The sequence below is a fragment of the Persephonella marina EX-H1 genome (assembly GCF_000021565.1).
GTDB classification, from domain to species: Bacteria; Aquificota; Aquificia; order Aquificales; family Hydrogenothermaceae; genus Persephonella; species Persephonella marina.
On the sequence record NC_012440.1, the window covers coordinates 170,885 to 228,555 of the forward strand.

The 57,671-nt window shown below is 36.2% G+C and carries 61 protein-coding genes, 3 tRNA genes and 1 pseudogene (2 of these 65 running past the window's edge); 40 read left to right on the top strand and 25 right to left on the bottom strand.

What is annotated here, in order from left to right; translation table 11 throughout:
* Positions 1-430, bottom strand: the beginning of a protein-coding gene (locus PERMA_RS00935; protein ID WP_012676649.1) for a putative bifunctional diguanylate cyclase/phosphodiesterase. It extends 1,622 nt beyond the left edge of the window; the window shows 430 of its 2,052 coding nt (coding positions 1-430); the start codon lies at positions 428-430; the stop codon falls past the left edge of the window.
* Positions 427-1,164, bottom strand: coding sequence for an oxygen-binding di-iron domain-containing protein (locus PERMA_RS00940; RefSeq protein WP_012675302.1), 738 nt, complete (start codon positions 1,162-1,164; stop codon positions 427-429). The genes PERMA_RS00935 and PERMA_RS00940 overlap by 4 nt, the downstream gene beginning before the upstream one ends.
* A 106-nt stretch (positions 1,165-1,270) precedes the next feature.
* Here PERMA_RS00940 and aroC point away from each other — a divergent pair, with 106 nt between their 5' ends.
* The 18 genes from aroC (at position 1,271) to PERMA_RS01030 (ending at position 16,319) form a co-directional block, all read left to right on the top strand.
* Positions 1,271-2,446 (top strand): chorismate synthase, encoded by a 1,176-nt coding sequence (gene aroC / locus PERMA_RS00945; protein ID WP_015898987.1) that lies wholly within the window; start codon positions 1,271-1,273, stop codon positions 2,444-2,446.
* Positions 2,447-2,523: 77 nt separating this feature from the next.
* Positions 2,524-3,159: a F0F1 ATP synthase subunit A gene (gene atpB, locus PERMA_RS00950; RefSeq protein WP_012675266.1), complete on the top strand. Its 636-nt coding sequence runs from the start codon at positions 2,524-2,526 to the stop codon at positions 3,157-3,159.
* An 11-nt stretch (positions 3,160-3,170) separates the two neighbouring features.
* The gene (locus PERMA_RS00955) at positions 3,171-3,569 is read left to right on the top strand and encodes a universal stress protein (RefSeq protein WP_012675815.1); all 399 of its coding nucleotides are present in this window, start codon (positions 3,171-3,173) and stop codon (positions 3,567-3,569) included.
* Positions 3,570-3,592: 23 nt separating this feature from the next.
* Positions 3,593-3,949, top strand: coding sequence for an ATP synthase F0 subunit C (locus PERMA_RS00960; RefSeq protein ID WP_012676914.1), 357 nt, complete (start codon positions 3,593-3,595; stop codon positions 3,947-3,949).
* Between the two features lie 97 nt (positions 3,950-4,046).
* Entirely contained in the window at positions 4,047-4,190 is a 144-nt protein-coding gene (gene rpmH, locus PERMA_RS00965; protein WP_012676356.1) for a 50S ribosomal protein L34, read from the top strand.
* Between the two features lie 15 nt (positions 4,191-4,205).
* Complete coding sequence (gene rnpA / locus PERMA_RS00970) at positions 4,206-4,559, top strand: ribonuclease P protein component (RefSeq protein WP_049756057.1); 354 nt, start codon at positions 4,206-4,208, stop codon at positions 4,557-4,559.
* A complete protein-coding gene (yidD, locus tag PERMA_RS00975; RefSeq protein ID WP_012675521.1) occupies positions 4,531-4,737 on the top strand; it encodes a membrane protein insertion efficiency factor YidD in 207 nt (68 codons plus the stop codon). Before rnpA ends, yidD begins: the two co-directional genes overlap by 29 nt.
* A gap of 20 nt (positions 4,738-4,757) precedes the next feature.
* On the top strand, positions 4,758-6,371 hold the full coding sequence (yidC, locus tag PERMA_RS00980; protein ID WP_012675216.1) for a membrane protein insertase YidC: 1,614 nt from the start codon (positions 4,758-4,760) through the stop codon (positions 6,369-6,371).
* Positions 6,368-7,726 carry a tRNA uridine-5-carboxymethylaminomethyl(34) synthesis GTPase MnmE gene (mnmE, locus tag PERMA_RS00985; RefSeq protein ID WP_012676314.1) on the top strand — a complete coding sequence of 453 codons (1,359 nt, stop codon included), beginning with the start codon at positions 6,368-6,370 and terminating at the stop codon, positions 7,724-7,726. Before yidC ends, mnmE begins: the two co-directional genes overlap by 4 nt.
* A 39-nt stretch (positions 7,727-7,765) precedes the next feature.
* Positions 7,766-9,031, top strand: a complete 1,266-nt coding sequence (rho, locus tag PERMA_RS00990) for a transcription termination factor Rho (protein ID WP_012675994.1) — start codon at positions 7,766-7,768, stop codon at positions 9,029-9,031.
* A 75-nt stretch (positions 9,032-9,106) separates the two neighbouring features.
* Complete coding sequence (gene rpmE, locus PERMA_RS00995; protein WP_015898981.1) at positions 9,107-9,304, top strand: 50S ribosomal protein L31; 198 nt, start codon at positions 9,107-9,109, stop codon at positions 9,302-9,304.
* Positions 9,304-10,389 carry a peptide chain release factor 1 gene (prfA, locus tag PERMA_RS01000; RefSeq protein ID WP_012676428.1) on the top strand — a complete coding sequence of 362 codons (1,086 nt, stop codon included), beginning with the start codon at positions 9,304-9,306 and terminating at the stop codon, positions 10,387-10,389. Before rpmE ends, prfA begins: the two co-directional genes overlap by 1 nt.
* 6 nt (positions 10,390-10,395) lie before the next feature.
* Positions 10,396-10,469: transfer RNA gene (locus PERMA_RS01005), tRNA-Arg, on the top strand.
* 313 nt (positions 10,470-10,782) lie between these two features.
* Positions 10,783-10,983, top strand: a complete 201-nt coding sequence (locus tag PERMA_RS01010) for a hypothetical protein (protein WP_012675287.1) — start codon at positions 10,783-10,785, stop codon at positions 10,981-10,983.
* Between the two features lie 877 nt (positions 10,984-11,860).
* Positions 11,861-11,933 (top strand) — tRNA-Ala (locus PERMA_RS01015).
* A gap of 105 nt (positions 11,934-12,038) precedes the next feature.
* Complete coding sequence (locus PERMA_RS01020) at positions 12,039-13,730, top strand: proline--tRNA ligase (protein ID WP_012675772.1); 1,692 nt, start codon at positions 12,039-12,041, stop codon at positions 13,728-13,730.
* A gap of 1 nt (position 13,731) precedes the next feature.
* On the top strand, positions 13,732-14,589 hold the full coding sequence (locus tag PERMA_RS01025; protein WP_012675475.1) for a GAF domain-containing protein: 858 nt from the start codon (positions 13,732-13,734) through the stop codon (positions 14,587-14,589).
* A 2-nt stretch (positions 14,590-14,591) separates the two neighbouring features.
* Complete coding sequence (locus tag PERMA_RS01030; protein ID WP_012676835.1) at positions 14,592-16,319, top strand: GspE/PulE family protein; 1,728 nt, start codon at positions 14,592-14,594, stop codon at positions 16,317-16,319.
* A 2-nt stretch (positions 16,320-16,321) separates the two neighbouring features.
* Here PERMA_RS01030 and PERMA_RS01035 read toward each other — a convergent pair whose 3' ends face one another.
* From PERMA_RS01035 to PERMA_RS01050, 4 genes are all read right to left on the bottom strand, one after another.
* Positions 16,322-17,206: a DNA-methyltransferase gene (locus tag PERMA_RS01035; RefSeq protein ID WP_012675331.1), complete on the bottom strand. Its 885-nt coding sequence runs from the start codon at positions 17,204-17,206 to the stop codon at positions 16,322-16,324.
* A complete protein-coding gene (locus PERMA_RS01040; RefSeq protein ID WP_012676605.1) occupies positions 17,199-17,858 on the bottom strand; it encodes a hypothetical protein in 660 nt (219 codons plus the stop codon). The genes PERMA_RS01035 and PERMA_RS01040 overlap by 8 nt, the downstream gene beginning before the upstream one ends.
* Before the next feature lie 44 nt (positions 17,859-17,902).
* Positions 17,903-19,015: a redox-regulated ATPase YchF gene (gene ychF / locus PERMA_RS01045; RefSeq protein ID WP_012676695.1), complete on the bottom strand. Its 1,113-nt coding sequence runs from the start codon at positions 19,013-19,015 to the stop codon at positions 17,903-17,905.
* Positions 19,016-19,078: 63 nt separating this feature from the next.
* Complete coding sequence (locus PERMA_RS01050) at positions 19,079-19,348, bottom strand: hypothetical protein (protein ID WP_012676052.1); 270 nt, start codon at positions 19,346-19,348, stop codon at positions 19,079-19,081.
* A 198-nt stretch (positions 19,349-19,546) separates the two neighbouring features.
* On the opposite strand from PERMA_RS01050, the gene PERMA_RS01055 reads away from it, so the two are divergent.
* Genes PERMA_RS01055 through PERMA_RS01070 form a run of 4 tightly spaced genes read left to right on the top strand, consistent with a single transcriptional unit; the run spans position 19,547 to position 23,076 of the window.
* Positions 19,547-20,734, top strand: coding sequence for a dicarboxylate/amino acid:cation symporter (locus tag PERMA_RS01055; protein ID WP_012676031.1), 1,188 nt, complete (start codon positions 19,547-19,549; stop codon positions 20,732-20,734).
* A complete protein-coding gene (locus tag PERMA_RS01060) occupies positions 20,735-21,643 on the top strand; it encodes an AEC family transporter (protein ID WP_015898844.1) in 909 nt (302 codons plus the stop codon).
* A gap of 1 nt (position 21,644) precedes the next feature.
* Positions 21,645-21,959: a hypothetical protein gene (locus tag PERMA_RS01065; RefSeq protein WP_012676344.1), complete on the top strand. Its 315-nt coding sequence runs from the start codon at positions 21,645-21,647 to the stop codon at positions 21,957-21,959.
* Positions 21,946-23,076: a cysteine desulfurase family protein gene (locus tag PERMA_RS01070; protein WP_012675201.1), complete on the top strand. Its 1,131-nt coding sequence runs from the start codon at positions 21,946-21,948 to the stop codon at positions 23,074-23,076. The genes PERMA_RS01065 and PERMA_RS01070 overlap by 14 nt, the downstream gene beginning before the upstream one ends.
* Here the strand turns inward: PERMA_RS01070 and PERMA_RS01075 are convergent.
* Positions 23,070-23,222, bottom strand: coding sequence for a flagellar biosynthesis anti-sigma factor FlgM (locus PERMA_RS01075; protein WP_148206391.1), 153 nt, complete (start codon positions 23,220-23,222; stop codon positions 23,070-23,072). The two genes, PERMA_RS01070 and PERMA_RS01075, sit on opposite strands and share 7 nt — an antisense overlap.
* Positions 23,223-23,340: 118 nt before the next feature.
* On the opposite strand from PERMA_RS01075, the gene tsaB reads away from it, so the two are divergent.
* Positions 23,341-23,958 carry a tRNA (adenosine(37)-N6)-threonylcarbamoyltransferase complex dimerization subunit type 1 TsaB gene (tsaB, locus tag PERMA_RS01080; RefSeq protein ID WP_012675494.1) on the top strand — a complete coding sequence of 206 codons (618 nt, stop codon included), beginning with the start codon at positions 23,341-23,343 and terminating at the stop codon, positions 23,956-23,958.
* Here the strand turns inward: tsaB and PERMA_RS01085 are convergent.
* The 4 genes from PERMA_RS01085 to thrC are packed head-to-tail and all read right to left on the bottom strand — an operon-like array spanning position 23,944 to position 26,705.
* The gene (locus tag PERMA_RS01085; protein WP_012676606.1) at positions 23,944-24,912 is read right to left on the bottom strand and encodes a Ppx/GppA phosphatase family protein; all 969 of its coding nucleotides are present in this window, start codon (positions 24,910-24,912) and stop codon (positions 23,944-23,946) included. The genes tsaB and PERMA_RS01085 overlap by 15 nt on opposite strands.
* Positions 24,913-24,916: 4 nt before the next feature.
* On the bottom strand, positions 24,917-25,159 hold the full coding sequence (locus PERMA_RS01090; RefSeq protein ID WP_012676898.1) for an NIL domain-containing protein: 243 nt from the start codon (positions 25,157-25,159) through the stop codon (positions 24,917-24,919).
* A gap of 3 nt (positions 25,160-25,162) precedes the next feature.
* Positions 25,163-25,447 carry a MoaD/ThiS family protein gene (locus tag PERMA_RS01095; protein ID WP_012675618.1) on the bottom strand — a complete coding sequence of 95 codons (285 nt, stop codon included), beginning with the start codon at positions 25,445-25,447 and terminating at the stop codon, positions 25,163-25,165.
* 10 nt (positions 25,448-25,457) lie between these two features.
* Positions 25,458-26,705 carry a threonine synthase gene (gene thrC, locus PERMA_RS01100; RefSeq protein WP_012676449.1) on the bottom strand — a complete coding sequence of 416 codons (1,248 nt, stop codon included), beginning with the start codon at positions 26,703-26,705 and terminating at the stop codon, positions 25,458-25,460.
* Positions 26,706-26,843: 138 nt separating this feature from the next.
* On the opposite strand from thrC, the gene guaB reads away from it, so the two are divergent.
* From guaB to pheA, 5 genes are all read left to right on the top strand, one after another.
* The gene (guaB, locus tag PERMA_RS01105) at positions 26,844-28,313 is read left to right on the top strand and encodes an IMP dehydrogenase (RefSeq protein WP_012675886.1); all 1,470 of its coding nucleotides are present in this window, start codon (positions 26,844-26,846) and stop codon (positions 28,311-28,313) included.
* Between the two features lie 152 nt (positions 28,314-28,465).
* Positions 28,466-28,831, top strand: a complete 366-nt coding sequence (locus tag PERMA_RS01110) for a hypothetical protein (protein WP_012675590.1) — start codon at positions 28,466-28,468, stop codon at positions 28,829-28,831.
* 21 nt (positions 28,832-28,852) lie between these two features.
* Complete coding sequence (locus PERMA_RS01115) at positions 28,853-30,049, top strand: phosphoglycerate kinase (RefSeq protein WP_012676925.1); 1,197 nt, start codon at positions 28,853-28,855, stop codon at positions 30,047-30,049.
* A 12-nt stretch (positions 30,050-30,061) separates the two neighbouring features.
* Positions 30,062-30,841, top strand: coding sequence for an inositol monophosphatase family protein (locus tag PERMA_RS01120; RefSeq protein WP_012675803.1), 780 nt, complete (start codon positions 30,062-30,064; stop codon positions 30,839-30,841).
* Positions 30,841-31,926, top strand: a complete 1,086-nt coding sequence (pheA, locus tag PERMA_RS01125; RefSeq protein WP_012675980.1) for a prephenate dehydratase — start codon at positions 30,841-30,843, stop codon at positions 31,924-31,926. Before PERMA_RS01120 ends, pheA begins: the two co-directional genes overlap by 1 nt.
* Here pheA and PERMA_RS01130 read toward each other — a convergent pair.
* Positions 31,913-32,983: an LptF/LptG family permease gene (locus tag PERMA_RS01130; protein WP_015898993.1), complete on the bottom strand. Its 1,071-nt coding sequence runs from the start codon at positions 32,981-32,983 to the stop codon at positions 31,913-31,915. The genes pheA and PERMA_RS01130 overlap by 14 nt on opposite strands.
* A 148-nt stretch (positions 32,984-33,131) precedes the next feature.
* On the opposite strand from PERMA_RS01130, the gene rpsB reads away from it, so the two are divergent.
* The 9 genes and pseudogenes from rpsB (at position 33,132) to infB (ending at position 40,787) form a co-directional block, all read left to right on the top strand.
* Positions 33,132-34,034, top strand: a complete 903-nt coding sequence (gene rpsB, locus PERMA_RS01135; protein ID WP_012675358.1) for a 30S ribosomal protein S2 — start codon at positions 33,132-33,134, stop codon at positions 34,032-34,034.
* Positions 34,034-34,627 (top strand): translation elongation factor Ts, encoded by a 594-nt coding sequence (gene tsf / locus PERMA_RS01140; RefSeq protein ID WP_012676061.1) that lies wholly within the window; start codon positions 34,034-34,036, stop codon positions 34,625-34,627. The genes rpsB and tsf overlap by 1 nt, the downstream gene beginning before the upstream one ends.
* 1 nt (position 34,628) lies before the next feature.
* Positions 34,629-35,339, top strand: coding sequence for a UMP kinase (pyrH, locus tag PERMA_RS01145; RefSeq protein ID WP_012675507.1), 711 nt, complete (start codon positions 34,629-34,631; stop codon positions 35,337-35,339).
* A 96-nt stretch (positions 35,340-35,435) separates the two neighbouring features.
* Positions 35,436-35,990 carry a ribosome recycling factor gene (gene frr / locus PERMA_RS01150; protein WP_012676618.1) on the top strand — a complete coding sequence of 185 codons (555 nt, stop codon included), beginning with the start codon at positions 35,436-35,438 and terminating at the stop codon, positions 35,988-35,990.
* A gap of 100 nt (positions 35,991-36,090) precedes the next feature.
* Complete coding sequence (locus PERMA_RS01155) at positions 36,091-36,513, top strand: ribosome maturation factor RimP (protein ID WP_041530974.1); 423 nt, start codon at positions 36,091-36,093, stop codon at positions 36,511-36,513.
* A gap of 12 nt (positions 36,514-36,525) precedes the next feature.
* The gene (nusA, locus tag PERMA_RS01160; RefSeq protein ID WP_012676807.1) at positions 36,526-37,650 is read left to right on the top strand and encodes a transcription termination factor NusA; all 1,125 of its coding nucleotides are present in this window, start codon (positions 36,526-36,528) and stop codon (positions 37,648-37,650) included.
* A 42-nt stretch (positions 37,651-37,692) separates the two neighbouring features.
* Positions 37,693-37,791: pseudogene (locus tag PERMA_RS10970) on the top strand (hypothetical protein); the annotation flags it as partial.
* Positions 37,792-38,172, top strand: a complete 381-nt coding sequence (locus PERMA_RS01165) for a L7Ae/L30e/S12e/Gadd45 family ribosomal protein (protein WP_238527222.1) — start codon at positions 37,792-37,794, stop codon at positions 38,170-38,172.
* Positions 38,160-40,787 (top strand): translation initiation factor IF-2, encoded by a 2,628-nt coding sequence (gene infB / locus PERMA_RS01170; protein WP_015898894.1) that lies wholly within the window; start codon positions 38,160-38,162, stop codon positions 40,785-40,787. The genes PERMA_RS01165 and infB overlap by 13 nt, the downstream gene beginning before the upstream one ends.
* Position 40,788: 1 nt before the next feature.
* Here the strand turns inward: infB and PERMA_RS01175 are convergent, their stop codons facing one another.
* Positions 40,789-41,424 (bottom strand): PilZ domain-containing protein, encoded by a 636-nt coding sequence (locus PERMA_RS01175; RefSeq protein WP_012675277.1) that lies wholly within the window; start codon positions 41,422-41,424, stop codon positions 40,789-40,791.
* A gap of 40 nt (positions 41,425-41,464) precedes the next feature.
* Here PERMA_RS01175 and dprA point away from each other — a divergent pair, with 40 nt between their 5' ends.
* The gene (gene dprA / locus PERMA_RS01180) at positions 41,465-42,523 is read left to right on the top strand and encodes a DNA-processing protein DprA (RefSeq protein WP_012675508.1); all 1,059 of its coding nucleotides are present in this window, start codon (positions 41,465-41,467) and stop codon (positions 42,521-42,523) included.
* Here dprA and PERMA_RS01185 read toward each other — a convergent pair.
* The 3 genes from PERMA_RS01185 to rpsO are packed head-to-tail and all read right to left on the bottom strand — an operon-like array spanning position 42,491 to position 46,224.
* Positions 42,491-43,810, bottom strand: a complete 1,320-nt coding sequence (locus PERMA_RS01185) for an APC family permease (protein WP_012676390.1) — start codon at positions 43,808-43,810, stop codon at positions 42,491-42,493. The two genes, dprA and PERMA_RS01185, sit on opposite strands and share 33 nt — an antisense overlap.
* Positions 43,811-45,940, bottom strand: a complete 2,130-nt coding sequence (locus PERMA_RS01190) for a polyribonucleotide nucleotidyltransferase (RefSeq protein ID WP_012676485.1) — start codon at positions 45,938-45,940, stop codon at positions 43,811-43,813.
* Entirely contained in the window at positions 45,940-46,224 is a 285-nt protein-coding gene (rpsO, locus tag PERMA_RS01195; RefSeq protein ID WP_012675422.1) for a 30S ribosomal protein S15, read from the bottom strand. Before rpsO ends, PERMA_RS01190 begins: the two co-directional genes overlap by 1 nt.
* A 163-nt stretch (positions 46,225-46,387) precedes the next feature.
* Between rpsO and PERMA_RS01200 the strand changes: the two genes are divergently transcribed.
* Positions 46,388-46,906, top strand: a complete 519-nt coding sequence (locus PERMA_RS01200) for a hypothetical protein (RefSeq protein WP_012676237.1) — start codon at positions 46,388-46,390, stop codon at positions 46,904-46,906.
* Between the two features lie 24 nt (positions 46,907-46,930).
* Here PERMA_RS01200 and PERMA_RS01205 read toward each other — a convergent pair whose 3' ends face one another.
* The 9 genes from PERMA_RS01205 to PERMA_RS01245 all read right to left on the bottom strand — a co-directional run bounded on the left by PERMA_RS01205 (position 46,931) and on the right by PERMA_RS01245 (position 56,924).
* Complete coding sequence (locus tag PERMA_RS01205; protein ID WP_041530853.1) at positions 46,931-47,359, bottom strand: type II toxin-antitoxin system VapC family toxin; 429 nt, start codon at positions 47,357-47,359, stop codon at positions 46,931-46,933.
* Complete coding sequence (locus tag PERMA_RS01210) at positions 47,349-47,612, bottom strand: ribbon-helix-helix protein, CopG family (protein WP_015898999.1); 264 nt, start codon at positions 47,610-47,612, stop codon at positions 47,349-47,351. The genes PERMA_RS01205 and PERMA_RS01210 overlap by 11 nt, the downstream gene beginning before the upstream one ends.
* Positions 47,613-47,986: 374 nt before the next feature.
* Complete coding sequence (locus tag PERMA_RS01215) at positions 47,987-48,487, bottom strand: phospholipase D-like domain-containing protein (RefSeq protein WP_012675445.1); 501 nt, start codon at positions 48,485-48,487, stop codon at positions 47,987-47,989.
* A gap of 5 nt (positions 48,488-48,492) precedes the next feature.
* Entirely contained in the window at positions 48,493-50,349 is a 1,857-nt protein-coding gene (gene drmB, locus PERMA_RS01220; protein ID WP_012676253.1) for a DrmB family protein, read from the bottom strand.
* A gap of 17 nt (positions 50,350-50,366) precedes the next feature.
* Positions 50,367-54,326, bottom strand: a complete 3,960-nt coding sequence (gene drmA / locus PERMA_RS01225) for a DISARM system helicase DrmA (RefSeq protein WP_012675700.1) — start codon at positions 54,324-54,326, stop codon at positions 50,367-50,369.
* 2 nt (positions 54,327-54,328) lie between these two features.
* Positions 54,329-55,015, bottom strand: a complete 687-nt coding sequence (locus PERMA_RS01230) for an HhH-GPD family protein (RefSeq protein ID WP_012676581.1) — start codon at positions 55,013-55,015, stop codon at positions 54,329-54,331.
* Complete coding sequence (locus PERMA_RS01235; protein ID WP_012676941.1) at positions 55,012-55,935, bottom strand: DNA cytosine methyltransferase; 924 nt, start codon at positions 55,933-55,935, stop codon at positions 55,012-55,014. The genes PERMA_RS01230 and PERMA_RS01235 overlap by 4 nt, the downstream gene beginning before the upstream one ends.
* Before the next feature lie 154 nt (positions 55,936-56,089).
* The gene (locus PERMA_RS10680; protein ID WP_148206392.1) at positions 56,090-56,566 is read right to left on the bottom strand and encodes a PD-(D/E)XK nuclease family protein; all 477 of its coding nucleotides are present in this window, start codon (positions 56,564-56,566) and stop codon (positions 56,090-56,092) included.
* Positions 56,567-56,837: 271 nt separating this feature from the next.
* Positions 56,838-56,924 (bottom strand) — tRNA-Leu (locus PERMA_RS01245).
* Between the two features lie 171 nt (positions 56,925-57,095).
* Here PERMA_RS01245 and PERMA_RS01250 point away from each other — a divergent pair.
* Positions 57,096-57,671, top strand: partial view of an FIST signal transduction protein gene (locus PERMA_RS01250; RefSeq protein ID WP_012675719.1) — the 5' portion only. Its footprint extends 564 nt past the window's final position; only the first 576 of its 1,140 coding nucleotides appear in the window; its start codon is at positions 57,096-57,098; the stop codon falls past the right edge of the window.

A 57,671-nucleotide genomic window follows, 5' to 3' on the forward strand; every position in this document is an offset into this window, starting at 1 on the left:
TATCTTCCTCAAACATAAAGAAAAACAGATCGTAAGGGTATATAGCCCTTAACTTTCTTAATATCTCCTTTGCATACCCCTTCCAGTCCATAATATTTTCCCTGGAAAGGACTATCTCCTTCAGTATCTTTGTTTCTTCCTGAAGAAGTTTTTTATCAACAACCTCTTTTTCAAGGAGAAGAATAAGATCTATAGCCCTTATACTTCCGTCTTTAACAAGCTGTATGTTGTAATTCAGATTTTTCTCAAACTCCTCAAGTATAAGATCGCAGGACTGCTCTTTAAACTCTTGGGGTTCTGAAAGACTTTTTATCTCCCTCCTGAGACCTTTTATCAGGGAGTTATATTTAAGTAAATTTTCTATTACAGTTCCACTTTTTAATGCGAGCTCTTTTCTTAAGTTCTCAAAATTAAGATTTTTCCTGCTCAAAATAGATCAACTCCACATTTTAGATCGTAAAGGTACTTTAGAAGTTTATCCACATTCTCCCCCTTAAACAGATAACCATGCTGTGGAGCTATTATATCTACATCTAACTTTTCTACCCTCTTTACCCATTTTCTTAAGGCCTCGTTTGAGGCCATATACCTTTTATGAAAACTATCTATACACTTAACATACTCCTCAAAATCCTCAACAAAAAGTTTGTTTTCTGAACATGGGAGAAGACCTGCTCCAATATCCCCTGTGAAAAGTATCTTTGATACAGGATCGTAAACATTAACATGACCTGGTGAGTGTAAAAAATGGGCGGGAATTATTTTAAGCTTCAGCCTCTCATCCACCTCTAAATCCATCCCTTCATCTGGTATTCCGTATATCTGGTCTGTCCTTTTAATATCGTAATGGGGGATGAACCTCAGCCATAATTTTGATATATAGGCTTTCGCATTTGTCATCTCAAGCCAAATATTCAGACCCCCGCAGATATCCGGATCCTGATGTGAAAGAATTATAGCTTTTATATTGTTAAGTTTTGTGTATTTCAGTATTCTTGAGAGGAGTATCGGGAACAGACCAAACCCTCCCGGATCCAGTATTATACCTTTATTATTGTGAACAATAAGATACTGGTTTGATGGTATTCCTAGCTCTTCCTTGCTCTCTGCGAAACCCAGTAAAATAAATTTGTGGTTCTTTGAGTCAAAAAGGATCTTATCCATAAGATTACCTTGTAAAATTATTAAGTGTTACTAAGAATTTTCGGAAGTAAGCTGAATCTATTTAATATATAATAGGGAAAGTTTAAAAAACTGCTGAAGGAGTAAGATGGGCACACTCAGATTTTTAAATGCTGGAGAGTCACATGGACCTGCCCTGACCGCAATTATTGAGGGGCTTCCTTCAAATCTCAGGATATCATCTGAGTTTATAAACAGGGAGCTTTCAAGAAGACAGTCCGGATACGGTCGTGGCGGAAGGATGAAGATAGAAAAGGACAGAGTTGAGATACTCTCAGGTGTCAGATTTGGGTATACACTTGGGTCTCCTGTAACACTTATGGTAAGAAATAAAGACTGGGAGAACTGGACTGATATTATGGCTGTGGAAGGACAACCTACAGAAAAGAAGGAGATCACAAATCCCCGTCCAGGTCATGCTGATCTTCCAGGGGGGATAAAGTACGGATTTCACGATCTTAGAAATGTTCTTGAGAGGGCAAGTGCAAGGGAAACCACGACAAGGGTTGCTGTTGGTGCTGTATGTAAACAGCTTCTTGAGGATATAGGTATAAGAATAGGAAGCTATGTTGTTTCAATAGGTGAGATTTCACTGAGGGATAGGATAAAGGATATTCCCCTTGAGGAAAGATTTGAAAAGGCAGAAAGTTCTGAGGTTAGAACACCTTTACCTGAGCTTGATCAAGAATTTAAAGAACTGATAGATAGGGCAAGGGAGGAAGGTGAAAGTCTTGGAGGTGTGTTTGAGGTTTTTGCTGTTGGTGTTCCTGTCGGTCTAGGGAGTCATGTTCACTGGGATAGAAGGCTTGATGGAAGAATAGCACAGGCAATGATGAGTATCCAGGCAATGAAAGGTGTTGAGATAGGTGAAGGATTCAGCCTTGCAGAGATGTATGGTTCTCAGGCCCATGACGAGATTTTCTGGGATAAGGAAAGAGGTTTTTACCACAGAACAAACAGGGCAGGTGGGATTGAAGGAGGAATAACAAACGGAGAACCAATATTAGTCAGGGTAGGTATGAAGCCTATACCTACACTTATGAGAAGAAAATCACTCAGATCTGTAAATATAAAAACGAAACAGCCATTTGATGCAGCAAAGGAGAGATCTGATGTGACAGCTGTACCGGCAGCAGCAGTTGTTGGTGAGGCGATGCTTGCAATAGTTCTTGCTCAGGCTGTTCTTGAGAAGTTTGGTAATGACAACTGGATAGATATAAAGAGAAGGATTGAAGAATACAGAGCATACACAAGGGAGTTTTAGTTTACACGGACTAACTTTTTCTGCTATAATAATTGAAGTTTGTGTCATATCGGTAATAACGAATGGAGGCCTAAGCTTTGGAAGGTTTATACATTAATCATGTTCTGTTTGCTGTAGTTGCCCTTGTTGTTGTTCCTGTTATATTTTCAACATTTGCAAAGAAGCCTTCTTTAGTTCCAACACCTTTACAGAACCTTTTTGAGATGTATATAGAGTTTGTTGATAATATGATAAAAGAGAATATGGGAGAAAAGGGAAGAAAATACTTTCCCCTTGTTGCAGGTATCGGTCTCTTCGTATTTTTTGGAAACCTTATGGGAATGATCCCGGGGCTTGAGTCCTACACTGCAAATATAAACACAACACTTGCACTGGCTTTACTTGTTTTCGTTATATACAACGTTGAAGGTTTCAGAAAGCACGGTATAGGGTACCTCAAACATTTTATGGGACCTATTCCTGTTGCTGCACCAATCTTCTTCATAATAGAGATCATATCACATATAAGCAGACCTATAACACTTGCATTACGTCTTTTTGCAAATATGACAGGTGGTGAGCTTATAACTATAGTTTTAATCATGCTTGTTCCACTTTTAATTCCTCTTCCAATAATGGTTGTTCACCTGATTGCTGTATTCCTTCAGACATACGTATTTATGATACTTACTACAGTTTATATAGCTGGTGCTATCACTGAAGAAGCACACTAAGGAGTAATTCTATGGTGAATGTGAATAAAGTTCTGGTTTGTGTAGACCTAACACCGGTTTCGTTAAAGGCTTTAGAGTGGGCTAAAGATATAGCCAGAAGATACGGAAGTGAGCTTGTTGTATACCATGAGATGGAAGATGTTTACACGATGCTAAAGGTCAGCTCATCTTTCGGGATACCATCTGCACCAGATCTTAAAGAGAATGCAGAAAAAAATGTGAAGGATAGACTGAAACCTCTGCTTAAGGATTTTGAAGGTTCATACAGGCTTGTTATAGATGCTAAAGGAAAGGTGGTTGACAGGCTCCCTGAGATCGTTGAGGATGAAAAGCCCGATCTTACTGTTATAACCCACGATTATGAAAGAGATATACCAAGATTAAACTCGCAAATACTGGTAATAAAATAAAAAGTAAGGAGGTTTTTACAGTAATGAAGAAATACTCTACCGCATTCATAATGTTAATGATGGTAGCAGGTGCTGTCTCAGCTGCTTTTGCTGGTGAGGGTGCTACAGCTGATGCTATGGCAAGAGCTATCTTCTACGGAGGCGTTGCTATAGGTGCTGGAGTTGCTATAGGTGCTGCTGCTGGAGGTGGTGCTGCTGGACTTGGTAATGCTATTAGAGGTGTTCTTGAAGGTATGGCAAGAAACCCAAATATGGGTGGAAAGCTTTTAACAACAATGTTTATTGGTATGGCGCTTATAGAAACATTTGTTCTTTACGGACTTTTAATAGCAATCATATTCCTCTTTACAGGAATATTTGACGGAAAAGCTGGATTCTAAAGTTAAAACAGATAGTGTTAAATAGGTAGACTTATAGATCTGGAGCGTGCATCTAGTATGTGCGCTCTTTTTATTTTATAAATTCAGGAGGAGTAAGATGCCAGAAAAGGTAAAGGATCATCTTTCAAATAAGAAAAGAAAGAGAACTTCAGGTTTCCTTGCAAGGAAAAGAACAAAATCTGGAAGAAAGATCCTTGCAAGAAGAAGGAGAAAGGGAAGAAAGAGAATCGCCATCAGCTAAAGATGGCGTCCCGTTATGATTACGCTGAAAGACCGTGAGATAAAAAGTATTCTCTCAAAAGGAAGATCTTTACATACAGAGAACTTTATAGTTATCTACAGAAATAATGATCTTGGATATCCGAGATTTGCTTTTATTCTATCCAGAAAATTTTCAAAGAAAGCGGTAGTTAGAAACAGGGCAAAAAGGATTATTAAAGAAGCACTAAGGGCATATTACGGAAGTCTTAAGAATCTTAGTTATGATATCATTTTTATTGCTAAAAAAAATATCATAGGAAAAAAAACTCAAGACTTATACCGGGATATGGAAAAATTAATTTCTATCCTTAGAGAAGGAAATGGACAGATTTCTGATAAAACTTATTAAGATTTACAAAAAATTTGTATCGCCTGCATTACCAAACAGCTGTAGATATTATCCTACATGTTCAAGTTATGCTATACAGTCTATAGAAAAGTACGGAGCTTTAAAGGGAAGCTTAAAAGCTGTGTGGAGAATTTTAAGATGCAACCCTTTCTCTAAGGGTGGTGTAGATTATCCATAAAAAATTTAGAGAGGTAGCAGATGAACAATAACGATCAGGAAATGCAGAAACGGATGTTTATCTTTTTTATAGCAGTAGCTGTTCTGCTTATAGCTTACTCCATTATAAGCAGTTATCTCTATCCAACTGAACCTTCACCTGAGAAAAACCAGAAAACTCAGGAAGTGGTTGAGGTTAAAGAGGAAATAAAAGAGCAAAGAAAGGTACCTGAGCCAGAAGAAAGGATAACCTATAAACAGACAGGAGATTATGACTTACTTTTAGATAAAAGAAGAATAAATGCTGATAATCTTAAAGACACAGTCAGGATAAATACAGATTTTGGATATATCGAGATCTCAAAGATAGGGGCAAGAATTGTTTCAATCTACGTTGAAAAGTTCAAAACAGATATGATAAGTGATTTCTCAAAAACAAACAGACTATTTCCTACAGAGATAATAACAACAAGTCCAGAGCTTACAGCCCTGATAAATTTCAGCCCTTATTCATTTAGACAGGAAGGGGACAGACTTATTTTTGAACTTAAACAGGGGGATATATCTGTAAGAAAGATATTTGAGGTGAATAAAGATTCTACACTATCTTTAAAAATAGATACAGAAGGCCTTGAAAAGTACGGTCTATCTGTTATTAACGGTATATCCTTAAAAGCTGAAAGCAGGGCATTTGGTCATTCAGGGGCTATAATCAAAACAGACAAGGAGCTTATAAAGCTTGATGCTGATATAGATAAGAAGCAGACAATAAGAGGACATATTTTATGGGCAGGTGAGGAAAATAAGTATTTTCTCCAGATGCTTGCTGTAAAGGGTGGTTTTTCTGCAACACATGTGGTTCCTATAGCTGAAGAGAAAACCGTTGTTTTCTCGGAGATCCCAACATCTGTTGAGGGATTCTTCTTTGGCGGACCTAAGCTTTACTCACTTTTAGGTGATATTACTGAAAAATACAAAAAGGAGTGGAACATAGATCTTTCACTCAGAGAGAGTATAGATTTTGGTTTCTTCGGTATACTTGGAAAGCCTTTATTCCTTATTATGCACTTTATCTACGACTACATACATAACTGGGGGCTTACAATAATAATCCTTACAGTCCTTTTAAGGATAGTTCTCTTCCCTCTGAACCATAAAAGTCTAAAAGCTATGAAAAAGATGGCTGATCTTGCTCCTGAGATAAAAAAGTTACAGAAGAAATACCAGAAGGATCCACAGAAGTTACAGGAAGAGATGATGAAGCTTTATGCTGAACATGGAACAAACCCTATGAGCGGATGCCTTCCGATAGTTGCACAGATCCCTATATTCATAGCACTTTATAACGTTCTTATGGTAACCGTTGAGCTTAAGATGGTTCCATTCCTCTGGGTTCAGGATCTTGCAGATAAAGATCCTTACTATATTCTCCCTATTCTTATGGGTGTTTCAATGATAGCCCAGCAGTGGATAACACCTTCATCTGATAAAAACCAGAAGATAATAATGTATATAATGGCCTTTGTTTTCACATTCCTTTTTATGAACTTTCCGGCAGGACTTGTTTTATACTGGCTTACGAATAATATATTAGGGATAGGTCAGAGTTTTATAGTAAACAAACAGATGGGACTTTACAAACCCAAAAACAAATGATCAAAGATACAATCGTAGCAAATGCAACACCGCTTATCCCTTCAGCTGTTTCGATTATAAGGATAAGCGGTGATAGGGCTTTAGAAATAGGGAGAAAACTGTTCAGGCTCCCTGAGTCTATCAGGGAGAGAAGAGTATATTTTGGAAAGATAACAGACAGTAAAGGAAGTGTTATAGATGAGGGGCTCTTTATTTTCTTTAAAGGTCCAAGAAGCTTTACAGGTGAGGATGTTGTTGAGATATACCCTCATGGGAGTGTTCCAGTTGTAAAGAAAATTATTGAAGAAGCTGTAAATCTTGGAGCGAGATTTGCACAACCAGGTGAGTTCACAAAGAGAGCATTTATAAACGGAAAGATAGATCTTACACAGGCTGAGGCTATAGCCGATCTGATAGAGGCAAGATCTGAAAAAGCTTCCCGTGTAGCTGTAAACATACTTGAAGGTAAGCTCTCTGAAAAGGTAAAAGAACTTAGAAACAGTCTTTTGTATCTTGTATCACTTATTGAGGCTGAGATTAACTTCCCGGAAGATGTTGAGGAGATAGATCCAGATCAGATAAAAAAAGGACTGGAACATGTTATTAAAGGGATAGATGATCTTCTAAGAACGTACAGGAAAGGAGAGATCATAAGGGAAGGTATAAAGCTTGCTATAGTTGGAAGACCAAATGTTGGAAAATCATCTCTCTTTAATGCTCTCGTAGGATATGAAAGGGCTATAGTTTCCGAGTATAGAGGAACAACAAGGGATTTTATTGAGGAGACTGTATCAATTAAAGGAATACCTGTTAAACTCCTTGATACAGCTGGATTAAGGGAAACTGAAGACAAAATAGAGCTGATAGGTATTAAAAAAGCAAAAGAGAAGATAGAGGAAGCTGATGTTGTTATATTTGTTTTTGATCTTTCTGAAGGCTTGACTGATGAGGATCTGAGAATCTACGAACAGATAAAGTATAAAGATCCTATAGTTGTAGGTAACAAATCCGATCTTGTAAATGAAAAAGAGCTTGATATTTTTAGAAAAAAGTATTATTTTAAGAATGTACTATTTGTCAGTACTAAACTTCAGAAAAACTTAGATCATTTAGAAGAAGAGATCTTCCACAAACTTGGAATAATTGAGGATAGCGATTCAGAAATATATATAAATCTTAGACATTACAAAGCATTAGAAAAAGCAAAAAATATTCTTAAGAAAACAGTTCAGAATATTGATGAACTGATTGATTTTAAAGAGATTCTAATGCTTGAGATAAGTGAGGCAGAAAAATATCTCGAGGAAATCACAGGTGAGATAACCACAGAGGATGTTCTTGAAAATATATTCAGTAGATTTTGTATAGGAAAATAACTGATTCAAAAACAAATCAAAAGGAGGCTAAAAAACGTCATGGTTGAAACAATCACACTGGAAGAACTGAAAAGGATGACTCTTCAGGAACTTCAAAAACTTGGTAAAGAGATAGGACTCCAGAGAACAACAGGTTTAAAAAAATCTGAACTTATAGCTAAGATACTTGAGAAAAAGGCTAAAGATGAAGGCCTGAATTTTATAAAAGGTGTTCTTGAAGTACTTCCAGAAGGTTATGGTTTTATAAGATCAATAGAGAATAACTATGCTCCCCACTCAACAGATATCTATGTATCACCTTCACAGATAAAGAAGTTTGGTCTTAGAACAGGTGATTACATTATAGGAATTGCAAGACTTCCAAAGGACAATGAAAAGTACAGAGCACTTATAAAGATTGAGGCTGTAAATACTGTAGAACCGGAGAATATAAAGAGAAGACCTATCTTTGATAGGCTTGTACCATTCCATCCAACAGAGAGGTTCAATCTTGAGTATGATCCATCAGACCTCTCAACAAGGGTCGTTAGCCTGATATCACCTATAGGAAAAGGACAGAGGGGTCTTATAGTCGCTCCACCTAAAGCGGGAAAAACAGTTCTTATACAGAGACTTGCAAAAGCTCTGATAAAAAATCATCCAGAGGTACATCTTATAATTCTTCTTATAGATGAGAGACCTGAAGAAGTTACAGAGATGAGAAGAATTGTTGGTGAAGGTGCTGAGGTTGTTGCATCAACATTTGATGAGCCACCAGAAAGACATATGCATGTTGCAGAGCTTATAGTTGAAAGGGCTAAAAGGCTCGTTGAGAACGGTCAGGATGTTGTTATACTTCTTGACTCTATAACAAGATTATCAAGAGCTTCTAACGCGATAACACCACCAACAGGAAGGGTTCTTTCAGGTGGTCTTGAGGCTACAGCTCTCCAGAGACCTAAAAAGTTCTTTGGAGCTGCAAGGAATATAGAGGATGGAGGAAGTCTGACAATACTTGCTACAGCACTTGTAGAGACAGGCTCTAAGATGGATGATGTTATATTTGAGGAGTTTAAAGGAACAGGTAATATGGAACTTTATCTTGATAGAAGACTTATGGAAAGAAGGGTATTCCCTGCTATTAATATTCCAAAATCAGGAACAAGAAAGGAAGAGCTCTTACTTGAAGACTGGGAGCTTCAAAGGGTATGGATACTCAGGAAGTTCCTCTCCACAATGGATGAGGTTGAGGCTATGGAGTTCTTACTTGACAAACTTGCAAAATTCAAATCAAATGAAGAGTTCCTCAAATCTATGAATGCTTGATCAACCTGCTTATAAAAGTTAAAATATTAGTTTGCTTGACTTTTAAAAATCTGGAATATATTTGGAGGTAGAAAATTGAAAAAAGGAATACACCCTGAGCTTAAGGTGACACATTTTGTGTGTGGTTGCGGAAATGAGTTTGATCTACTCTCAACAAAAGGTGGTGTTGTTCACCTTGAGGTTTGCAACCAGTGTCATCCATTTTACACAGGAAAACTTAAGATAAAACCTCAATTTTTAGAGATAAAAGGGGTGACAGCTGAAAGTAAGTAATGTTAAATAAGTATCTGCTTCAAAAGCTTGAGAATATTGATGAAAAATTAAAGAAGCTTGAAGCAGCTTTATCTGACCCTGAAGTACTTAAAGACCAGAAAAAGTTGCAGCAGGTTGCAAAAGAGCATAAAGAGACTGAAAAACTGTCAAAACTCTACAAAGAGTACAAAAAGGTTCTCAAAGATATAGAGGAAACAAAATCTCTCCTTAATAATCCAGATGAGGAGATGAGGCTTTTAGCTGAAGAAGAGCTCAAGAATCTGAATCAGAGGAAGGAAGAGTTAGAGAAAGAGATACAGATAGAGCTTCTTCCAAAAGATCCAAATGATGAGAAAAACGTTATCCTTGAGATAAGACAGGGTGCTGGTGGTGAAGAGGCTGCTTTATTTGCCGGTGAGCTTTTCAGAATGTACCAGAGGTATGCTGAGAGAAAAGGATGGAAGGTTGAAGTTTTAAGTATGCACCCAACAGATAGAGGCGGAATAAAGGAAGTTATAGCTTTAATAAAAGGACAGGGAGCCTATTCAAGACTTAAGTTTGAAAGCGGTGTCCACAGAGTTCAGAGGGTACCAGAAACTGAAAGCTCAGGAAGAATACATACATCAACAGCAACAGTAGCTGTATTACCTGAAGCTGAAGAGGTTGATATTGAGATAAAACCTGAAGAGCTTAAGATAGAGACTATGAGAGCTTCAGGTGCTGGTGGACAGCATGTTAACACGACTGACTCGGCTGTAAGAATAACACATATACCTACAGGTATTGTTGTGAGCTGTCAGGATGAGAGATCACAGCTCCAAAACAGAGCAAAAGCTATGCAGATTCTGAGGGCAAGACTGAAAGATTACTACGACAGGCTTGAAAGGGAAAAGATAGAAAAAGAAAGAAGAATGCAGGTTGGAACAGGAGACAGATCAGAGAAGATAAGAACTTACAACTTCCCTCAGAACAGGGTTACAGATCACAGAATCAATTACACATCACATAGACTTCACGACATACTTGACGGCGATCTTGATGAGATAATAGATCAGCTTATAGCTAAGGAGCAGGAACAGAAGCTCCTTGCTATATCAGAGGAGTAAAATCAAGCGCCCGTAGCTCAACTGGATAGAGCACGTGACTACGGATCACGAGGTTGGGGGTTCGAGTCCCTCCGGGCGCATTAGGTAAAAATCCTATTTAATTCAGAATTTTCAATATTTGTATCAAAATTTTCTAATTGTAAGTGTCTGGAATTATCTATAATTTTTTGAAATTTTTGCACCCAATTTTGCACCCAGTTTTTATACAGGAAGAACAATACTTAAGATATAAAATTTGACATAGAAAAATTCAATTTTTAAGTTTAAAGCTATAGCGTTCAATCTTTTGTATAGGAAAATGAAAAAGATGATTTTATTGTTTGTTGGAGATCTTTTACTTTAGTTATTTAAGAGTTGTGAAAATGAAAAGGTTACTGGTGGAGAAGTGTAAAAGTGAATATAAAGAAAGCGGTTGAAGAAACGGGAAAACACTTCTTAAATGTAGCAGTAGCATTAATTATATTTGCTATCTTACAGCCGATTATAAAAGGAGAGTTCAATCTGAAAACAGGTATAATTTTTGTAACTGCATATATTGTTATATTGTTAATTGGTAACTTGCTTATAGCATTTGGAGGAAAAGATGATGGATAAAGAGATTCTTTATTACATAATAATATTTTCAGGTATTATTTTAGGTGGATTAATTAGTGTAGGTGTTTTAATGATCTTTAATAAAATATTAGGAACCAATAAATGAGTGTTAGCAATTTAAACACAAAGTCTGGCAATGTTTTATGTTGCAATCCTAACTTAATTTATAACTCTATGTGGAAGATAACTTTCAAACATTTCAAATGCTGGTCTAAACCCTCACAAATATCATAAATTCTTAAGTTTTTAATTCGGATAATAATTTAGAATAGCAGTTGAAAGGAGAAAATTATGAGATTAATTTTATCGATTGTTTTTACTCTATTTTTTACTGAAATAAAGGCTGAAGAAGATAAAAATAAAAACTGTGTAGAAATAGAAGTCTGTGCCTGTAAGGATAAAAAATGAATGATCTTTCCAACAACCTGTTTTCCCGAAGGCTGGAAATATAAGGATTATGAAAAATGTGAAGATAAAGAAAGTAAAGTTAAAATACCAATGCATTAGGTTAATTGGTTTTCAGAGTAATCTGTTTACTACAGTAGTGTGAAATATAAGGGTTAAAAGTATTAAAACGTTGTATATGAGATAGAAAAATTTTTTATCTTTTAAACTGAACTTTCTATGAATTACATAGGCTGTAAAAATTATTGGGAGAATATTTATCAAAAATAAACACAACCTGAATGATAAGTAACCTAAAAAAGATTGTGAAGTTAAAAGAGCTGAGGATAGATAAAGTATTGGTATAACAGCTGTTAAAATTACCAAGTTTTTTAAAGATGGTTTTACAATGTATCTCATTTTTAATCTTTATAAATTTTTTTAGCATATCTTAGCATTGTTATATCTTAAACTGGTATAATATATATTATATGGGGTCGTAGCTCAGCTGGGAGAGCGTTGCCTCGGCATGGCAAAGGTCGCGGGTTCGAATCCCGCCGACTCCATCTCTTAATTCAGCTGTCACAGCTTTCAAAAGTATCTATCACTTGGATAATCTCCTCGGAAAAAGATAAAATAGAATTAACAAAAATAATACAGGAGTGTAATAGATGAGAGCATCCCAGTACTTTATACCCACTTTGAAGGAAGCACCTGCAGAAGCAGAGGTTCCAAGTCATATCTATCTTATAAGAGCAGGCTTTATCAGACAGCTTGCAGCTGGACTTTATGAATATCTCCCACTTGGATTCAGGGTTTTAAAAAAGATAGAAGGAATAATCAGAAAATATATGGATGATGCAGGAGCTTTAGAGGTTTTACTCCCAATTCTCGCCCCTGCAGAGCTCTGGCAGGAAACGGGAAGATGGGATGTTTATGGAAAAGAGCTTTTCAGGGTTGAGGACAGAAAGGGAAGATTTTTTGCCCTTGGACCTACACATGAGGAAACAATAACAGATCTTGTCAGAAAAAATATAAGATCTTACAAAGATCTTCCAAAGAACTTCTACCAGATACAGACAAAGTTCAGGGATGAGGCAAGACCGAGATACGGTCTTATAAGGGGAAGGGAGTTTATTATGAAAGATGCTTACTCATTTGATATATCTGAGGAGATGGCTGTAAAATCTTACGAGATTATGAAAGAGGCTTACAAAAAGATATTTGATGAGCTTGGTCTTGATTACCTTATGGTTGAGGCAGATGTTGGAGCTATAGGTGGAAAGTACTCCCATGAGTTTGTTGTAAAAGTTCCAAATGGAGAGGCTCATATTGTTTTCTGTGATAACTGTGGTTATGCTGCAAATGTTGAGGCTGCAAAGTATGAGTTTGAGCTTGACAAACTACCACCAGAAGATGAAAAACCCTTAGAGAAGGTTCATACTCCGGGAGTTTCGTCTGTTGAGGATGTATCAAGATTTTTAGACATTAATCAGAAGAAGATAGTAAAAACACTTGTTTACATACTTGATGATGGCACAGCTGTTGCTGTTTTAATAAGGGGGGACAGAGAGCTAAATGAGACAAAGCTTATAAATTACTTTAAAGCCCTTGACTGCCACCTTGCTTCATCTGAGGAACTTAAAGATTTAGGTATAGTTGAGGGTTTTGTTGGACCTATGGGCCTTGATATACCAGTTTATGCTGATATCTCTGTCAAAGATCTCCATAACTTTGTTGTAGGAGCAAACGAAGAGGATTACCACTACATAAATGTAAACATACCGAGGGATTTTAAACCTGTTGATTTTGTTGATTTTTCAACAGCAAGGGAAGGGGATCCTTGTCCTGTCTGTAAAAAACCTTTAAACGAGACCACAGGTCTTGAAGTTGGTCATATCTTCCTTCTTGGAACAAAGTATTCTGAAGCGTTAAAGGCTTACTTTGTTGATAAGGACGGAAGAGAAAAACCTATAGTGATGGGATGTTATGGAATAGGTGTAAGCAGACTTATGGCGGCAGCTGTTGAACAGAGCCATGACGAAAACGGGATAATCTGGCCTGAGAACATAGCACCATTCAAGCTTCACATACTTGCACTTAATATAAAAGATGATCAGATTAAAACTGTAGCTGAGGATATATACACCAAGGCAAAAGAAAAAGGAATAGAGGTTCTTTTTGACGACAGGGATATCTCTCCAGGAGCTAAATTTAAGGATGCTGATCTTATAGGAATACCTTACAGAATAGTTGTTGGTAGAGGTGTAAAAAATGGTAAAGTTGAGATCCAGACAAGGAAGGATGGAAAGAAAGAAGAGATAGATATTAATGAGATAGATAATTTTTTAGACAGGTTATAAGATGAGCTATGAAGATTTTATATACAATCTTACAAAAACAATACTCCAGGATTTTGATATAAAAACTCTTTTTATAAATGTTACAGATCAGATAAGGAAGTTCATAGGTGCTGAGAGATCCTCACTATTCTTTTATGACAGGGAGAAAAACCTTCTCAGATCTGTTGTTATATCTGTAGATCAGAATGTTGATAAGATAGAGATACCTGTAGATAAAGAGAGTATAGCAGGATACACAGCTTTAGAGAAAAGGATACTGAACATAAAAGATATACACGACAAAAAAGAGCTTTCATCCATTGACCCAGATCTTAAGTACCATAATCCATGGCTTAGTATCAAAGGAGTTGAAACAAGATCAATGCTTTCTGTACCTGTGATAAAAGATGGTGAAGTTTTAGGCGTATTTCAGGCTATAAATAAGGATCCGTACTTTACAGAAAAGGATGAGGAGATATTAGGAAAGATAACACCTCTTATCGCTATAGCCCTTGATAACGTTATTAAATACTCAAAGATGAGAATTGCCCAGAATATAGAAAAGGTTATACTTGAAAATATATCTGAGGCTGTTGTTCTCTTAGATAATGAGAACAGAATAATAACCTTTAATTCACAGTTTGGTGAGATGACAGGTTACAGATTTTCCCGGAATGAGGCGAAAAATAAAAAGATTGAAGAGATACTCCCGATAATAAAAGCACATCTTGATAAGATAGATTTTGTGAGAAAGTATATGATACCTGAAGAGATAACACTTGATCTTATAAGGATAAGGATGGTGCCTATAATATGGGAATGTGTACTTGAGGGAAGATTTGAGTATGTAGGATTAATATTTCATTTTCCACGTGGTTAGATATGAGTATAACAATTAAAAGAAAGATTCCTGATAAGAGTTTTATTGATCTTATAGTAGAGAGGCTTGGTCTTCAGCTTGAAGACATCAAGAAATATCAGAGTATCGCAAAAAAGGAAAACAAAAATCTCCTTCAGGTTCTTATTGAACACGGTTACTCAGAGGAAGATATAGCAAAGATAAAGGCTGAGTATTTTGGTTACAAGTATGACAGGCTTACAAACTATGTTCCACCCGAAGAGATAACGGAGATATTCAGCAAAAAATTTCTTATGGAAAGGTATGTTCTTCCTCTTAAGTTTGATCAGAATGTTCTTATTCTTGCGATGGTAGAGCCTACAGATGTTATAACAATCAATGAGGTTATAGAGATACTCAAACAGCACGGCTATGATATAAAGGAAGTGAACATAATAATAACAACTAAAAAGCAGATCCTTGAAAAGATAGAACTCTTATATGAGGAAAAGAGGAAGTTAGAAGAGATACTGAAGATATTACAGGTTGAAGAGAAGGAAGAGTTTAAGTTTGAGCATGAAGAGGATATAACAGAGAAAAGCTCTCCTATAATCATGCTCGCCCACAGAATAATTGAGGATGCATACAAGAAAAACGCATCTGATATACATATACAGCCTACAGAGGCAAATACAAGGATAAGAATGAGAATAGATGGAGATCTTGTTGATTATCTGAATCTGCCGAAGTTTGCCCACGAGCCATTAATAACAAGATACAAGATTATGGCTAATATGAAGATTGATGAGAAAAGGGTTCCACAGGATGCGAGGATAAATTTCGCAAGATTTAATCCGGCTATTGATATTGACCTTAGGGTTTCAACAGTTCCAACAGTTTATGGTGAGGATCTTGTTATGAGACTTTTAGATAAAAGCAGTGTTATACTTGACCTTGATAAACTTGGCTTTTCAGAGAACCATCTGAAGCTTTACAGGGAAACAATCAGGAAACCTTACGGGATAATACTCCATGTTGGACCAACAGGTTCAGGTAAAACAACAACACTTTACTCAGCATTAAAGGAGATAGACACACCTGAGAAAAAGATAATAACAGTTGAAGATCCTGTTGAGTACACACTTGGTGGATCAATCGTCCAGACTAACATAAATCCTGCCGCAGGTTACACATTTGCAAAGGCTATTAAATCATTTTTAAGACACGATCCTGATGTTATGCTTGTTGGTGAGATAAGGGATATTGAGACTGCAAAGATAGCTGTTGAGGCATCACTTACAGGACATCTTGTTTTCTCAACACTCCATACAAATGATGCTGTAAGCACAATAACAAGACTTGAGGAGATGGGAATAGAGAGTTATCTTCTTGCAGATTCACTGCTTTTAATCTGTGCCCAGAGACTTGTAAAAAAGATATGTAACAGCTGTAAAACAGCCTACATACCATCTAAAAAAGAAGAGATAGTTATAAAAAATGCAGGTTTTGAGATAAATGATGATTTAAGGCTTTATAAGGGAAGTGGATGTAAGGTGTGCAACTTCACAGGATACAAAGGAAGAACAGGTATCCACGAGCTTTTAAAGGTAGACTCAGATATTAAGAATATGCTGATAGAGAGAGAATCAACAGAGAAGATAAAAGCTGTTGCCCTTGAAAAAGGGATGAAAACCCTCCGACAGGATGCGGTAGAAAAAGCCTTAAGGGGAATAACAACAATTGATGAGGTTATAAGAGTTACCTTAGAGTAGGTTTATTTGTCTTCCACTTTTTCTAATATATCAAAAAGAGAAGGATTTTTTTGTTGAGTTTTTTTTCTGTATTTCCCTACAAATTCTCCTTTTTCTTTTCTTTCTTTGAATGTTTTTTTAACTACATGTTTAGATATTTCTTCTTGAGCTTTAGGAATCTCAAACTGATAATTTTCCAATCTTTTTAAAGCATAATCTGTATATTCTTGAGATATATCTATTCCTAAATAATGATGTCCTAATATTTTAGCTGCTACTAAAGTTGTCCCACTACCACAGTATGGATCTATAACTAATTTCCCACGCTCTTCATCAAATATGGAATATATTATTCTTACAGGTAGTGCTATAGGAAACGGTGCAGGGTGAGGATTATTATTTTCAGGCAATAACCTCCAAATTGATGTTAACAAAGCATGTCTGGATTTAAGTTCTTTACCTATTTTATTATTCCCTATTGGTTTATATAACCAGTAAATTCTCTCTTCTACTTGCCAAAATCTCCATCCCCTTAAATTAGCTGCTATCATCCTATCCCATATAATTTCCTGTCTTATAATCCATTTTGTTTTTCTTAACCAGTCCATAGGATGAAACATTATGCCTTTTTCCCATCTTATTTTATGATTGTAAAAAAAAGAACCACCCGGTTTTATAATTCTATAAAGCTCGTTTAATACTTTTATTTGAGTTTCTTGATATACTTCTTCAGGTAGGTTGTCTGTAGCTCCTTTATATGTTATTTTGTCTACTAACCAACCTTTTTTATCTTCTCTCTTATTGTAAGGAGGTGAAGTAATACCTAAATCTATTGAATTGTCAGGGATTTTTTTTAAAGTTTCTAAAGTGTCTCCACAAATTACTTTATCTATAAACTCACTAACCATCTTGAGCGTTCTCCCATAAAAATTTATAAAATTTCTTTACAATATAATTTTCGTATTTCCTGAGTTCCTTTTTTGGAAGGCAGAAAACAAGTTTTAAATTTTTGCAGTTTATATAGTCTTCATATGTAAAGGAAGCACTTCTCAAATACTGTCCAGGAATATCACCATCAGGAAAGCGTTTATTAAGTTGATCTTCTAATTTTTTTACAAACTTTTCACAACGAAAAGGAAACTCTATAATATATATCAATTTTCCATCAATAAATCCACTTACTAACATATTTATATTTTCATTTAAATCTCTTTCTAACCTCTCGTGAGTATAATCAGTAAAGTTACCACCACCGTTTAGTTTTCCTCTCCCTGAGCTTTTTATATTTTTTGGTTTTGCTTCACATCTTATAGGTTTTCCATAGGCACTTAGTTTATAACCGTTATATCCTATTTTCCCTTTTGTATGCTGATATCCCGCCAATGTTACAGTGAGAAATTCTCTTAAAGTAGATGAGTTAGAATCGTTCATATAAATTGTAAGCAAATCTGTTAGAATAGCAATTAGGTTGTTTTTAGAACAGTCCAATAAATATGAGTTTAACTCTTTGTGAGTTTTGGTTGCATATATTCTTATTATTTCAGCTAATTCTCTGTTCATAGCTCCAACCGATATTACAGTTATATCATAACATTGTATTAGAATTATACATTAAATCTGAAATGTATCACATCTCCATCCTGGACTATGTAGTCCTTACCTTCTATTCTTAGAAGTCCCTGTTCTTTTGCTTTCTGTAAGGAACCTGCCTTTATAAGATCCTCATAGTTTATAACCTCGGCAGCTATAAAACCTCTTTCAAAGTCTGAGTGTATCTCACCTGCTGCCTGTGGTGCTTTTGTTCCTCTCTTTATAGTCCATGCTCTTGCTTCCTTCTCTCCTGCTGTAAAGTATGTGATAAGATCAAGAAGTCTGAATCCTGTTCTTATCATCTTATTTAATCCCGGTTCTGACAGACCGTAAGCCTCAAGGAGTTCTCCCCTTTCTTCCTTAGGTATCTCTATAAGCTCCTGTTCAACCTTACCACACAGGACAACAACAGGAGCGTTCTCTTTTTCAGCTTTTTCTTTTATAGCCTTAACATACTCGTTATCTTCACCTTCTGGAAGATATTCCTCATCTATGTTTGCAACATACATAACAGGCTTTAATGTTAGTGGAAATATAGTTTTTCTCATATAATCTATCTCTTCTTCCTCAAACTGATCTGTAAATGATCTTAAAGGCTTCAGATCCTCAAGTATCTTTTTTGCCTTTTCTAACACCTGAACCTCAAATTTAGCCTCTTTGTTACCTGTTTTTGCAGGTTTTATAACCTTATCAAGCCTTTTCTCAACAGTCTGGAGATCTGCAAGAATAAGCTCAGTTTCTATGATCTCAGCATCCCTCACAGGATTAACAGATCCTTCAACGTGTACAACATCACTATCCTCAAAACATCTTACAACATGTGCAATAGCTGAAACATTCCTTATATTTGATAAAAACTGATTTCCAAGACCTTCCCCTTTACTTGCTCCTTTAACAAGTCCTGCTATATCAACAAACTCAATTGTTGCAGGTACTATTCTCTTGGATCTTTCTATCTGTGCAAGTTTTTCAAGTCTCGCATCTGGAAGATCTACAATCCCTACATTTGGATCTATCGTACAGAATGGATAGTTTGCAACTCCGGCTTTTGCAGTCTCTGTTAATGCATTAAATATTGTGGATTTCCCAACATTTGGAAGTCCAACTATACCAACATTTAACTTCATCTTTCCTCCATTTTTAGAAAATTCTTAAGAAATTTATGGGTTTAAGGAGATTTTTCAACAGATTCATACAGTCTCAACAGTTTCCTCTGGGGAGAATATCTTTTTCAGTCTGTTCAGTGCATCCTTTTCAGATAGAAAGAGGATGACCTTCCTCTCATCAGGTGTTTCATAAACAACCTTTATATACCTTCTTTTTACAGGTCTTACCAGAAGATCAAACCTGACTCCCTTATTATATCCGCTAATCCATACTTCCCTTGTCTCATCATGGTAAAAATAGCTGAACCCTTCTTTCTGTGAGATCTCGTTTAGATACTCAGGTATCTTTTTCATCTCCACCTCTCTTTTCATTAAGGAATAGATATTATAGCATTATTCCCTTTTATCAACCTCCTTTTTGATCCTCAGATAAACAAATGCAGCCATAGTTAAAACAAAAAACAGAAACATAAGTACAATAATCCCGCTCATAAGACAGCCTCCCTAATTCATTTATAATAACTTATTACAAAAAGATAAAAGGAGGTAGCTTTGAGGAGACTTTTTTCAATAGAGAATCTCACATTTATAGCCATAATACTTGGTATTCTGTCCGGTGTTTATCTAAAAGATATCGTTATAAATCTCAAGCTTGTGGGAAATGCATTTTTAAATCTTCTGAAGATGATAACTATACCCCTCATATTTGCCTCTATCTTTGTGAGCATAGCCTCACTTGCCTCAATAAAGGATATAAAGGATATGGGGATTAAGGCTATAGTTTATTACTTTTCAACAACGGCGCTTGCCGTTTTTACAGGTATCGTTGTTGTTAACTTTATAAATTTCAGTCCTGTTGATGGGATGAATCTTTCATCAGATGGTTTTGAACATAAAAAGTTCACAGTTGAAGCACTTATTCAGAGTTTTATCCCGTCAAATATTTTTCAGAGTCTTGTTGAGGGTAAAGTTCTTCACGTTATAATTTTTTCAATTCTTTTTGCTATTGCTGTCTTGAAACTCCAACAGAGCAAGAAAGAAGTTATTACGAGATTCTTTGAAGGTGTTAATGACTCTATGCTGACTGTGGCAAAATGGATTATTAATCTTTCCCCTTTAGGTGTTTTTGCCCTTGTTTCATACATCGTTGCTGATAAAGGCCTTGGGTCTATACTCTCTCTATGGCAGTATGTTCTTGCTGTTGTTGTTGGTCTTCTTATACATGCTGTTTTTAATCTCGGTCTTATAGGATTTTTATTTGGGAAGTTCAATCCCCTCAGTTACTTCACAAAGGTTAAAGAGGCTCTGCTTATCGCCTTCTCAACATCCTCAAGTTCAGCAACACTTCCTGTTACACTTGAGGTTGCCGAGGAAAGGGCAAAGATAGATAAAAAAACTGCAGGCTTTGTTCTTCCACTTGGAGCAACCATAAATATGGATGGGACGGCTCTTTATGAAGCTGTTGCTGCAATGTTTATAGCCTCACTTTACGGGATAGAGCTCTCTATAGGAGAGCAGATAATTATATTCTTTACAGCTTCACTTGCTGCTGTTGGTGCTGCCGGTATTCCAAGTGCTGGACTTGTTACAATGACACTTGTTTTCACGGCTGTAGGTATTCCACTTGAAGGTATTGCGATAATACTTGCTGTTGACAGATTCCTTGATATGCTCAGAACTGCAACAAATGTTTGGGGTGATCTTATAGGGGCAAAAATAATAAGCAGGTTTGTAAGATAGATGCTTGAGAATCTCTTTTCAGTACTGCTTTTTTTTATATCAGGTTATCTCTCAAGGAAGCTTCGGATATTTGATGAGAGATCTGCTGATACTCTTATAAAGTTCATAATATACATTGCATTTCCTGCACTTGTTATATACAACGTTTACTATCTTGATATAAAGAGATCATTTATCCTTGTTATACTTGGCGGATGGCTTGTAATAATCTTTTCAATAGCTGTCTCGTATATTGCAGGGAAGTTAATGAGGTTAAACCGTGTAACACTTGCATCATTTGTTATGATGGCATCATTTGGTAACACATCATTCTTAGGTTTTCCTTTCCAGATAGCTCTACTTAGGGAAGAGGGACTTAGATATGCTGTAGTTTTTGATCAGCTTGCATCATTCCTTCCTGTTTCCCTTATCTCACCTTTTATACTTTCATTTGGACAGTCATCGGAAAAGATAGGCATTGATATAAAAAAGGTTTTAACATTTCCGCCATTTATAGCCCTTTTAGGTGCTTTTTTGATAAAAAATATCTATATTCCTGAGTTTGTTCTCGGCAGTTTAAAGATGCTCGGTATGACTGTTATACCCCTTGCTCTTTTCTCAGTTGGTATAAATCTCAGATTTTCTAAGGTTAGGGGAAGGCTGAAGGATATAATTGCTGTCATATCAATAAAGATGCTTATGATACCTGTTTTAACAGTTCTTGTTCTTTATATACTTTCTGTAAATCCTGATACTGAGTGGCTCTCATTTATTATTGAGATATCAATGCCCCCTATGGTTTTAGCCTCTATACTTGTAATAGGTGCAGGTCTTGACAGGGATCTTGCTGTTTCATCTGTTGGAATTGGTATTATAATTAGTTTTATAACAGTTCCATTGATATTTTATATAACCAAAGCTTTCCTTTAAGATGAGGGAGATAGAGAAGGTTCTTTTTAGAGGAGAGCTTAAAAGGTTAGACGGTCTTATAAGGGACTGTCTGAATAGAGCTGGGAAGCTTAATTACGGGGATATATTCTCTGAGCATTTCAGTATGATGAAAGGTCTTCAGGAATGTATGAGACCTGAGGAGTACATAAATTTACTTCGTATAGCTGAGGCATCATTAACAGTAACGCTAAAAAAGGCTTACAGAGAGAGGGATCTGGAAGCTGTTAAGGAGATAAAGGAGATTCTCCAGATAGTTAAGGATTTTAATACAGGGGATAGTGATGATATATTTTGATAACGCTGCTACAACAAAGGTTTTTCCAGAGGTTTTAGATAAGATAAAGATCTGGTCACAGGATTTTTATGCAAACCCTAACTCTATTCATTCAGATGGACAGAGATCAAGGATGGCTGTTGAGGAATCAAGAAGGTATATAGCTTCCTTTCTTGGTGTTCCTGAGGATGAGATAATTTTTACATCATGTGCAACAGAGAGTAACAACACAATAATAAGAGGTCTTGCTGAGGGTTACCCTGAGAAAGATGAGATACTGATCTCACCTATAGAGCATAAATCAGTTCTAAACCCTGTGAGATATCTTTCAAAAAGGGGATATAAGATCAGATTTTTAAAGGTAGACAGTCAGGGGATAGTTGATTTAGATGACCTTAACAAAAAGATAACGCCAAAAACGCTTTTTGTTTCCATTATACATGTTAACAATGAGACGGGTGTTGTTCAGGATCTGGAAAGTATAGGAAAGGTATGTAAGGAAAGAGATGTGTTATTTTTCTCAGATACGGTCCAGTCATTCTGTAAGATTGATATAAATTCAGATTCTGTTGATTTTTTCTCTGTCTCAGGACATAAGATAAATGCTCCAAAGGGGATCGGCTTTTTCAGAAGAAAAAAAGATATACAGTTAACACCTCTTCTTTTCGGTGGAGGGCAGGAGTTTGGTTTAAGGTCAGGGACGGAGAATGTTGTTTATATAAAGGCTCTTTCTGAAACGGTAAGGATATGGAATGAAAACAGAGCTTATTTTATAAAAAAATTAAAAGATCTTAGCGGTAAATTTATTAATGGGCTGAAAACAATAATTCCTGATGTTGAGATAGTGAGTGAAAATGCTGAAAGATCCCCAAATATAATTACAGTTATATTCCCGAAGATTGATGCACAGACATTTATAATGGCACTTAATACGGAAGGTATCGCTGTATCCTCAGGTTCTGCCTGTTCCTCAGGCACTCCCTCACCTTCCCATGTTTTACTTTCCTATGGTTATTCTGAGGAAAAGGCATTGAGAGCTGTCAGATTTTCCTTTGGTGTTGATAATACTGAGGAAGAGGTAGATATTCTTTTGGAAAAAATCAAGGATATTTTTGGAAAACTCTCTGTTTTTTACTGATTTTTTTTGAAAAACTCAATAATCTTTTCTGCCACTTCATCTGCTGGTATGTCGTACTCTCCTCTTTCTATCAGTTCTTTTATCTTTCTTATCTTTTCCATACGCAACAGCTTCTCCTCCGTTAAATATGCTTCTAACTTTTCCAAATCTTCCTCAGATAATTTTTGCTCTAAAAGCTTACGAAGTTTTTTCTCATCCAATGCCCTTTCCTCAGTTATTCATTTTTCGGTATAATCCTTTTGTTACTTTAAAAAAGGAGAGGTCATGTTTCTTTCAATAGATACTTATTCTGAAAATATGGGAATAGCCCTTATAAATGGACATCATATTGCTGCAAGACTTTCTTTATCCAAAACAAAACCATTCTCTGAATTAATTGTCGGAAAGTTGGATGATATTTTCAATGATCTCGGTTTGTCTGCTGATCTTATATCTGGTGTTGTTGTAAATAAAGGTCCCGGAAGTTATACAGCTTTAAGGGTAGGACTTTCTGTGGCTAAAACTGTATCTTTCTCCCTCTCTGTTCCGATATACGCTTATGAGAGTCTTGATGTTATAGCTTACAGGTACAGACTCTATAGAGGTAAGATACTTGTTGCTATAAACGGTGGTCAGAAGGAAGCATTCCTGAGGGAGTATATATCAGATGGGAAAGAGACAGAACCTTTAACAGATTACAGTATAGAGAAGATTAGCAGATTGAGGGAAGATATAGAAAAATATAAGGACTATCTGATTATTGAGAAAAATCTGGATACTTTCGGGAAAAATGTTATAAAGGATATTGATGATCTTTCTGTTGATGGGTTCTTTTATGCTTTAAAGTATGATCTTAAAGAAGACCCTCTGTTTTTACAGCCTGTATATCTAAGACCTGTTTGATGAAAACCTTTCCATTATGTATTTTATAACAGCTCCGTGTCTCAATCCCCAGTCGCTTACCCTTATATTATCTTTTTCGAAAACCTCCATAGCCGTATCAAATATGACTATCCCAGATATGATAGCTTCAGCTCTTTTATCCTCAATCTGGGGTATCCTTTTCCTTTCAGTAAGAGTCATTGATGAGAGCTTATCAAGCCATTTTTTGACTGCTTCTCTTGTTAATCTCTTACCGTGAACCTTCTGAGATGAGTAAGGGAATATATGGTACTCAAGAGCAACAAGTGTTGTTATTGTTCCGCCAAGACCTATTATCTCCCTGCACTCCTTCATCTTTCCGTAGGCTTCTTCTATGTAAGGAGTTATAAACCTCCTCATATCCTCTATCTCTTTTTTTTCAGGAGGATCTGATTTTATAAACTTTTCTGTGAGATTTACTATACCGAAGGGAAATGAAACTGAACTTTCAAGCTTATATCCGCCGTTTTCTTTTATGCCGTATGCAAACTCAGTACTTCCCCCACCCTGATCAACTACAACAAAACTACCTTCAGGTGATAGTCCGTAAGCTGTTGCAAGAAAAGAGAGATAAGCCTCTTCATCTCCTGTGATAAGATTTATCTCAATACCGAGCTGTTTTGCCTTTTCAAGGAATTCATTTCCGTTTTCAGCCTCTCTGCATGCGGCTGTTGCATAACCTATTATTCTTTCTACTTTATACTCTTTTGCTATAAGAACATACTCTCTCAGTGTTGCAAGTGTCTCATCAATAGCTTCCCTCTGGAGATACCCTGTTTCCTTCAGGTTTCTCCCTAAGGATGTTATTCTCCCAACTGATAGGATATCATCAACACTACGGAGTGTTTCCTCTAATGAGTCTTTCTCATGAATGCCAGATATTAAAAGTCTTGTGGAGTAGGTTCCAATATCAATTACAGCTACTTTATAGCTCAAAACTCTACTCCATAAAGACCTGTCCTTCTAAAGGGGAAACATCTATCCCCTGACTTACAAGGTACTGTATAGCCTTTTCAATCTCCTCTTCTTTTCCTGTAAGCTCAAGCTCAAGCCAGCCTATATTTTCCTGAACATTAGCCTTTCTTATGTTTATCTCAACATCAAAATTCTTACAGACCCTGCTTAAGATAGGCTCTTTTATCTTTTCTTCAGGGTATATAAGTTTTAGCTTTATAGATTCCATAACTCAGGCCTCCAAACCCCCGGCTATTGCAGGTATTATGGCTACAATATCTCCATCTTTTAGCTCTGTATCTTTCCCTTTTAAAAATCTTATATCCTCATCATTAACAAAGAAGTTAACAAACTTTCTTATCTCACCGTTAGGTTCAACAAGTCTCTCTTTTATTCCAGGAAATTCAGCCTCAAGCTTATCAATAAGCTCTGCTATTGTTGATGCCTCAACCTGAACCTCGCCCTGACCCTGTGTTACTCTTCTTAATGCTGTTGGTATTCTAACTGTTACCGCCATTTTTACCTCCTTATTTTTCTTCAGCTTTTACTGTCTGACCAATAACTTTTTCCTTAAACTCAGTAAGTGAAGGTTTTATATGAACAGGTTTTTTGAGCTGTCCTTCAAGAACTTCCATTGTTTTATAACCGTTACCTGTTATGTAAACAACTACGGTCTCTTCAGGATCAAAAGCCCCTTTCTCAGCTAACTTTTTGAGAACAGCTATCGTTGTTCCACCAGCTGTCTCTGTGAATATACCTTCTGTTCTAGCAAGAAGTTTTATACCCTCTATTATTTCCTGATCTGAGGCTATCTCCATATCACCACTACTTTCCTTCCCTACTTTAACAGCATAAGGACCATCAGCAGGGTTTCCTATAGCTATTGATTTTGCTATTGTGTCGGGTTTTTCTGGAACGATCCAGTCCCTGTTTTCCTTAAAGGCCTTGTATATAGGACTGCATCCTTCTGCCTGAGCCCCGTACATTCTTGGAGGATTATCAGATATAAGTCCTACCTCTTTAAGCTCATTAAACCCTTTCCATATTTTTGTGTACAGAGAACCTGAAGCTAAAGGAGCTACAACAGCGTCAGGAGCTTTCCATCCAAGCTGTTCAGCAACCTCAAATGCAAGAGTTTTTGATCCTTCTGAGTAAAATGGTCTCACATTTATATTAACAAAAGCCCATCCAAACTCATTGGCTATCTCTGAAGAGAGTCTGTTAACATCATCATAATTTCCATCAACAGCAACAACTGTAGGATTGAATACGAGTGAGCCTATGATCTTGTTAGTCTCAAGGTTTGATGGGATAAAGACATAACATTTCATTCCTGAGGCTGCAGCATTTGCGGCAACAGAGTTTGCAAGATTACCTGTTGATGCACAGGCTGCTGTATCAAATCCAAACTCCTTAGCCTTGGAAAGTGCAACAGCAACAACCCTGTCTTTAAACGAGAGCGTTGGATGATTTACAGAGTCATCTTTTATGTACAGATTTTTAAGTCCAAGCTCCTTTCCTAACTTTTCAGCTTTTATAAGAGGTGTAAATCCTGCAGAAAGCCCCACCTTAGGGTTATCTACAGGAAGGAGATCAACATATCTCCATAGACTTTTAGGACCGTTTTCTATCTTTTCCTTAGATATATTCTTCTTTATCTCATCATAATCGTACTCTATTTCAAGTGGTCCAAAACAGAACTCACACACATGTATAGGTTCGACAGGATACTCTTTACCACACTCTTTACATTTTAATGCTTTGACTTTTGGCATTTATTCATAAACCTCCGACGTATATAGATAAGGATTAATTATTATAATATAAAATTTACAGGTATGGAAAATAATGATAAAATGAATAAAATCTAAATCAGTACACAAATCCTTTTAAACAGGAGGTCTGAAGCTTTAATGTATAATGAGTTTATCATAGAAGAGGCTCTTACATTTGATGATGTTCTGCTTTTACCTCAAAAATCTGATGTTCTTCCACATGAGGCTGATGTTAGTTCTTATCTGACACCAAAAATAAAACTGAATATACCGATAGTTTCTGCAGCTATGGACACTGTAACAGAACACAGACTCGCCATAGCACTTGCAAGGGAAGGTGGAATAGGGATAATACACAGAAATATGTCAATAGAAGACCAGATGAAAGAGGTTGAGAAGGTAAAAAAGGCTGAAAGTGGAATGATAACGGAGCCTGTAACAATAGGTCCTGATCAGACTGTAAAGGAAGCTCTTGAGATAATGGCAACATATAAGATATCAGGTGTTCCTGTTGTTGATTCTGAGAATAAGCTTATAGGAATACTTACAAACAGGGATCTTAGATTTTTGCATAAAAAGGATTACAGAAAGCCTGTTTCGCAGTTTATGACAAAAGCTCCTCTCATAACGGCAAAAGAGGGAACATCACTTGAAGAGGCTATGGATATACTCCAGAAACACAAGGTTGAAAAGCTACCTGTTGTTGATGATGAAGGTCATCTGAAAGGACTGATCACTATAAAGGATATAGTCAAGAGAAAGCAGTATCCAAATGCATGTAAAGATGAGCTTGGAAGGTTAAGGGTTGGAGCAGCTGTTGGGACGGGACCAGATACAATAGACAGGGTTACAGCACTTGTTGAGGCAGGTGTTGATGTGATTATCGTTGATACGGCTCACGGTCATTCTGTAAGAGTACTTGAGACTGTGGAGAAAGTTAAGGCTGAGTTTCCAGATCTTGAGCTTGTTGGTGGAAATATAGCAACAGGTGAGGCTGCAGAGGATCTTATTAAAGCCGGTGCGGATGCTGTAAAGGTTGGTGTTGGTCCAGGATCTATATGTACAACAAGGGTTGTTGCAGGTATAGGTGTTCCTCAGATAACAGCTATCGCAAAGTGTGCTGAGGTTGCCCACAAGTATGGCAGAAAGGTTATAGCTGATGGTGGTATAAGATACTCAGGAGATATAGTAAAGGCTATAGCTGCAGGTGCTGATACTGTAATGCTTGGAAGCCTATTTGCAGGTACTGAAGAATCACCTGGTGAGAGGATATTCTACCAGGGAAGAGCTTACAAGGTTTACAGAGGAATGGGATCGCTTGGAGCGATGAAAGCGAGATTCTCTTCAGATAGATACTCCCAGGAGAATGTTGAGAAATTTGTTCCTGAAGGAATTGAGGGAAGAATTCCATTTAAAGGACCTTTATCCGATGTTGTTTACCAGCTTGTTGGTGGGCTTAGATCAGGTATGGGTTATACAGGAAGCAGAACAATAGAGGATCTTCAGAAGAATGGAAGATTCATAAAGATAACAAACGCAGGTCTGAGGGAGAGTCACGCCCACGACGTTTACATTACACAGGAAGCTCCAAACTACTGGATAGATTAAAGGGGGGATAAAGATGGAGCATCCAATAACAGCTTATATAGCAGCTGCAGGTTTTACAGTTGTTTCAGTTATTATTATCGCTTTTCTTGTAAAAGAGGCAAAAAAGTATATGAGCAGTAAGGAAGATTAAGAATTCTAAATAGAGGTCTAATATGGATAAGAAATCATTTTCACAGTTTGATATGCTGCTTGCACAGGAGCTTACTAACCTTGAGAGATTTATAATAAAAAATCCTCTCGGAACTAATGAGTTCTGGAGCGAATGGCAGGAAAAAACAGGTGAGATCATTGTAACAAAAGCTGCAATAAAGAAGGCCCTGAGAAATCATAAAGGATCCCTTGATGAATCACAGATACTGAAGCTCTCTTCAATGCTTGAGGCTTATAAGGAGATAGCAGCATATCTTGAGCTTTTAAGACAGACAGCTTTGAAAATAAGAGGAATTGAGGTCTCTAACTGGGATATATTTGACGGTATTGAAGGTGAGAATGAAGGCGAAGACGATCTGCCGTTCTAAATAAGGAATAGGGAGGTATAGATGTTCAACAGCTATATGACTCTTGAAGATGTTGATGTTACTGGAAAAAGGGTTTTTGTCAGGGTTGACTACAACGTTCCTCTTGACGAACACGGTCATATAGTTGATGACACAAGGATAAGGGAGACAATCCCAACTATAAACTACCTTTTAGATAAAAATGCGAAGGTTATACTTGCCTCACACCTTGGAAGACCAAAAGGTGAGAGAAATCCAAAATACTCACTATTCCCTGTCGCAAGGAGACTTGAGAGACTTTTAAACAAAGAGGTTAAGTTTGCTCCTGACTGTGTTGGAAAGGAAGTTGAGGAGCTTGTATTTAACATGAAAGATGGGGATGTTGTTCTCCTTGAGAATTTAAGGTTCCATCCTGGAGAGGAAGGAAACGATCCTGAGTTTGCAAAGTCTCTTGCAAAACTTGCAGAGATCTATGTTATAGATGCCTTTGGTACATGCCATAGAAAACATGCTTCAATGTACGGCATAAAGGATTTTGTACAGCCTGTTGTTATGGGATTTCTCCTTGAGAGGGAGCTGAAATACTTTGAAAAAGCTCTTGTTAATCCACAGAGACCTGTTGTTGCATTTATAGGTGGATCAAAGGTCTCATCTAAACTTGGTGTTATAAAACATCTGCTTGATAAGGCTGACAAGATATTTATAGGGGGAGCGATGGCCTTCACATTTATAAAAGCTATGGGTTATGAGGTTGGAAGCTCCCTTGTTGAGGATGATATGTTTGATGAGGCCCTTTATGTTATAGATGAGGCTAAAAAGAGAGGTGTAAAGTTCTACCTTCCTGTAGATTTTGTCTGCGGACAGGCTATATCAGAACAGACACCTGTTATTGAGGTTGCATGGCAGGAGATACCAAAAGGCTGGATGGGTCTTGATATAGGACATGCATCTATAACCCTTATAAAAGAGATACTTAAAGATGCACAGACAATAATATGGAACGGGCCTATGGGTGTTTTTGAGATAGATAAATTCAAAGGTGGAACATTTGGGCTTGCCCATGCTATAGCAGAATCACCTGCTCTATCCATTGCAGGTGGAGGAGACACAGATTATGCCATTCATAAAGCCGGTGTTATAGATGAGATAAGCTATATATCAACAGGTGGAGGAGCATTCCTTAAACTCCTTGAAGGTAAAGTTCTTCCCTGTCTTGAGGCTATAACCAAAAATGAATAAGGGGTTTACAGCTTGGAGGAGTATATAAAAACCGCTAAAGAGGCTGCTGTTTTAGGCGGTCACATACTGAAGGAGTATTTCAAAAAGATTAAAAAAGAGGATATAGAGAGCAAATCTGTTAAAGATTTTGTTACGTACGTTGACAAGCTCTCAGAGGAAAGGATAAGGAATTTTATACTTTCTGTCCATCCTGACCATGCATTTTTAGGTGAGGAAGAGGGCGTTGTAGGAAATACAGAAAGTGAGTACCTCTGGATAGTTGATCCTCTGGACGGAACAAAGAACTATATAAACGGTTTTGAGATATTTGCTGTCTCGGTGGCCCTCCAGAAAGGGGATCAGATTGTAGCAGGTGCTATATATGTTCCCATGCTTGATAAGCTCTACTGGGCAGGAAAAGGAGAAGGTGCATATCTAAATGGTGAGAGAATAAGAATATCAAACAGGCCTGTTGAGATGGCTCTTGTTTCTACAGGATTTCCATTCAGGTATATAGAGGAGCTGGACAGCTATCTGAAAGCTTTTAGAGAGGCTATGATAACATTCTCAGCTATTAGAAGACCTGGGGCGGCTGCTGTTGATCTTGCGATGACAGCTGAAGGTGTTTTTGATGGATTTTTTGAGATGAAGCTCTCAATATGGGATATTGCAGCAGGAGTCCTTCTTATAAAGGAGTCAGGCGGTATCTTTACAAATTTTGAAGGTGAGGAAAAGTTAGACGGAAATGTTATAGCGGGAAGTCCCCACATTCATGAGGAACTTTATAAAATAGTAAAAAGAACACTTGTGTGATGGATTATAAAAAAAAGTTAGAAGAGCTTAGGAATAAGATAGACCAGATAGATGAGCAGATTCTCAGACTTCTGAATGAGAGGGCTAAATTAGCCCAGGAAGTTGGGCATATAAAAAAGGAGCATAATCTCCCTATATACGTTCCAAGCAGGGAAAAGGCTATTTTTGAGAGACTTGAAAAGCTGAATGCTGAGCTTGGTGAAATATTCCCTACAGATGCTGTAAAGCCTGTATTCAGAGAGATAATATCAGCCTGTAGATCAACAGAGGAGAGTATTAAGGTTGCATACCTTGGACCAAGGGCAACATTTACACACCAGGCAGCTATAAAACATTTTGGTCAGGCTGTTGAGCATATACCTGTATCAACAATAAAGGATGTTTTTGAGGAGATTGTAAAGGAGAAGGCTGATTTTGGCGTTGTTCCTGTTGAAAACACAATAGAAGGTATAGTTAATTACACACTGGATCTTCTTGTTGATTACCCTCTTAAGATAACGGGTGAAGTTATACTTGAGATATCACTTCATCTTATGGGAATAAATCCTGATGTCAGGGAGATAGTCAGAGTTTACTCCCACAGACATGCACTTGCTGAGTGTAGGGACTGGCTCAGGGAAAATCTGCCAAATGCACAGCTTATAGAGGTTGAAAGTACAGCAAAAGCCGCAGAGATGGCAAAGGATGATTATGAGTCTGCCGCTGTGGCAAGTGAGGCAGCTGCTGATATTTATGGACTTCATATAATTGAGAGAAAGATAGACAGACATATACATAACTTCACAAGATTCCTTGTGATAGGAACACAGATACCAAACAGAACTGGAAATGATAAGACAACATTCATATTCTCCGTAAAAAATGAGGTGGGAGCTCTATATAAGACACTTGAGCCTTTATACAGACACGGGATAAATATGACAAAGATAGAATCAAGACCTTCTAAAAAGGAGGCATGGGATTATATTTTCTTCACAGATATTGAAGGTCATATACAGGATGAGAGGGTAGAAAAAGCTTTAAAAGAGCTTGAGGAGATATCACCTTTCTTCAAGATCCTTGGCTCATACCCTAAAGCTCACTGAACCTGAGTTTAGAAAGGAAAAACAGACCTACCATCAGATACACAAGATCCACAAAAAGAACGGTTATATAAGGGACAGCTCCACTTTCAGCCATTGATGCTATAAATGCTGTACCGTACCAGTAAACGATTATAGATGCAAAAGCTATAAAAAGCTTATCTTTCTTTCTGCTCCACAGGAATGGGAAGACAACGATTGAGAGGATAAGGGCTGAAAATACAGTGGCAAGCTTTGAATAAAACTTACTCCAGTAGTATCCTGCAGGATAACCGAACTTTTCTGCTATAACAGCTGATCTGTAAAGCTGTAGTATTGATACAGGTTTTTTAACCTTTACAAGTTTTTTTAGATTTTTAATGTCTACAGCTACAGGAAAGTCAAATGTCTTAAACCTTCTGTAATTAAAAGAGAAAATGTCAGATAGATCTATGATCTTGCCGTTTTGAATAAGTATGCTTCTGCCCTTTATCTTGAATCTATTACCTTCTATTCTTAAAACAGGATTGTAGTTCTCATCAAACTGTATGAATATAAGATCCTTACCTTCCCTTTTGTTAAAATCAAGAAATCTGAAATACATATAGCTTTTACTGTCAAGTGTAATCCATCTGTTATAAGCGAAAAGGTATTTTTCCTCTTCAGGAGGTCTGTTCTTTAATATAGAGTAAACCTTTTCCACCTCTTTCTTAGCGGTCGGCATAATGAGCTCAAGATTGATTATCTGCAGGAATGATAGGAATAACGGAAATATAAAAAGTTTTGTGGCCAGAGATTTAAGTGAGATTCCGTTGAGAAGTATCGGGTATATCTCTTTACTCTCTATCAGATCCTTTGCAAGAAGTATAAAAGCTATAACAGCAGATATTGGCAGAATGTAGTATACCTTTTCCGGAAGCTGATAGAGTATGTACAGCGAAAGATAGTAAATATCAAGCTGTTTCGCCTTTCTTAAAACCTCTATAAGTTCGGCGAGAACCGCAACAAATGAGAAAGAAGGTAGAACAACAAGCAGGTAAACAGTCAGTTTTTTATATAAATATCTATCTAGTATCCTCATTTAAAACCTTTATTTTTGATAAATGTAGTTAAATATGATATATTATTTCGGTTAATTATTCACAAAAAAGCACGCTTCCCGCTGCAAAAGGGTTGCCCTTTGTGGTCCTTGGGAGGCGGAAGAATAAACCCTTAGGAGGTATGTTTTTATGGCTTTTGAAATCACTATGAGAGAACTTCTTGAAGCTGGGGTTCATTTCGGTCACCAGACAAGAAGATGGAACCCCAAGATGGCACCTTACATCTTCACAAAGAGAAACGGGATCCATATCATTGACCTTGCCAAAACGATCCCGCTTTTCAAAGTTGCCTGGGAGTTTGTGAGAGACGAGGTTGCAAAAGGATCTGACATTCTCTTTGTAGGAACTAAGAAACAGGCACAGCAGATCATTGAAGAACAGGCAACAAGATGTGGAGCTTACTACATCAATGAGAGATGGTTAGGAGGTCTTTTAACCAACTTTACAACAGTCAGAAAGAGTGTTGCCAAGCTCAAAAAGCTTGAGACTATGGAAGCTGAAGGGGCTTTTGAGATACTTCCAAAAAAGGAAGTTGTAAAGCTCAAAAAGAAAAAGGAAAAGCTTGAGAAGTACCTGAAAGGTATAAAGGATATGGAAAAGATCCCTGACATCATATTCATAGTTGATACAGTCAGGGAGGAGCTTGCAGTTAAGGAGGCAAAGAAACTTGGTATACCTGTTGTTGCTATAGCGGACACAAACTGTGATCCTGACATGATAGATTACCCTATACCAGGTAATGATGATGCTATAAAGGCTATAAATCTTATAACAACGAAGATAGCTGATGCTGTTATTGAAGGAAAGTCTTTAAGGGAAAGCGTTGGTGAAGCTGTTGAGACTGAAAGTATAGAAGCTGAGCTTATGAAAAAGGCTGAGGAAGAAGGTGTTGCTGAAGTTGGGATAGTTGAGTCAGGAATACATGGAGCAAACGCACCTGAAAAAGAGGAAAAACTAGAAGAGGAAGTAGATAAGGAAGTTAAGGAGCATCTTCCTGAAGAAATAGAAGAAGCAAAGGAGGAGTTAAAGTAATGGCTACAGACGCAAAACTTGTAAAAACTTTAAGAGAGATGACAGGTGCTGGAATATTAGAGTGTAAAAAAGCCCTTGAAGAGACAGGTGGAAATCTTGAGGAGGCTGTTGAGCTTTTAAGAAAAAGAGGGATAGCAAAGGCTGCAAAAAAGGCAGGAAGAGAAACAAAGGAAGGTATAATCCATTCTTACATACATGCAGGTGGAAGAGTTGGTGTTTTACTTGAGCTTAACTGTGAGACAGATTTTGTTGCAAGAAATGAGGTTTTCAAGGAGCTTGCAAATGAGATAGCTCTCCAGATAGCAGCTATGAAGCCACAGTATGTGAGCAGAGAGGATATCCCAAGGGAAGTGATTGAGAAGGAAGGAGAGATAGCAAGGGAAGCTGCTATAGCAGAAGGAAAACCGGAACATATAGCTGAGAAGATAGCTGAGGGAAAGCTTGAGAAGTTCTTCAAAGAGGTATGCCTCTTAGAACAGCCTTACATAAAGGATGACAAGAAAACTATTGAAGATCTCATTAAAGAGTACATAGCAAAACTTGGAGAGAATATTAAAGTATCAAGATTCTGCAGGTACGAGATAGGGGAATAATTTGGGCTTAAAGTACAGGAGAGTCCTTTTAAAACTATCAGGTGAAGCTTTAATGGGGGATCGAGAGTATGGTATCGATCCCTTTTTTATTAGTGAACTTGCAGATGAGATAAAGTCAGTTTATGAGATAGGTGCAGAGATAGCCATAGTTATAGGTGGTGGAAATATATTCAGAGGAGTAAAAGGCTCCTCAATGGGAATGGATAGAGCAACAGCAGACTATATGGGTATGCTCGCCACTGTTATGAATGCCCTCGCACTTCAGGACATTTTAGAAAAAAAAGAGGTTCCCACAAGGGTTATGTCTGCCATAGAGATGAGGCAGATAGCAGAACCTTACATAAGAAGAAGGGCTATAAGACATCTTGAAAAAGGAAGAATCGTTATATTCGCAGCTGGAACAGGATCACCATTCTTTACAACAGATACAACAGGAGCTTTAAGAGCTGCAGAGATAAAGGCTGATGTTCTTCTTAAGGCAACAAAAGTTGATGGGATTTACGATAAAGATCCTGTTAAACACCCTGATGCAAAGCTGCTTAAGGAGATAACATACCTTGAGGCCATAAACAAAGATCTGAAAGTGATGGATCATACAGCATTAACGCTATGTATGGAGAACAATCTCCCTATAGTTGTTTTTAACATAAAGAAAAAAGGAAATATAATGAAGATCCTCCTTGGTGAGCCTATAGGATCTATCGTCAGATAACTTCTTTTCCTATCAAAATTCTTTTAATTCCATAACTTAAACTCTATCGTGATATAATAAAATATTAGTCTTCACAAGTGGATAAAGGAGGTCGGGATGATACAGGAATACCTGAAAGATGCTGAAAAAAGAATGAAAAAGGCTGTAGAGAAATTCAAAGAGGAACTGGCAAGTATAAGAACAGGAAGAGCATCAGTTGGTCTTGTTGAAAATATAAAGGTTGACTACTACGGGGCTGAGATGCCTTTAAAACAGATAGCATCAATAACAACACCAGAACCAAGTCAGATACTTATACAGGCGTGGGATCAGAATGCTGTTCCTGCCATAGAAAAAGCACTTCAGGAAGCAAATCTCGGAGCAAACCCGCAGACAGAAGGAAACCTTATAAGACTTATTCTTCCTCCCATGACAGAGGAGAGAAGAAGAGAGATAGTAAAGATGTTAGGGAAGATGGCAGAGGAAGCAAGGATAGCTATAAGAAATATAAGAAGAGATGATAAAGAGAGAATTGAGGATCTGAAAAAGGAAGGATTTTCTGAAGACGAAGTGAAAAAAGCCCTAGAACAGCTACAGAAGATTACAGATAAATATATAAAACAGATCAACGATTTAGCCACTGCCAAGGAGGAAGAGATCCTCTCTATCTAACTCTTTGACAATCTTTGAAAAATCCTTATATTAATCCTTAGTAAAATTTGAGTGGGGTATTGTAAAGTTGAAACAGGAGATAATTGAGAAAGTAAAGGAGATGCTTCAGCCTCTTTTAGAGGAGAGAGGCTTAAAACTTGTTGATATAGAGTATGTGACTGAAGGTAAACCTGTTTTAAGAATCTATATTTACAATCCTGAGGGAACAACAATAGAAGACTGTGAATGGATAAGCAGAAGGATAGGAGCTTTACTTGATATAGAGGATCTTATACCTGTTTCCTATACACTTGAGGTGTCTTCCCCTGGACTTGAAAGAAAATTAAAAAATGTTGAAGAGTATGATATTTTTAAAGGAAGGGATATAAAGATAGTTTTAAAAGAGCCTGTTGACAAAAAGAATGTTATAAAAGGTGTTTTAAAAGGTAGAGAGGACAATAATATTATCGTTGAAGAGGAAGGAGAGGAGGTAAGGATACCTTTAGAGAATATAGCAAGGGCAAATTTAGAATTTAAACATTAAAGGGGAAGTGTAATGGCAGTTAAACTAAAAAATGTGATAGAAGCGGTTGCAAAGGAAAAGAATGTTCCTGAGGAGATAATAGAGAAGGCACTTATAGATGGTATCACAGCTGCTGTGAAAAAGGAGTACGGATATAAGGATAACGTTCAGGTTATATTTGATAAAGAGGCGGATGAGCTTAAGGTTCTTTTGAAAAAGAGGGTAACACCTTTTGTTGAAAACCCAAAAAGGGATATATCACTTGAAGAAGCGAAAAAGATAGATCCAAAAGCTGAGGTTGGAAGTTATGTGTTTGTTCCTCTCAATCTTGAGGAGCTTGGGAGGATAGCACTGAACGCAGCCAAGGAAGTTATAACACATAAAGTTGCGAGGGTTGAAAAAAATATACTTTTCAAAGAGTTTAAAGAGCTTGAAGGAAAGATAGTAACAGGAACGGTTAGAAGGTTTGAAGATGGGGATATTATAGTAGATTTAGGAAGAATAGAGGCTGTTCTACCGGAGGAAGAGCAGATAAAAAAGGAAAAGTACAGAGTTGGAGACAGGATAAGGGCTCTTATACTGAAGGTTATAAAAGATGGTTCCTATCCTGTTTATGAGAGAGGTAAGGTAAAAAGGGTTATAAAACCTATAGACAGGGACAAACCCCTCGTTATACTATCAAGAACACATCCAAACTTTTTAAGAAAGCTTATAGAGATAGAGGTTCCTGAGATACAGGAAGGTGAGATAGAGATAAAGGCTATAGCAAGAGAACCTGGTGAGAGAGCAAAGGTTGCTGTATGGACAGAGGATAAAAATATAGATCCTGTTGGTGTTGTTGTAGGACTGAAAGGTAGCAGAATACAGAATGTATCTGCAGAGCTTTCAGGTGAGAAGATAGATGTTATAGAGTGGGATCCTGATCCTGCACAGTTTATACTCAGAGCACTTTCTCCTTCACATCCAAAGAAATGGAGACTTCTTGAGGATGAGAAAAGAATAGAGGTTGCTGTCCCAAAAAATGAGCTCTCGCTTGCTATAGGAAAAGGTGGTATAAACGCAAAACTTGCACACAAACTTACAGGATGGCATATAGATATACTCAGCGAGGAAGATTTTGAAAGAATACAACAGCTTCCGAGAAAAACAGCAGGCTAAACCTTTAAGAACCTGTATTTTATGTAAAAAAAAAGACCTAAGGAAGAGCTTATAAGATTTATTGCAGGTACAGATGAGGTTGATTTATTAAAGAAGAAAGGTGGAAGAGGTTATTACATCTGTCCGGAATGTGTTTTGAGGGTGAAAAGAAAGGGTATGAAGATAGATCCTGAAAGACTGAGAGATCAGCTGAGAAAACAGATAGTAAATCTTATTCAGATAGGATGGAGAGGAAGAATTATAAGTATAGGTTACGATCAGGCTGAGAAGGAGATAAATAAAGGCAGAAAAGGTTTTCTTATATTGGCCACAGATGTGGCAGAAAGAACAAAAAGGAATATCTTAAGGCTGTTCAAAGGCGATTATTTTGAGATTTTTACCAAGGAAGAGCTTGGCAGTTTTATAGGCAAAAAAAATGTGGGACTAATATTTGTCCCTGAAACCAAATTTGGTTTAAAATTAAAAAGTTTGATTAAACAATTTTTAGACCTTGAAGGAGGTAGTGTTAATTGTCAAAGATAAAGATTTCCGATCTTGCTAAAGAGTTCGGAATGACTTGGAAAGAGCTTGCTGGAGAGATAGAGGAACTTACAGGAAAAACTGTGAAATCACCATCTACTAAGATAGATGAGGAGATAGTATCCCTTTTAAGGGATGTTTTACAGCCTGCTGAGGAAGTGGAAGAGGCTGTAGAGAAAAAGGTAGAAAAGGAGAAAGGTTACAGAATTTTTGAGCTATCCCACGACTGGAATATACCTTTTGAAGAACTTGCAGAGGATCTTAAAGCGATAGGATACACAAAGAGCATAGACAATTTTACGATACTTGATGAGGAAACTGTAAACAGACTAAAAGATTACATAAAAGAGAAGAAAGAAAAGGAAAAAGAGAAAAAGAAAGAGGAAAAAGAAGAGAAGAAGGTAAAAGTAGAGAAAAAAGTTGAGGAAAAACCTGTAGAGGTTAAAAAGGAAGAGAAAAAAGAGGAAAAAGTTGAAAAAGTTGAGAAAAAAGAAGAAAAAGTACAGAAAAAGCCTGAGAAAAAAGAGGTAAAAAGAAAAGAAAAAATAGTTGCGAAAGAAGAAAAACCGGAAAGGAAAAAAGCTGTAGAAGAAAAACCTAAGAAAAAGGAAGTTAAAGAAGTTAAAAAAGTAGAAAAGCCAAAGGTTGAGGTTGTAGAGGAAAAAGAGGAGACTAAGATAAAGATACCTGAAGCTGAGATAAGAAAAGAGACAAAGGAAGAGAAGGCAGAACTTGAAGCACTTAGAAAACTTATGGGGCCTCAGCCAAAGAAGAAGAAAAAGAAAAAGAAGAAAAAAGAGGAAGAAAAAGCACCTGTTGAAACAAAGGAAAAAGAGGAAGAGCTTAAGATAGCTATAATTCCGGAGGTTGTTACTGTAAGGGAGCTTTCAGACATACTTGATATGCCTGTTAATGAGATTATGGCAGAACTTCTTAAAAGGGGCATTTTGGCAACTGTTAACCAGACTATAGATCCTGAGATAGCTCTCCAGATAGCTGAAGAACATGGTTATTTAGCAGAGATACAGAAAGAAGGAGAGGAGGTTAAGATTGTTGAGGAGCTTCCTCAGGAAGAGAAGAAAAAACTCTTAGGTGAAGAGGAAGAAGAGGAAGAAAATCTTGTTGAAAGACCTCCTGTTGTTACCGTTATGGGTCACGTTGACCACGGAAAAACAACACTTCTTGATACTATCAGAAAGACAGATGTTGCTGCAAAGGAGAAAGGTGGAATAACACAGCATATAGGTGCTTATAAGATAAAACTGAGCAATGGTAAGGAGATAACATTCCTTGATACACCTGGACATGAAGCTTTCACAACACTCAGGGCAAGAGGTTCTAAGGTTGCTGATATAGCTGTCCTTGTTGTTGCTGCAGATGATGGTGTAAAGCCGCAGACAGTTGAGGCAATAAACCACGCAAAAAGTGCTGGTGTTCCTATAATAGTTGCTATAAACAAGATAGATAAGCCAGGTGCTGATCCTGAAAGGGTAAAAAGAGAGCTCGCCCAGTATGAACTTATACCTGAAGAGTGGGGTGGAGACACAATAATGGTTCCTGTTTCTGCAAAAACAGGACAGAATGTTGAGGAGCTCCTTGAGAATATACTTCTTGTTTCTGAGATACTTGAACTCAAGGCAAATCCAAATAGACCTGCAATTGGAACTATCATAGAATCAAAACTTGATCCAAAAAGAGGACCTGTTGCGACAGTTCTCATAGAAAATGGAACGCTTCACCAGGGAGATTACTTTGTTGCCGGTTTTACATGGGGTAAAGTTAGGGCTATGTTTGATGAGAGAGGAAGACAGGTAAAAGAGGCTACACCTGGAACACCTGTTGAAGTGCTTGGATTTAACGAGGTTCCACAGGCAGGGGATAAATTTGTTGTTAAACCTTCTGAAAGGGAAGCAAGACTCCTCGCTGAGCAGAGAAAGCAGAAATACGAAGAGGAGCTTCAGGCTAAGAGAACAAGAATCCATCTTGAGAACCTGAAAGATGTTAAAGAGATAAATATTATTCTTAAGGCTGATGTTCAGGGATCACTTGAGGCTATCACGAAATCTATAGAAGAGCTTTCAGAGAAGTTTGAGGATGTAACGATAAATATTATTCACAGCGGAATAGGAGCTATAACGGAAAGTGATGTTATGCTGGCTGCAGCATCAAATGCTCTGATAATAGGCTTTAATGTAAGACCTGACGCTTCAGCAAGAAAGGCAGCTGAGGAAGAGGATGTTGATATCAAAATATACGGAATAATCTATGATCTTATAGATGATCTTGAGAAAGCTCTTAAAGGTATGCTTACACCTAAGGAAAGAGAGGTTCTTCTCGGTATATGTGAGGTAAAACAGATATTCAGAATAAAAGGTGTTGGAACTGTTGCAGGATGTATGGTGACAGAGGGTGTTATAAGGAGAAATGCTAAAGCGAGACTCGTAAGGGATGGTGTTGTTATCTACGATGGTGAGATAACATCCCTGAAAAGATTTAAAGAGGATGTTAAGGAAGTAGCGAAAGGCTACGAGTGTGGACTTATGCTTAAGGACTTTAATGATATAAAGCCTGGAGACCAGATAGAGGCATACGAGATAGTACAGGAAAAGGCAGAGTGACCTAAAACATAGTTATCTTCTTTGCTATGTCTCTCTGCCTTTCAAAAACATACTTTACTATCTGGTTTCTTACCCTGTTTGGGATATCTAAAAGCTTTATACCCACTCTAATGAGATTATTTCCCTGGTCTTTTATGTAGACTATCTTTCCCTTAATATCAAAAACAGTTCCCTTCAGTTCAAGTTCCATCTCCTTCTCTTCACCTTCCTTTAAGCCTATATCAGAAGGAAGTATTATTCCTATACCAGCTTCACTTATATCCTCAATAGGGTATTTTTTTCCGTCAATTATCAGGAATGCTGGGTTTTCAGGAGATGTTGTAACCCTTACATACCTTCTGTTGAGTTTTGGCTCAAGGGCAAGAGTAGGAAATGAAGTTACCATCTCTTTATCATCATGTATTATTACCGTAGCGATAAATATATCATTTCTGTACTTGAAATAGATAACCCTGTTATCAAGAAGAGGTATTCTCAGTTTTTCATTAAAACTCCATATTATCTGTTTCCTCTCATAATCTATATCAAGGACTTTAAGTTTCGCCTTTACAGGAACTTCATTAAAAAATACAGCAACCTCAATGCTGTCCTGTTCTTTCATCCAGTTAAGTACTTCCCTTAAAAAACTTTTTTCCATCCTCTCTCCTTTTACTATATAATTTTCCAGGGGGTAATAAATGTCTGCTATAGATTATATACAACTTTCCTATATAAAAGGCATAGGAAATAAAACGTTAAAGCTATTAATAAATACTTTCGGCAGTCCGGAGAATATTTTTCAACTTTCTTTCAGTGAGCTATCGTCTGTTGTAGGAAGTTCTGTAGCTGAGCTTATACTGAAAAGGGATAAAAGCCTTAAGAAGAAGGCTGAAGAAGAGTTTTTGAGGGCTGAGAAATCAGGCGTGAAGATCATTCACTTTAATGACCATTCCTATCCGGAACTTCTTAGAGAGATACCTGATCCCCCTTTATACCTTTACTGTAAAGGAAGGCTTGATCTGGCCAGAGCTGTTTCCGTTGTTGGAAGTAGAAGATTTACCTCTTATGGAAAAACTGTTACAAAACAGATTGTTTCTTATCTTTCTGATCAGAATGTAAATATAGTATCAGGTATGGCCCTTGGGATAGATTCTATAGCCCATGAGACAGCATTAGAGAGAAGCTGTCTGACTACAGCAGTTTTAGGTTGTGGTATTGATATTGCTTATCCTCCTGAGAACAAAAAGCTTTATGAGAGAATTATTGAAAATGGTGCTGTAATATCAGAGTTTCCTATGGGAACTCCCCCTTATAAGTATAATTTTCCAGTCAGGAATAGAACTGTTGCAGGGATTTCATATGCAACAATAGTGACAGAGGCCTCAGAAAAATCAGGAGCTTTAATAACGGCAAGACTTGCGAATGATTATGGGAGAGTAGTTTTTTCAGTCCCTGCAAATATAAACAACCCTCTTGCAAAGGGAAATAACATTCTTATAAAGGATGGGGCCATTCCTGTAGTTGATATGGAGAGTATAGATGAAAATCTGCCTTACATAAAAAGATCAGATAAAGAAGAGATTAATCTTTCAGAGATTGAGAAAAAGATACTTTTTATTCTTTCATCCCCTGAGCATATAGATATAATCTCTGAGAAAATGAACATATCTGTTTCCGATCTTATGGTAATCCTGTTTGATATGGAATTAAAGGGACTGATAACATCAGAAAATGGTATTTATATGAGATCTGTTTAGCTTTCTTTTTATAAATATCCTTCCTGTGATCTGTCTGTAGACAATTTCAAATAAAAATGCGAAGGATAGAATGAAAAATCCTGTTATAAAGCTGTCCCTCTGATTGTTCCACTGGTATATCAGAAGAATTATAAACACAGATAAGATAACAATCAGATTCAGTATGATAAATACCTTTTTTCCACCGGCTATATTGGAAAGCCTGTAATGGGAGACTATAACAAAGATGTATATTATAAGGAATACATAACTGATAAGGGCTGATATCCCGTTTAGATCAAAAAACAGAGCAAAGATATAGCTGAGAACAGCTGTTATGAAAAGGCCTTCAGGTTCGTTAAACCATACCTTCCTTTCAAAAACCTTCGGTAGATGTCCTTTCTTTGATAAAACGTATGCAATATTTGCTCCACCGTATAACGTTGCGTTAATAGCTGATGATGTTGAGAATAAAGCACCTATAGCAACAAGTGTAAAACCTATATCACCTAAAAATGGCTTTGCAGCTTCAGCGAGAGCATACTCTTTTGATCTTATAAGACCTTCAACACCTAAGTTTCCAAGTGCCACCACTGAAACGGAGATATAAATAAAAGCAACAATGAAGATACTTATGTATATAGCCCTTGGAACGTTTTTCTCTGGATTTTCTATGTTCTCAGATGCGTTTGTTATAAGACCAAAACCCATATATGTCAAGAAAAGAACTGAGGATGCAAAAAAAGTGTTAACTATACTGCTGTTATTGAATACGGGTTTTATAAAATCTGGATTTATACTCCAGATCCCAAGGACAACAAATGATAGGAGAACAGAAATCTTTATTAAGACTATCCAGAACTCAGCCTTTCCAACAGCTTTTGATCCAAAAAAGTTTAAAGCTGTAAATAATACTATTATTGCACCTTCAACAGATGCCACAAAAACAGGCTTATCTGGAAGATGAAAAAGAGCGAGGAAATAACCTGAAAAAGCCTTGGCAAAAAGTGATATAGATATCACATAACTGAACCACATCAGTATACTTAGAGTACCTGTTACAGGATTATCCCCTATACCTCTAATAATAAACTCTATCGGTCCTGCATTTGATATGAACTTTGATCCTAAAAATGAGTAAGAGTAAGCAACTGAGAATGATATAACAGCAGCTATAAAGAATGCTAAAGGGAGATTGTTCTCACATATCTGGGCACCAACACCGAGAATAGAGAATATACCGGCACCTATCATGGTGCCTACAGCTAAGGAGACAGCCTCCCACAGCCCTATCTTTGATTTTTTCATCTACTCAAAGAGGAATTTATTTTTAGGCTCTTCTCCTTCTCTAACTTCCTTTAAAGAGACTTTTGCCCTTCCCATCTCGTCTATATCTATGACCTTAACTGTGAGTATATCTCCAACCTTTATCTTTTCTTTTGCGGATCTTATTCTCTCAGGAGATATCTGTGAAACATGTAGCAGTGATAGTTTTCCAGGCATCAGTTCAACAAAGGCACCGTAATCCTCAACCCTTGTTACTTTACCCATATAAACCTCACCAAGCTCAATATCCATTATCAGTCTTTCTATCATTTCTTTTGCCTTGTCTGCGCTTTCACCATCGACAGCATATATTCTTACAAGACCTTCCTGATCCAGGTCTATCTTAACCCCTGTTTCATCAATGATCTTTTTGATATTCTTTCCTGAAGGACCGATAATAACAGGTATCTTCTCAGGTAGAACTCTCATTGTTATAACTTTTGGTGCGTGAGGTGAGAGTTCAGGTCTTGGCTGAGGCATAGCCTTATACATAAGATCTAGTATATGCATTCTTGCTTTTTTGGCCTGTTCAAGAGCCTCCTGGAGAATCTCTTTAGATAGACCTTTTATCTTTATATCCATCTGGATGGATGTTACACCATCCCTCGTTCCTGCAACCTTAAAGTCCATATCCCCAAGATGATCCTCATCGCCTAAAATGTCTGTCAATATAACATAATCGTCATCTTCTTTTAGAAGACCCATAGCTATTCCGGCAACATGCTTCTTCATAGGGACGCCAGCATCAAAAAGTGAGAGAGAAGCACCACAAACAGTTGCCATTGATGTTGATCCGTTAGATTCCAGAATCTCAGAAACAACTCTTATAACGTATGGGAACTCTTCTTCATCAGGTATGAGAGGCTCAATGGCTCTCTCAGCAAGGTTTCCATGACCTATTTCCCTTCTTGAAGGAGCCCTAGGAGGTCTGGCCTCTCCAGTTGAGAATGGTGGGAAGTTGTAGTGGAGCATAAATCTCTTCTTCTCTTCACCTTCCTCAATACTTTCCTCTATCTGTTCCTCACCTGGAGCACCTAAGGTTGTTGCTACAAATGCCTGAGTCTGGCCTCTTGTAAAGATAGCTGAACCGTGTATTCTTGGGAAAAGTCCTGTTCTTATCCAGATAGGCCTTATCTCGTCAGGTCTTCTACCATCTATACGAACCTTCTCTTTCAGTACCTTTTCTCTCATTATGTTGGAAACTATCTCTTTGTAAATAACCTCAGCCTTTTTCTCTTTCTCTTCAGGTATCTCTATCTTCTGGATTGCCTCTTCGTATATCTCTTTAATTCTTTTGTTTCTTTCTTTTTTATCAAGTATATTGAACGCCTCTTTTACACTTTCTCTTACAATACTTTCAAGCTCTGCCTTTATTCTTTCATCCTCTTCATCTATCTCTACAGTTATCTTCTCTTTTCCAACCTTTGATCTGAGTTCTTCCTGAAGATCACACAGTTTTTTGATCTCTTCATGGGCAAAAAGGATTGCATCAAGTATGACCTCTTCAGATACCTCCTCAGATCCACCTTCAACCATAACGATAGCATCCTTTGTTCCAGCTACAACTATGTCTATGTCAGATCTGTTTCTCTGCTCGTATGTGGGGTTTACGATAAACTCACCATCAAGCCTGCATACTCTCACACCTGCAACTGGTCCCTCAAATGGAGCTTCTGTTATATGTAAAGCAGCTGATGCTCCCACTATTGCAAGAACATCAGGATCGTATTTGTCATCAGCTGAGAGTGTCATAGCTGTGATGATAACATCATTAAAGAAGCCTTTAGGGAACATAGGCCTTATAGGCCTGTCTATAAGTCTTGATACGAGAATTTCCCTAACTGTAGGTTTTCCTTCTCTTTTTACAAATCCTCCAGGGATCTTACCGTAGGCGTAAGTTTTTTCCCTGTAGTCAACTGTAAGGGGAAGGAAGTCTATATCAGCCTGTGCTTCTTCTGATATTACAGCTGCAACAAATACAGCTGTTTCACCCTGTCTTACTATTACAGCACCGTTGGACTGCTTTGCAAAATAACCTGTTTCTATTGAAATAGGTGTTTCTTGAATTTTTGTTTCAACCTTCTCAACAGTAATATCACCTATTCCTTCCATTACCTACTCCCGGTAGCTTCTCTGATATTTAACTCCTGAATAATCTTCTGATATCTCTCAAAATCTGTTCTTTTCAGGTAGTTTAAAAGCTTTCTTCTTTTATTAACCATTCCTATAAGACCTCTCCTTGAGTGGAGATCCTTTTTGTTCTTTTTGATGTGTTCTGTCAGATTTTTGATTCTTTCTGTAAGGATCGCAATCTGAACCTCTGGAGATCCTGTATCTCCTTCATGTCTTGCGAACCTTTTTATGATCTCTGCCTTCTTCTCTGGAGTGATTGACATTAATTAACCTCCTGTTATTTTTAAATAATTTTGAACATTATATTATAACATATATATGGATTTTTTCATCAGTTTGCCTGTAAGACTGTTGGGGTGCATTCTTGCAAGCAAATATTAAATTTATATTTTACACGACTTTTATTAGATATAGGAGTTGAAACTTATGTATCTTGAGGATATTCATGGAAAACCTCGTGTTATGGTAGACCCTTACTTTTATCACATAGAAAAATTCACTGATGGTTTTCATATAGTTTATTACAGATTTCAGATATGCGATATGTTTATAAAAATCGGTGATATTGGTGATCAGTATAAAGATTTTTTTAAGGAGATTCTAGATCTTATCGATGGTAACAAACCATCTGGGACAAAAGAATTTAGCATGTATGATTGGGATACGGGAGATATTTCTGAGTTTTATATGACAATAACGCGACTTCAAAATATTTATTATGTCGAAGCGAAAATAAGATATCTTGAGATTTTTGATCGTGACGGTGAAAAGAACGAAAAAATTTACGGTTTAGTGGATGAAAACCTATTTGATGATTTTTTATACAAGAATCACGAACCTGGATATATAGTAAAGTTTTATACCTCAGCAGAACAGCTAAGAAAATTTGCAAATGGTATCTTAGATAAGCTGGATAAACTGTACAAAAATCCTTTTATCTGGTAAGTGGTAAAGCTTTTATTATTAATTTCACATCAATTTTTCTACAAAATCTTTTGTATTTATCTTCTTTATATCTGGTGAATAAAAATCATCATCGTTGGATAAGATTAAATCACATTCATTTTCTTTTGCTAAAACATATTGGAGTGTATCTTCTAAGTCTTTAAAGTTTTTATCTTCTTGCATTAAATCTATAGCTTTTTGGGTTTCTTCATTTGAAAATGGTATTAAGTATAGCAAATCCAAAGTATATGAAAGATTTTCTAAGGCTTTTTGTTTGTTATATTTTCTCAATACATAATACACAGTGGTTATCAAATCACAACTTGTCAAAAGCTCTACATTATTTTTTTGTAAATAGAAAAAGGATTCCTTAGAATATTCGCTGTAAGGACGGTCTTTTAAAAACAGGTCTAAAATAATATTGGCGTCTACAAATACCTTTTTATAGTTCACTCCCCATCTGCTCCTTGATTTTTTGTATGGTGATATTTGGATCTATTCCTTCAAAGTATTTCCTATTTTCAATAATCCTTTTTAGAGCTTCTAACTTCTTCTTTTTTTCTATTTCTTTATATACTTCGTTTATCAGTTCTTCTATTAGCTCACTTTGAGATTTTTTCTCTATTTTTGCAAGCTCTTTTAGTTTTTCTTCTGCTTCTTTGGAAAGGGTAATATTCTTTCTAACTTTTCTGCTTTTAACATTCATAACTGATCACCTTTTTATTTAGATTTTAATTATTAATTAAATATACAGATAAATTTATACATAAAGTTTTTTGTGTCAATTTAAGTTGAAGCCTGATAATCCTTTGGGAACAAAAAAAGTTTTTATGTGTTTTTGAAAATCGCACTTAAGAGGGTTTGAAAACCCTTTTATAAGTGGTGCGAGAGGCGGGAATCGAACCCGCACGGCCTTTCGGCCAAGGGATTTTAAGTCCTCTTATTCCTGTCTGTAAAATCCTTAAATGATAAGGGCTTTCTATTTTTACCATCTCGAAGTCCGCCCATTGTCCCCTTTACCTGTATACATTGATTTGTTTACGATTATATAAATTGTATCATTGTTTTATAAATATCTGCTTATAAATTACTTAAGTTGTTTTCATTTGATAGCATTCTTATAAGCCTTTTGGCCAATTTCTTTAATGTCCAAGCTTTTTCTCCCTCTATATATACAGCAATTTCATGATTCTGAACAAGTCCTCCTCCGCTTATATTTGCTGAGCCAAGAATAGCTCTTTTCCCATCAGAAACTATTAATTTAGCATGTAATGGATTTCTGTCAGAATAAAAATAAAGATTAAAATTTTCATATTTTTGCAATCTGTTGAGGATATCTGTTGTTTTTGTGCTGTGTTGGATAGATCCTTCTATAACAAAATTTACTTGAACACTATTTTTAAGTAGATTCTCAAGTTTATTCCAGAAATTTTCCGGTTTTGCCGATATTGTATACATGATAATAAAAAGCTCATGTGCAGTATTGTCTAGCATTTCAAGTAACTTACTTTCAACACTTACAACACCTTCTTCGATAAAAACATAACCTGAAGAAAGTATCTGGATCTTATCTTTAGGCATATCCTTTATAGCCAGTCTTTCAATAAATTTATGTTTTCATTAAATAAATTCCTGTCTAACCATAGATTTCTGTGATCACAAGATGTCTCTGAAATAGCCGTACAGGAATAACAGGAAGCTCCAGCATATTTACCAATATTAAATTTGTTTTCAGTGCATACAGGATCATTAGAACAGGAATGAGAAATATTTATAACATTATTAAAGATTTTTTTCATTCTTTTTTCCTCCACAAGAGAAACCAGCCCTCCTAATGCCCCTCCTTCATCCTCTGTTGCGGTATAAAGAACTACACCTCCCGAAGGATTATCTGTGTTTATATCAGTTATATAAATTTTTTCTCTTATGGATGTGGCTGGATATCCGGAATATAGAGAAAGAACTTTTATTAAAAGATGAGCAAATGTATGAAGGAATACGAAGGTGGGATGTAATTCATACTTTTCTTCTTTTATTTTAAACAAAAATTCCTGATTATACATATTTCTATTTTTAAAAGCTTTTAACCATGATTGGAAAGTATCGGTTTCTTCATTCAATTTGATTTTATGAAAATCCAAAAATATACCTTCCCCATTTATCATTATTGAAGGAAAGTAATAAGTACCATCTTCTCCTGTTTTATGGATAAGTACAGGTTTTCCTTTACTTATATCAAGTCTTCTATAAGCCACCTGTGTCTCCACAACTGTGAGTATATCTATGGGTGTTACTGATAAGAACTTTTTAGAAATTGTTTTTGTCGAATTTATCTCCAGATATTTTCTTCCTGTCTCTGGTAAATCTTCCAGCTTACCTGTAATAGCACCTTCATGTAAATTTCTATATTCCATATCAATTATATCTCTATAGGAGTATTCTTTTTTTTCTAATTTTTTTACTTCTTCAAGATACTTTTTTAAAGCAAGAATATCACTTTCATTTTTCTTAAGCTTATTATATTCTTCTTCTGATATATTTTTTGCTTCCCTAGCATTTTTAAGGATATTACGGAATTTTGCTTTGAGATTATCATAGGATAATAGCCCCTCTTCATAAAATTCTATTGTTGTCAAGATTTCAACTGACATAGCAATGTTTGAAGCCAGAATACTTCCTATTTCATTTGAACGAGGCCATACCATAAATATGGATTCAATTTCGGGAATCCTGAGATTAGAAGCCATACGAAGAGATACAGTTGCATTTTCTGAACAGTCTTCTTCAAACCTCTCAGAAGACCTTGGTCTTTCTTTTTCTGGAAATCGACCAGTACATTTTAATTTTCTATTATATAAATCACTGAGTTTAATATACCTTTTGCATTCTTCACATATTATTTTGGTTTCTGAGGTGCCTGTTCCGGGACCCTCCCATCTAAAGTATGTCCTACTACATCTGGTAGGTTTATTATTTTTATATATTGTATGAACTTCCATATCCCACTGAATATCATCAAGATGCCCATTTTCACATACCTGAATAAATCTTACTGGAGAGGATTTTGTTGGATAATCCCCCCTGCAACGGGGACAATCTTTCTGACTTCTGTAATCATATTTCCATAAAATTCTGTGCTCAGGACATAAATACCATTTCTGGAAGTTTTTTGCAGAAAATTTTATGTTTTTTTCTTCACTGGAAAAAGGCAACTCAAAAATTCTAACCCTCAAATCTTTTAAATCCATTCTGTTCTCATATTTTTTTATTATGGATTTGAGATAGCTTTCTAAAATAGGATCTTTAATAAGATAACCTCTCTGTAAAAAATCACGAGGTTCACTTCCTGTATCAAATGATAAAATAATTGCAGGTGTTCTTGGGGTTTCTATTATTGCTCCCGGTCCATATGTTCTTATAAACTGAGACCTTCTAATTTCCATTATTTTAATTCCTCCATTTAATATGGATGTATTTCAATATTAACTGTATCTTCAATGTTTCTTAGGGAGTTTGGAACACGACGATAAACTACAAAATCTTCCGATAATTTTTCGTGTTCCAGATCTCCAAGAACAACTGGATTTTTAACTTTGAAGTATTCTGTAAAAAGTAGATTTCTGTTAATTCTTGCAACTCTTTTCCATTTATCAAGCCCCTGATATCTATCCTTTATTATGGATTCTAACTCGGAACTATCTATTTTTCGTATTTCTGCTTTTTGGCATTCATTTCTTTTCTGCAAAATGTTCGCTGCTCTGTTAAAATCACTTTGAATTTCCGGATTATGATGCCAGTTTTTCATTTGTATGGGAGATTCATTAGATATCCAGTTTATTTTCATATTTCGCGAGTTTCTCATTATACCGACTATTACTGGCCCATTTCCACGGTAAACTGCACCTTTGGAGAATGGAAACACAGAAACCTCTTCTACATATCTATACAATGCTAAATGATACCCTGCAAAAAATTCATAATGACTTATATCACGTGGTCTGGTTGATCTATAAAATGTAATTACAAGAGCTGTATTTTTCCTTCCAACACGTCCAGTGGCCTGAATATATGTTGCAGTTGTTTTAGGTTGCCCATTCATTATCATAAACCTTAAATGTGGAATATCTACACCTGTACCAAATACTGATGTAGTAATTATAAAATGTGGGTTTATTTTTTCTTTTTCTAGCTGTTCTATTAATAGGGATATTTCATCTGAATCCATGCGGGACGACAATTCAAGTATATCTGTCTTTTCTGGAAGTTTACCTTTAAAACCAAGATCTTTTGTAAGTCTTTCACTTATATCCTGTTCAAGAATTCTTCTACCACCTGCGAGTTCTCTTACTGCGTTGTAATACCCAACCATAGGATTATTTCCCTGGGTTAATTGATCTGTCATCCACAATCTTGCATACAGCCTTACCTGTGGAGTTAAAGGACCTTTTCCTGGAGACATAACGCCAATATAAATTTTTCCAGGAACATACTCATTAGAAAGTATATTATCCAGAGAAGGAGTTTCTATTCTGGAGAAAAAGTTATCTTCTATATTCAATCCAACAGGTGGAAACTGAAATGCTTCTCTTAAGAACAATGCATCTGTCTGATATCCTGCATGTTTTATCGTTGCTGTAGATGCTATATACTTTAATTTTTTTCCTTCACTATTTTCTTTACATAATTCTTCTATTATTGTTTCATAAAGTCCGACCAGAGATCCCAAAGGTCCTTCTATAAGATGTAATTCATCCTGAATTACAAGTTCTGGTGGTTCTGGTTTATTAACTGGTATACCATACTTGGTAATATCTTTCAGATCTCTTCTTGCAGAATATATAGCATCTTCTCTAAAAAAACCATATAAAGAGCTGTAAAAATCAATATTCCCAAATATAGAGGCAGTGGCAGGTTCAAATGGTAATCTCGCAAACTTATCTACAGTGGATATTATTATGGATGGAAGTTTTGAATATATTTGTTCATCCACAAAATACGCAGGAACTGGTATAAAATTCTTCATCCAAGAAAATTCTTCAAATTCAGAAGTATCAAATATGCTTATAAAATTATCTTTTGAAGGAACAAGTTCATGCCATTCATAATTATGATTATTAAGTGGACAATCTATATTTGGACAAAGTATTGTAAAATCTATATAGATTGAACCAGTTTTACCCCATGGAAAATACCCCGGTTTATCTGGAGATAATGATAAAAGTTCCATCTCATATCCAAGTGTATTTATGTTTGACTGTAAATCTTCCCATATTTCTATAACATCATCTGGTTTAAGCTCCCCTGTTAATATATATATTTTCATAAAGTAAATTTCATCCTCTGTATCAACTTTTCTTATTTCTAATGGTTCAAAATCGTAACTTTCATTTTCTGCTATGAGAGTTTTCAGCGGTTCAAGAACATCTTCGTTTATATTATTTCCTGAAAAACTGTGTAATCTCACAATAAAATTCAACTCAATTCCGTTATCTTCAGTTAAAATACCCTCTTCCGGTATAGAAAGATATTCTCCACACACAGGACATCTAGAAATAAGAGCTACATTTTGAGATCTCTTCAGGTTATAAACTTCATTCTTATCTCTTTTATCATCACTGCCTGATAGTTTATAAATAGTATCATTTTTTTTAAGTAAATCAATGGCTCCATAAAACTTTTTTCCACCTCTTCCTGTAGTTGTATGTAACTTATTTGGAGTTATTGCTCCTCCAACCCATAAACCTGCAGAAAATCTATACTTCTCCCACACATAATCATCTTTTACTTTTTCTTCAGCCCATCCAGGTAACCATCCTTTATTGCCAGATTTATTAGGAAAAATTCTGAGATATTCGCAGGCAAGTATAGTTTTTAGAGTCCTAGTGAATTGCTGAACAGTTAACAGTCTCAATGTATACCTCGATATTATTGCTGTCCCATATCCTGTGTCCTTTTTAGTTCTTCTTCTATAGGCGAGTAGAAAAGCAGATATGGCAAGATAAGATTCTGTTTTTCCTCCACCTGTAGGTACCCACAGAATATCAATATAATTTCTGTCAGGAGAATCTGGATTAACAATAGACTCCATAGTCATGAGGAAAAAAGCAAGCTGAAAAGGTCTCCACTTAAATTCCTTTTTTCCTGCCCAGTCTTTCTGGACAACAGAAATTACTTTGTTTGCGAAATTAAAACATAGAAGAACTTCTTCTTTTTCTTTTAGCAGATTAATTCCCTTTTCTATTCGGTCATATACGATCTCATGCTTATTTATAATTTTCTCAGCAAGTGATGGATTTGATGTATGAGAAATTTCTTCTTTCTTTCGTAATATCCAATTCTTATATTTATTCAAAAATGTACTGAAATAGTTATCTATCTCATCAGGTTGGATTTCTGATAAAACTTCCGGATCAAAATTTATGCCTTTAATATCAAAGTCCGGTATACCCTGTGGTATAACAGGTAAAAATTCTGTCCTTAAATCACATTCAAGAAATTTTTTGTATTTTTTCTCATCTTTATTTTTTATTGTCTTACCATCCACCCACATAAAATCAAATTTATCTGGATTTTCCTGTAATGGATCTATTTCTTTCCATATAGCAGCGCACATACTGCCTTTTGCAGGGAAAAGAGTATTACTTTCCAAATATGGAAATTCATATAACTTTTCTTCTTCATCTATTCCAGTTTCCACTGCCCTTGAGTATGAACCTGACAGTTTTCCTTTCTTAATCTTTACTCTTATTTGAGGCTGAAAAATAAGATATTCTGTTGGAGGATTTATAAGATCTTCATATTCCCGTGGTACTTCTGTTTCGTTTATAAGATAAACTGAAATGAAGTATTTATTCTTACTTTTTAATCTTTTTTCTATTTTTAATCTTAACTTATTTTCATATTTTTTTTCACCAATGATAATCTCTTCTTCGGGAATTTCAAATTCTTCTTCGTCTTTTTCAAGTTTTATATCTTCTTGTACATAAGAGAAACTCTTCCTTATCCATTTTTTTCTTTCTTCTTCGTTTTCATCAGATTTATTACTTTCTTCAATTTTAAAATATTTGCCCCATGTAACGCATAAGTCAAGTTCTATTGTTTCTTTTGATTCTACCGAAAAGTTTATTCCTATACTGACAGGAAGTTTTCGTGGATTAAGAACAGGATTAAGGAGTTCTGAAGATACAGGTTCTATATCAGGAGAAACCTCTACATCTTCTTCATCAAGTTTATCCAATATAATTTCATCTTCTATAAATGCGCTTTTACCGTCAATTTTTACTGCATGCTTTGAAGAAGAAAGAATTCCTGTAATGAATTCATTTGCTGGATTTTGCGTTTCCAGAATCTCTTCCGGGTCAAAATTTCGTGGTCCCAGTGCATCTCTGTAAATATCCTTTATATAGTCAAGCAATGCCATGGCTACCTCCCCTGATTTTTATAAATACAACAAAAATTCCTTAATGGGCACTTATCGCAGTCTGGATCTTTGGGTTTACATACAAGTGCCGCGAAATCAATAAGAGCATAGTAAAAAACTCTTGGGTCGTTCTTATATATCAAGCAGTAAATATAATTACGAAACAATCTGCTTCTCCTTGAAGAATCAGTTATTTTCAGACAGAACAATCTTCCGGTCACGCGAACAATATTTGAGTCAAGAAGAGGTAATGGATTGTTCAGTGTAAAAATAATAACTGCTGCTGCTATATAGTCTCCTATTCCTGGTAAGGATTTTAATTCTTTATGATTGAGTGGAATATTACCTCCATATTTTTCTCTCAGTATTAAAATCATCTTATTGAATAATTCCTGCCTCCATTTTAGTCCAAGTGATTGCAGTAAGGGTGAAATCTCTTCTTTTTTCGCTTTTAGAAGGCTTCTTATATCTGGAAATTTATCAATAAAATCTTTATAGACTTTTTCAACCTGTGAAGAATTAGTTCTGTGCAAGAAAATCTCAGCTATTAATACTTTGTATGGATCCTTTTCAAATCTCCAGGGATAAATTCTTTTATGATCTTCCCACCATGAAAATAGTTTTTCATGAAAATGTTTAACATCAAAGTCATCTAACAAAGCTTTACAATTTACACTTGTTTTTTTCATCTCAACAATATTGTTTTTAATAGTCCCCCGATAAGGTAAGAAAAATCCGGACTTACTGCATCAGCAATCATCTGATATCTCATACCTTTTCCCATTCCTTCAGGAAATGCAAAATCATCCTTAAATCCGAAAATTGCTTCTGCCTCTCTTATGGATATTGTTCTTTTAGGTCCCCCATTATTAAATCCGGGATGCAGAATATAAGTTTTCATGATATTTCCAAAAGATGGAGAAGGCTTATTCCAGTCGAGAATATACCAGCCGAATTTCCCGGTTTCATATTTATCCAGATATTTATCTATTGTTTTGAGATTAGGCCATTCATGATCTGGAACTTCTTTTTCTTCTTTGTTTCTGTATTTTTCTATAACATGTTTTACAGTTTTTGGAGAATTTTTTGATCCAATAAGAAGTTTTTCAAATTGCTTCCGTGCACTTTTATCTTTATAAAACCCAAAAGCAAAATATCTTTCCCTTGCTATTGCAGCTCCAAAGTCTGAATACTTGATTTTAGTTTCATATATACTGTAGCCATGAGCTCTGAGTTTCCTGATAAATTTTCTTAAAGTTTTATCTTTTCCTACAGGGACAACATTCTCAAACACAAAAACTGCCGGTTTGATTTCTAGGACATGTAAAAAATATTTTTCCATTAGAACAAAATCCTCATGAGAGGATCCTCGCTTCTTTAAATTGAGCGTGGACCAGGGTTTACAGGGGGAACCTCCGACTATAATATCTGGATTTTCATCAAAAATAAAGTCATTTTTCAAATCTTTTATGATAGCTTTACCAATGCAATTTTTCTCAAAAATTTTTTCTACCCATTTATTTATGTCAACACCAGTAATTTCATAGCCAGCTTTAGATAATCCATAGGAAAATCCACCCATCCCACAAAAAAGATCAAGTACTTTCATCAGTATAGACCTTTTATCCCTTATGTATTATTTTATTTATCGGCTTAAATTTTATAACAAAAACAGGTTCCTCGTGAAGGGAACCTGTTAAGAGTTTTACTTTCTCTCACAAACTGCAGTCCTTATCACTTCAGCAACAATTAATACGGCTACTTCAAGAGCTATAAGCAGAGTTTTCGTGTTCAATGCTTACACCTCCTTTGTTATTTACTGGACAGCAGTGTTTGTAAAAGCAGTATTTGCACTGCCATTCTTTTACATCCAGAGTTTCTTTGTCCAGAAGGTTTAGTGTTTCCATATCTTGCTGTGATAATGTATAAATGAGGTTTACTTTGGCTTTAAGGATTTTGATATCCTCATCAGTTAGCTGGACGGGATATTCGTAAATCTCTCCTGTTGATTTTTCTATGTAAACTATCAAACCTTTTTCTTTTCTAAGCAAATACATATATCCTGTTAGCTGAAATATATGATGGGGATACGGCAGAACTTCAGCTTTCTTTAATGTCCACGGTGATATTGTTTTAAATTCACTTACGGTATTATCAATAACTCCGTCAGGATGTCCAACAATTTTAAGTTCGTGGTCGTATATTTCCTGCTCTACATATTCGAGCTTATCTCTCAGTATACCTGCATATTAAGATAAATTCTGTTTCCAAATTTTAAAAACAAAGCTAAACATTTGAAATGCCTGTCTTTTTCACGGCTTACCTCATTCAAGACAGGTAAAGGGGGACTTTAAAATGTCCACCAGAAATACATACCGAATTCCAGAGAACCTGATTTTATGAGGTTTTGCCGAAGTGGATTTGTCCCCCGTATGTCCACCAGATTGAGAGGTTTTTGATGAATTTTGAAAAATTGTCTTTAAGAGGATTTTCTGAAAATCCTTTTATAAGTGGTGCGAGAGGCGGGAATCGAACCCGCACGGCCTTTCGGCCAAGGGATTTTAAGTCCCTCGCGTCTGCCAGTTCCGCCACTCTCGCAGAAATGAAATCCTGAGGATAAATATTATATGTAAATTATCCCTAGATGACAACTATGACAAAATGTAGTTAATACATTAAATTAATTAAGGTGATCTTTTTTCCGAATAGTTCAGGAAAAATTATAAAAACTAAAAACAAAGGATAAACAGTTTGAAGGTTAAAGTCTTTTTGGAAAAAGATATCAAAAAAGCGAAGGAGATAGTATCAAAAACAGCCAGTGAGATGAATCCTGACCTTTTTATATTTTTTGCCCCTTACAGATTTTTTGAATCAGGATCTTTGTTTAATCTGTCTGAAGATACGAACTGTATAGGTATATCAACAGTTGCTGTTGTTAAAGATGATCAGATAGAGTATAACGCCTTTGGTGGGATTTTTATAAGTTTTGAAAAAACTGGAAGATGTAATCTCAGGCAGATAGACAGTATATCAGCCGATCTTGAAGGATCTATTAATTTTTTAGAAAAAAATCTGATTCCGGAGGAAAGAGGAACAAATCTCATATTCTCAACCTCTTCTAATCTTCAGGTTAATAAGGTTCTAAACAGGGTTTTCAAAAACAGAAATAGAGATATAAGGCTATATGGCGGTATAGCATCTTCAGATGCACCGGATTTCAGAACATATATATCTGTGAACGGGCAACTTTTGAAGGATGGTTTTGTGATACTGAATCTTGAAAATGTGATATCTTTCAACACAATATCACTTGGTTTTATCCCTGTTGGAACTACCTATACTGTA

What these genes read in the sequence shown, in the direction of transcription:
- PERMA_RS01215 (WP_012675445.1), bottom strand. Translation starts at nt 48,487, where the DNA reads ATGCCTAAAGATAAGATCCAGATACTTTCTTCAGGTTATGTTTTTATC.
- PERMA_RS01210 (WP_015898999.1), bottom strand. Translation starts at nt 47,612, where the DNA reads ATGAATGTTAAAAGCAGAAAAGTTAGAAAGAATATTACCCTTTCCAAA.
- PERMA_RS01060 (WP_015898844.1), top strand. Translation starts at nt 20,735, where the DNA reads ATGCTTGAGAATCTCTTTTCAGTACTGCTTTTTTTTATATCAGGTTAT.
- PERMA_RS01155 (WP_041530974.1), top strand. Translation starts at nt 36,091, where the DNA reads ATGCTTCAGCCTCTTTTAGAGGAGAGAGGCTTAAAACTTGTTGATATA.
- rpmH (WP_012676356.1), top strand. Translation starts at nt 4,047, where the DNA reads ATGCCAGAAAAGGTAAAGGATCATCTTTCAAATAAGAAAAGAAAGAGA.
- PERMA_RS01130 (WP_015898993.1), bottom strand. Translation starts at nt 32,983, where the DNA reads ATGAGGATACTAGATAGATATTTATATAAAAAACTGACTGTTTACCTG.
- PERMA_RS01200 (WP_012676237.1), top strand. Translation starts at nt 46,388, where the DNA reads ATGTATCTTGAGGATATTCATGGAAAACCTCGTGTTATGGTAGACCCT.
- guaB (WP_012675886.1), top strand. Translation starts at nt 26,844, where the DNA reads ATGTATAATGAGTTTATCATAGAAGAGGCTCTTACATTTGATGATGTT.
- PERMA_RS01035 (WP_012675331.1), bottom strand. Translation starts at nt 17,206, where the DNA reads ATGGTTAGTGAGTTTATAGATAAAGTAATTTGTGGAGACACTTTAGAA.
- nusA (WP_012676807.1), top strand. Translation starts at nt 36,526, where the DNA reads ATGGCAGTTAAACTAAAAAATGTGATAGAAGCGGTTGCAAAGGAAAAG.
- PERMA_RS01115 (WP_012676925.1), top strand. Translation starts at nt 28,853, where the DNA reads ATGTTCAACAGCTATATGACTCTTGAAGATGTTGATGTTACTGGAAAA.
- rnpA (WP_049756057.1), top strand. Translation starts at nt 4,206, where the DNA reads ATGATTACGCTGAAAGACCGTGAGATAAAAAGTATTCTCTCAAAAGGA.
- rpsB (WP_012675358.1), top strand. Translation starts at nt 33,132, where the DNA reads ATGGCTTTTGAAATCACTATGAGAGAACTTCTTGAAGCTGGGGTTCAT.
- frr (WP_012676618.1), top strand. Translation starts at nt 35,436, where the DNA reads ATGATACAGGAATACCTGAAAGATGCTGAAAAAAGAATGAAAAAGGCT.
- PERMA_RS00955 (WP_012675815.1), top strand. Translation starts at nt 3,171, where the DNA reads ATGGTGAATGTGAATAAAGTTCTGGTTTGTGTAGACCTAACACCGGTT.
- tsf (WP_012676061.1), top strand. Translation starts at nt 34,034, where the DNA reads ATGGCTACAGACGCAAAACTTGTAAAAACTTTAAGAGAGATGACAGGT.
- ychF (WP_012676695.1), bottom strand. Translation starts at nt 19,015, where the DNA reads ATGAAGTTAAATGTTGGTATAGTTGGACTTCCAAATGTTGGGAAATCC.
- drmB (WP_012676253.1), bottom strand. Translation starts at nt 50,349, where the DNA reads ATGGAAATTAGAAGGTCTCAGTTTATAAGAACATATGGACCGGGAGCA.
- thrC (WP_012676449.1), bottom strand. Translation starts at nt 26,705, where the DNA reads ATGCCAAAAGTCAAAGCATTAAAATGTAAAGAGTGTGGTAAAGAGTAT.
- mnmE (WP_012676314.1), top strand. Translation starts at nt 6,368, where the DNA reads ATGATCAAAGATACAATCGTAGCAAATGCAACACCGCTTATCCCTTCA.
- PERMA_RS01175 (WP_012675277.1), bottom strand. Translation starts at nt 41,424, where the DNA reads ATGGAAAAAAGTTTTTTAAGGGAAGTACTTAACTGGATGAAAGAACAG.
- PERMA_RS01190 (WP_012676485.1), bottom strand. Translation starts at nt 45,940, where the DNA reads ATGGAAGGAATAGGTGATATTACTGTTGAGAAGGTTGAAACAAAAATT.
- PERMA_RS01095 (WP_012675618.1), bottom strand. Translation starts at nt 25,447, where the DNA reads ATGGCGGTAACAGTTAGAATACCAACAGCATTAAGAAGAGTAACACAG.
- PERMA_RS01025 (WP_012675475.1), top strand. Translation starts at nt 13,732, where the DNA reads ATGAGCTATGAAGATTTTATATACAATCTTACAAAAACAATACTCCAG.
- rho (WP_012675994.1), top strand. Translation starts at nt 7,766, where the DNA reads ATGGTTGAAACAATCACACTGGAAGAACTGAAAAGGATGACTCTTCAG.
- yidC (WP_012675216.1), top strand. Translation starts at nt 4,758, where the DNA reads ATGAACAATAACGATCAGGAAATGCAGAAACGGATGTTTATCTTTTTT.
- dprA (WP_012675508.1), top strand. Translation starts at nt 41,465, where the DNA reads ATGTCTGCTATAGATTATATACAACTTTCCTATATAAAAGGCATAGGA.
- prfA (WP_012676428.1), top strand. Translation starts at nt 9,304, where the DNA reads ATGTTAAATAAGTATCTGCTTCAAAAGCTTGAGAATATTGATGAAAAA.
- PERMA_RS01090 (WP_012676898.1), bottom strand. Translation starts at nt 25,159, where the DNA reads ATGGAATCTATAAAGCTAAAACTTATATACCCTGAAGAAAAGATAAAA.
- PERMA_RS01065 (WP_012676344.1), top strand. Translation starts at nt 21,645, where the DNA reads ATGAGGGAGATAGAGAAGGTTCTTTTTAGAGGAGAGCTTAAAAGGTTA.
- PERMA_RS01020 (WP_012675772.1), top strand. Translation starts at nt 12,039, where the DNA reads ATGAGAGCATCCCAGTACTTTATACCCACTTTGAAGGAAGCACCTGCA.
- yidD (WP_012675521.1), top strand. Translation starts at nt 4,531, where the DNA reads ATGGACAGATTTCTGATAAAACTTATTAAGATTTACAAAAAATTTGTA.
- PERMA_RS01050 (WP_012676052.1), bottom strand. Translation starts at nt 19,348, where the DNA reads ATGAAAAAGATACCTGAGTATCTAAACGAGATCTCACAGAAAGAAGGG.
- PERMA_RS01235 (WP_012676941.1), bottom strand. Translation starts at nt 55,935, where the DNA reads ATGAAAGTACTTGATCTTTTTTGTGGGATGGGTGGATTTTCCTATGGA.
- aroC (WP_015898987.1), top strand. Translation starts at nt 1,271, where the DNA reads ATGGGCACACTCAGATTTTTAAATGCTGGAGAGTCACATGGACCTGCC.
- PERMA_RS01070 (WP_012675201.1), top strand. Translation starts at nt 21,946, where the DNA reads ATGATATATTTTGATAACGCTGCTACAACAAAGGTTTTTCCAGAGGTT.
- PERMA_RS01110 (WP_012675590.1), top strand. Translation starts at nt 28,466, where the DNA reads ATGGATAAGAAATCATTTTCACAGTTTGATATGCTGCTTGCACAGGAG.
- rpsO (WP_012675422.1), bottom strand. Translation starts at nt 46,224, where the DNA reads ATGTCAATCACTCCAGAGAAGAAGGCAGAGATCATAAAAAGGTTCGCA.
- PERMA_RS00940 (WP_012675302.1), bottom strand. Translation starts at nt 1,164, where the DNA reads ATGGATAAGATCCTTTTTGACTCAAAGAACCACAAATTTATTTTACTG.
- PERMA_RS01040 (WP_012676605.1), bottom strand. Translation starts at nt 17,858, where the DNA reads ATGAACAGAGAATTAGCTGAAATAATAAGAATATATGCAACCAAAACT.
- PERMA_RS01230 (WP_012676581.1), bottom strand. Translation starts at nt 55,015, where the DNA reads ATGAAAAAAACAAGTGTAAATTGTAAAGCTTTGTTAGATGACTTTGAT.
- drmA (WP_012675700.1), bottom strand. Translation starts at nt 54,326, where the DNA reads ATGGCATTGCTTGACTATATAAAGGATATTTACAGAGATGCACTGGGA.
- PERMA_RS01030 (WP_012676835.1), top strand. Translation starts at nt 14,592, where the DNA reads ATGAGTATAACAATTAAAAGAAAGATTCCTGATAAGAGTTTTATTGAT.
- PERMA_RS01185 (WP_012676390.1), bottom strand. Translation starts at nt 43,810, where the DNA reads ATGAAAAAATCAAAGATAGGGCTGTGGGAGGCTGTCTCCTTAGCTGTA.
- tsaB (WP_012675494.1), top strand. Translation starts at nt 23,341, where the DNA reads ATGTTTCTTTCAATAGATACTTATTCTGAAAATATGGGAATAGCCCTT.
- PERMA_RS00960 (WP_012676914.1), top strand. Translation starts at nt 3,593, where the DNA reads ATGAAGAAATACTCTACCGCATTCATAATGTTAATGATGGTAGCAGGT.
- pheA (WP_012675980.1), top strand. Translation starts at nt 30,841, where the DNA reads ATGGATTATAAAAAAAAGTTAGAAGAGCTTAGGAATAAGATAGACCAG.